The sequence below is a fragment of the Methanosarcina sp. genome, from assembly GCF_035390745.1.
In the GTDB taxonomy this organism is placed as follows: domain Archaea; phylum Halobacteriota; class Methanosarcinia; order Methanosarcinales; family Methanosarcinaceae; genus Methanosarcina.
Map to the genome: position 1 here is coordinate 1 of NZ_DAOOUJ010000026.1, position 41516 is coordinate 41516.

34 protein-coding genes are annotated in these 41516 nt (G+C 41.4%); 15 read left to right on the forward strand and 19 right to left on the reverse strand.

The genetic code is table 11. The features are described 5' to 3' along the window. Positions 1–372: 372 nt before the first annotated feature. Together PLL47_RS07815 and PLL47_RS07820 are read right to left on the reverse strand one after the other, a co-directional pair. On the reverse strand, positions 373–939 hold the full coding sequence (locus tag PLL47_RS07815) for a fasciclin domain-containing protein (RefSeq protein ID WP_324445630.1): 567 nt from the start codon (positions 937–939) through the stop codon (positions 373–375). Positions 940–1209: 270 nt separating this feature from the next. Next, positions 1210–1830 carry a nucleoside deaminase gene (locus PLL47_RS07820; RefSeq protein ID WP_324445631.1) on the reverse strand — a complete coding sequence of 207 codons (621 nt, stop codon included), beginning with the start codon at positions 1828–1830 and terminating at the stop codon, positions 1210–1212. Positions 1831–1982: 152 nt separating this feature from the next. Between PLL47_RS07820 and PLL47_RS07825 the strand changes: the two genes are divergently transcribed. The 4 genes from PLL47_RS07825 (at position 1983) to PLL47_RS07840 (ending at position 6295) form a co-directional block, all read left to right on the forward strand. Further along, positions 1983–2387, forward strand: coding sequence for a pyridoxamine 5'-phosphate oxidase family protein (locus PLL47_RS07825; protein WP_324445632.1), 405 nt, complete (start codon positions 1983–1985; stop codon positions 2385–2387). A 124-nt stretch (positions 2388–2511) separates the two neighbouring features. Beyond that, a complete protein-coding gene (locus PLL47_RS07830; protein WP_324445633.1) occupies positions 2512–2721 on the forward strand; it encodes a hypothetical protein in 210 nt (69 codons plus the stop codon). A gap of 230 nt (positions 2722–2951) precedes the next feature. Next, positions 2952–3827 carry a DUF1638 domain-containing protein gene (locus PLL47_RS07835; RefSeq protein ID WP_324445634.1) on the forward strand — a complete coding sequence of 292 codons (876 nt, stop codon included), beginning with the start codon at positions 2952–2954 and terminating at the stop codon, positions 3825–3827. A gap of 251 nt (positions 3828–4078) precedes the next feature. Beyond that, a complete protein-coding gene (locus PLL47_RS07840) occupies positions 4079–6295 on the forward strand; it encodes a sensor histidine kinase (RefSeq protein ID WP_324445662.1) in 2217 nt (738 codons plus the stop codon). Positions 6296–6362: 67 nt separating this feature from the next. On the opposite strand, the gene PLL47_RS07845 is transcribed toward PLL47_RS07840, so the two are convergent. Beyond that, entirely contained in the window at positions 6363–6929 is a 567-nt protein-coding gene (locus PLL47_RS07845) for a YkgJ family cysteine cluster protein (protein WP_324445635.1), read from the reverse strand. An 854-nt stretch (positions 6930–7783) separates the two neighbouring features. Here PLL47_RS07845 and PLL47_RS07850 point away from each other — a divergent pair. Continuing rightward, positions 7784–9976 carry a sensor histidine kinase gene (locus PLL47_RS07850; protein ID WP_324445636.1) on the forward strand — a complete coding sequence of 731 codons (2193 nt, stop codon included), beginning with the start codon at positions 7784–7786 and terminating at the stop codon, positions 9974–9976. A gap of 38 nt (positions 9977–10014) precedes the next feature. On the opposite strand, the gene PLL47_RS07855 is transcribed toward PLL47_RS07850, so the two are convergent. The 6 genes from PLL47_RS07855 to PLL47_RS07880 all read right to left on the reverse strand — a co-directional run bounded on the left by PLL47_RS07855 (position 10015) and on the right by PLL47_RS07880 (position 16278). Next, the gene (locus tag PLL47_RS07855) at positions 10015–11139 is read right to left on the reverse strand and encodes a transglutaminase family protein (RefSeq protein ID WP_324445637.1); all 1125 of its coding nucleotides are present in this window, start codon (positions 11137–11139) and stop codon (positions 10015–10017) included. Positions 11140–11233: 94 nt separating this feature from the next. Then, entirely contained in the window at positions 11234–12010 is a 777-nt protein-coding gene (locus tag PLL47_RS07860) for a helix-turn-helix transcriptional regulator (protein ID WP_324445638.1), read from the reverse strand. Positions 12011–12082: 72 nt separating this feature from the next. Beyond that, positions 12083–13324: an ABC transporter permease gene (locus PLL47_RS07865; protein ID WP_324445639.1), complete on the reverse strand. Its 1242-nt coding sequence runs from the start codon at positions 13322–13324 to the stop codon at positions 12083–12085. Between the two features lie 38 nt (positions 13325–13362). Further along, entirely contained in the window at positions 13363–14754 is a 1392-nt protein-coding gene (locus tag PLL47_RS07870; protein WP_324445640.1) for a COG1361 S-layer family protein, read from the reverse strand. Positions 14755–14763: 9 nt separating this feature from the next. After that, entirely contained in the window at positions 14764–15705 is a 942-nt protein-coding gene (locus PLL47_RS07875; RefSeq protein WP_324445641.1) for an ABC transporter ATP-binding protein, read from the reverse strand. A gap of 252 nt (positions 15706–15957) precedes the next feature. Next, positions 15958–16278, reverse strand: a complete 321-nt coding sequence (locus tag PLL47_RS07880) for a hypothetical protein (RefSeq protein WP_324445642.1) — start codon at positions 16276–16278, stop codon at positions 15958–15960. A 914-nt stretch (positions 16279–17192) separates the two neighbouring features. On the opposite strand from PLL47_RS07880, the gene PLL47_RS07885 reads away from it, so the two are divergent. Then, on the forward strand, positions 17193–17474 hold the full coding sequence (locus PLL47_RS07885) for a DUF4405 domain-containing protein (protein ID WP_324445643.1): 282 nt from the start codon (positions 17193–17195) through the stop codon (positions 17472–17474). A gap of 131 nt (positions 17475–17605) precedes the next feature. Here the strand turns inward: PLL47_RS07885 and PLL47_RS07890 are convergent, their stop codons facing one another. The 3 genes from PLL47_RS07890 to PLL47_RS07900 form a co-directional block, all read right to left on the reverse strand. After that, positions 17606–18730 carry a helix-turn-helix transcriptional regulator gene (locus PLL47_RS07890; RefSeq protein ID WP_324445644.1) on the reverse strand — a complete coding sequence of 375 codons (1125 nt, stop codon included), beginning with the start codon at positions 18728–18730 and terminating at the stop codon, positions 17606–17608. 86 nt (positions 18731–18816) lie between these two features. Further along, on the reverse strand, positions 18817–19863 hold the full coding sequence (locus PLL47_RS07895) for a hypothetical protein (protein ID WP_324445645.1): 1047 nt from the start codon (positions 19861–19863) through the stop codon (positions 18817–18819). 214 nt (positions 19864–20077) lie between these two features. Beyond that, positions 20078–20431, reverse strand: coding sequence for an ArsR/SmtB family transcription factor (locus PLL47_RS07900; protein WP_324445646.1), 354 nt, complete (start codon positions 20429–20431; stop codon positions 20078–20080). Between the two features lie 817 nt (positions 20432–21248). Between PLL47_RS07900 and PLL47_RS07905 the strand changes: the two genes are divergently transcribed. The 3 genes from PLL47_RS07905 (at position 21249) to PLL47_RS07915 (ending at position 24706) form a co-directional block, all read left to right on the forward strand. Then, on the forward strand, positions 21249–22223 hold the full coding sequence (locus PLL47_RS07905) for a hypothetical protein (protein ID WP_324445647.1): 975 nt from the start codon (positions 21249–21251) through the stop codon (positions 22221–22223). Positions 22224–22611: 388 nt separating this feature from the next. After that, the gene (locus PLL47_RS07910; RefSeq protein ID WP_324445648.1) at positions 22612–23208 is read left to right on the forward strand and encodes a hypothetical protein; all 597 of its coding nucleotides are present in this window, start codon (positions 22612–22614) and stop codon (positions 23206–23208) included. A gap of 166 nt (positions 23209–23374) precedes the next feature. Then, positions 23375–24706, forward strand: a complete 1332-nt coding sequence (locus PLL47_RS07915) for a hypothetical protein (RefSeq protein WP_324445649.1) — start codon at positions 23375–23377, stop codon at positions 24704–24706. Positions 24707–24782: 76 nt separating this feature from the next. Here the strand turns inward: PLL47_RS07915 and PLL47_RS07920 are convergent, their stop codons facing one another. Next, entirely contained in the window at positions 24783–26156 is a 1374-nt protein-coding gene (locus tag PLL47_RS07920; RefSeq protein WP_324445650.1) for a HEAT repeat domain-containing protein, read from the reverse strand. A gap of 486 nt (positions 26157–26642) precedes the next feature. Further along, complete coding sequence (locus PLL47_RS07925) at positions 26643–27362, reverse strand: dolichol kinase (RefSeq protein WP_324445651.1); 720 nt, start codon at positions 27360–27362, stop codon at positions 26643–26645. A 184-nt stretch (positions 27363–27546) separates the two neighbouring features. On the opposite strand from PLL47_RS07925, the gene PLL47_RS07930 reads away from it, so the two are divergent. Beyond that, positions 27547–28290 carry a carbonic anhydrase gene (locus tag PLL47_RS07930; protein ID WP_324445652.1) on the forward strand — a complete coding sequence of 248 codons (744 nt, stop codon included), beginning with the start codon at positions 27547–27549 and terminating at the stop codon, positions 28288–28290. Between the two features lie 468 nt (positions 28291–28758). Further along, complete coding sequence (locus PLL47_RS07935) at positions 28759–29913, forward strand: TolB family protein (RefSeq protein WP_324445653.1); 1155 nt, start codon at positions 28759–28761, stop codon at positions 29911–29913. Between the two features lie 71 nt (positions 29914–29984). On the opposite strand, the gene pncB is transcribed toward PLL47_RS07935, so the two are convergent. After that, positions 29985–31190: a nicotinate phosphoribosyltransferase gene (gene pncB / locus PLL47_RS07940; RefSeq protein WP_324445654.1), complete on the reverse strand. Its 1206-nt coding sequence runs from the start codon at positions 31188–31190 to the stop codon at positions 29985–29987. Positions 31191–31446: 256 nt separating this feature from the next. Between pncB and PLL47_RS07945 the strand changes: the two genes are divergently transcribed. Further along, entirely contained in the window at positions 31447–32631 is a 1185-nt protein-coding gene (locus PLL47_RS07945) for a trans-sulfuration enzyme family protein (protein WP_324445655.1), read from the forward strand. Positions 32632–32779: 148 nt separating this feature from the next. Here the strand turns inward: PLL47_RS07945 and PLL47_RS07950 are convergent, their stop codons facing one another. From PLL47_RS07950 to PLL47_RS07960, 3 genes are all read right to left on the reverse strand, one after another. Further along, entirely contained in the window at positions 32780–33004 is a 225-nt protein-coding gene (locus PLL47_RS07950) for a hypothetical protein (RefSeq protein ID WP_324445656.1), read from the reverse strand. A gap of 880 nt (positions 33005–33884) precedes the next feature. Continuing rightward, positions 33885–34160, reverse strand: a complete 276-nt coding sequence (locus tag PLL47_RS07955; RefSeq protein ID WP_324445657.1) for a hypothetical protein — start codon at positions 34158–34160, stop codon at positions 33885–33887. 194 nt (positions 34161–34354) lie between these two features. Then, positions 34355–34936, reverse strand: coding sequence for a nucleoside deaminase (locus tag PLL47_RS07960; RefSeq protein WP_324445658.1), 582 nt, complete (start codon positions 34934–34936; stop codon positions 34355–34357). 203 nt (positions 34937–35139) lie between these two features. Between PLL47_RS07960 and PLL47_RS07965 the strand changes: the two genes are divergently transcribed. After that, positions 35140–35532, forward strand: a complete 393-nt coding sequence (locus PLL47_RS07965) for a VOC family protein (RefSeq protein WP_324445659.1) — start codon at positions 35140–35142, stop codon at positions 35530–35532. A 742-nt stretch (positions 35533–36274) separates the two neighbouring features. On the opposite strand, the gene PLL47_RS14965 is transcribed toward PLL47_RS07965, so the two are convergent. Continuing rightward, positions 36275–36778, reverse strand: a complete 504-nt coding sequence (locus PLL47_RS14965; RefSeq protein WP_502883684.1) for a DUF134 domain-containing protein — start codon at positions 36776–36778, stop codon at positions 36275–36277. 1753 nt (positions 36779–38531) lie between these two features. On the opposite strand from PLL47_RS14965, the gene cdhA reads away from it, so the two are divergent. Next, positions 38532–40952 carry a CO dehydrogenase/acetyl-CoA synthase complex subunit alpha gene (cdhA, locus tag PLL47_RS07975; protein ID WP_324445660.1) on the forward strand — a complete coding sequence of 807 codons (2421 nt, stop codon included), beginning with the start codon at positions 38532–38534 and terminating at the stop codon, positions 40950–40952. Between the two features lie 2 nt (positions 40953–40954). Continuing rightward, positions 40955–41467 (forward strand): CO dehydrogenase/acetyl-CoA synthase complex subunit epsilon, encoded by a 513-nt coding sequence (gene cdhB, locus PLL47_RS07980; protein WP_324445661.1) that lies wholly within the window; start codon positions 40955–40957, stop codon positions 41465–41467. Positions 41468–41516: the final 49 nt, after the last annotated feature.

The following is a 41516-nucleotide window of genomic DNA, read 5'->3' on the forward strand; positions in this document are numbered from 1 at the left end:
AGCTGCGGGAAGTCGGGGAGATCATGGCAGCCAAATTCCCTGTTATTGCAGATTTGCCTCCTGATCCGGATGCAATCATGATAAAAATAGAGCCCGAAATCGTCTATTATCTGGATTATAGCATTGAGTTCGGATACAGGACAAGCATAACTTTCTGAATAATTTCTTTTTGCGAGTGTATTACTAAAAAACGATATTTTATTATTTCTGTTTTAAGGCCACATTTTTGAATATGGCTTCAAAAGAAGATCCATAATATAGATATGAGCATAAAATTATTATGAAAGGTGCTTAAAGAAATGAAAGTACCCTTCAAATCACAGTGTACTTTCATACCAATAAAAAAATTATAAATTTTTTTGATAAATGCGCTTATTCAGGTGGGATCAGCACTTTGTCTATTACGTGGATTACCCCATTGCTGGTCTCTATATCTGTCATGGTGACGTTTGCATCCCCGACTTTTACACCATCGGTTGTATTGACCGGGAGTTCACTTCCTTCCAGTGTTTTAATGGATGTCATTTTCAACACATCAGCTGCCATGTACTTTCCTGAAGCCACATGGTAGGTAAGCACCCTCGTCAGAGCTTCCTGATCTTCGAGCAGGCTGTCAAGCGTTCCTGCCGGAAGAGCATTAAAGGCATCGTCTGTCGGGGCAAATACCGTGAAGGGTCCTTCTCCGCTCAGTGTTTCTTCAAGCCCCGCAGCTTTTATAGCAGTTATGAGAGTTGTGAAAGAACCGGCATCTTCAGCAGTTTGAATGATATTCTTATCCGGCGCTGCTTCGGTTTCATTTTCGCCAGCTATATCTTCTGCTTCTTCAACAATACTTCCTGCTTCCTCAGTTACTTCTTCGACTACTTCACCGGTTTCATTTTCCACTTCCTCTGCCGGGCCTGCACAGCCAGAAGCAAACAGAACCACTGCAATTAGCAATGCTGCAATAAGTCCAATTTTTCTGATATTTTTTCCCCCTGTACAATCTAAATATATATTAAAATATATGCTAAATTATATATTTTCACATATGGTATGTGCTAAATTTTATATAAGATTATCTAATCTAGAAGGGCAATCAATAACTTATTTTAATTTCTGATCCAAAATAAGTTTTTATTTAAAAATTAAAAACTTATATTGATACATTTCAATATTTTAAGCGTCTGTAAAATCCCTTTTCATGATTATCTGATAAATGCAGGCTAATCAAGTACTGCGTTTTCTCAGGACTTCCAGCAATTCTTCGGCATTAATCAGCATAATTTCCATTGCAGCCTTTGAAAGTTCTTCAGAGCACGCAGCCTTTGCAAAGGTCTGGCGTGTTGAAAGATCTCTCCAGAGGGGAGGTAAAAAATCTATCATTTCGACCATCCCGGCTGTCAGGTCAGGGCAAACGTGCAGAATAGTATTTATTCCTGAAGAAATCAGCCTTACAAGGCACATGGGGCAGGACTCAAGTGATGTGTAAAGCGTATAGCCTTCCAGGGTAGTAATTTCCGGGTGTTCATTTTCAAACAGGTTTAATACAACCATTTCCCCATGCAGGTCACTCCTAAAATATGGAGAGTACACAAGATTGTGCCCCAGGGAAATCACTTTTCCGCCTGCATCAACTAGAATGCTTCCTACACCGTAGTTTCCGGAGGCAACGGATTTTAAGGCAAGAACGACAGAAAGCCATGCATAAGGATCGTCGGCGAACTCAGAATTGAATTCGTATATTTGCAGCCAGTTTTTCCAATAAATAACTTTTTCGTTTTTGGAACCGAGCTCATGCCCAATTTTTCCCAGTATCTCTTCACCTAAATCTCTGATCTCCTTAAACATCTATAATATCCCCTTCTCAGCTTAAATAACATCTGATAATACGTATTTAGTCAGAAAAGGTTATTAAAGTACACAAATTACCTTTCTGGTACAGAATTCTAACGCTTAAATATATAAATTTGTACTGCAAATCATCCTGATGGTGAATTATTATGGTTAAGTTAACTGAAGAGATGAAAACTGCTTTTTCTAAAGTAAAGATCTTCCCTGTTGCTACGGCTTCAAAAGAGGGAGTTCCTAACGTAGTACCCATAGGCTTCTGCAAGCTGGTAGACGATGAAACGATCTGGATTGCAGACAATTTCATGGTTAAATCCCTTGAAAACCTGAAAGAAAACCCAAACGTTGCAATTTATGTATGGGGCCCTGAAACAGGCGGATGCTTCCAGATCAAAGGAAAAGCCACACTTATCAGTTCAGGAGAAAAATTCGATAAGATGAAAGCAATTGTGAACGCTGCAAAACCAGGTCTTCCTGCAAAAACCCTTATAGAAGTCGGGATAAGCGATGTGTTCCAGTGCGCTCCCGGTCCTGCAGCTGGAAAAAAACTTCTGTGAAAATGCTTCTGTTCGGTTAAAATACCCATCATATAGCCAGCAGGTAAATAAGTATTCTCAAAAAGAAGTAAATCTCCAAAATACAGATTCATAGCTGAAGATAAAAACAATCGAGAGTGAGGGAATGGTTGAAAATAAGGGAAAGCCACCAATTTTTTGTGAAAAACTCTGCGTTGTCTGTAAAGGCGCAAGAGCAGGCAATAGTGTCTGCAAATCCATACAGAATCTTGAGCTGAAGATCTTCGGGAAAAACGGCTGTATCTGGGGAGCGGCGAGGACAAAATACTACGGAGTTACTCCTGACAAAAAACTTCCTGAAAGACTTAGAAAATGAGTTGAATGGAAAATTCTTATTGCAGGATGAATTATGGATAGGCTGTAAATTATCTTTTTCACTGGCACTATCCATTTTGTTAATATTTCTTTGTTGACACTTCTGCCATCTCCTCTGGCCTGTCCGCAGCTTTTGCTTAATTATTTAATACTGTTTGATTTTTTCATTTTTGCCCTGCTGGCTTTTGAAACTTAAACTATAAATGTGAATCTGGAATATCTACGCGTAATATGCCTGTATTAAGTATTATTGCCTGCGGGATGCTCGAAGATGAACTTGTACATGTGCTTTCAAGAGACTGTGGTATCAGGCAGCTGATAGTTGTGGAGAACAGGAATAGTTCTGGCTTCCTTCGCAAGCTCAGATCCGGAAATCATATTCCCCGTACAGTTTCTCTGGATAGAGTTCCGATGCTTCTTAATTCAGGATTTAATCCCGATTTTAATTCTATTTCAAAGGTGCTTGTGAAGTTCCCGTTCCTTGGAAAGGTGTATAAAAAAATCGAGTCGAAGAAAATCAGGTCAAAGGCAGTAAAAAAAGTAGATGTGGTTGTAAACCTCCTCAGGCTGGGTCTTCATGCAGATCTTGAGCTGCTGAAGTCCGAAGTATATAAAAACATCCGGGAAATGGCTGCATTTTCCGACGGCATTCTTATTTTCTATGGAACCTGCGGTCATGTTCTTGGAGATCTGGAAAAGGATTTTATAGATATTGAGTGCCCTCTTTTTTTCCTGAAAGACAGAGACGGAGAAACCGTTGAAGATTGTATCAGTGCAGCTCTTGGAGGAAACGATGCTTATGCCAGAGCCATGCTTGAATACAGGGGCAAAGGTACCATTTATCTGACTCCTATGTGGGCTTCGAGCTGGAAAAGCCTGGAAAAGGAATCAGGAAGCAAGGATTTCAATTACAGGTATTTGAAGAATCCAGGGTATTGTCTGGCTGCAAAAATAAATACCGGAATTCCATACAAGTCGGATTTTTATCAGAATGTTCAGGAGTTTGCCCTGACCTTTGGTATGAAAATTATTGATATCAAGGGAAGTGCTGAAATTGCTGAGCAGTCCTATCTTGCTGCAATGGAGGCAATCGTCAGGAAACCGTGAAACAAAATTTCTTAAAAATTATAATTTTGGTCTATATGTAGTCAAATACCAAAAATTAAGTTTTTAATATTTCTTATTTAAGTTCCTTCTCATTATTTTTCAGAAATTATTAAATTAAATAGAAGAAGTTTAAGATATACATTTTTAAATTTATTTATTATGTTTACTAACTCTTATATAGTTTCTACTCTTTTAATAATAATCAATATATTAACCTTCAAGCTCCTCTTTACTTTTAAGCTGTTGGGGGTATCGCGATAGATATTAGCAAGAAAGTTCTTATTATCACCCTCTTAATTTTTACAATTCTCACAGCATCATTCACATTTACACATAACATGCAGCTGTCCAACTTTTTGGAGCTTGAACAGACTGATACATTAGAGAATGTAGAAAGGGTGCAGAACGCTGTTGCTACAGAGCAGAGTTATCTTGATTATATTGTTCAGGACTGGGCCTGCTGGGACGATACCTACCAGTTTATTGATGACACAAATCAGGACTACATAGATGTTGATCTGCAGAATCAGACACTTGCTGGAATTAATGTTAATGTTATGATTTTTGTTGATAATTCCGGCGAAGTTGTTTATGTAAAATCTGTGAATACCCATACTGTAGAAGAAGCCCCTGTCCCTGAAAAACTTCTTGCAATGATAGAAGATGGCAGTCTTCTTACAAAAGGAGAAAATGACACTATAAGCGGTTTTGTTTTACTTGATGAAGACCCCATGTTTATTGCATGCCACCCCATACTCACAACAAATTATGAAGGACCTTCAAAAGGTACTCTCATTTTCGGAAGATATTTTGATGATGCTTTACTTGAATCTTTTAAAATAGTTACCCGATCTTCTCTTTTAATGTACAGGACAGACGAACAAATGCCTGCGGACTTTCAGATGAAAATCAAAAATGTTTCGGAAAATCCGGAAAAAATTGTGGTTGAACCTCTTGGTGAAAATAAGATAGCAGGTTATTTTGGATTAAAAGACATAAATGGTCAGCTTGCCCTGCTTATCAGGGCAGATTTTCCAAGAGAACTTTATTTACACAGCAAAAAAACCCTTAATTACATGTATTTTTTCCTGCTTTTGACCGGACTTATGACAGGAGTCGGAGTCAAATTTGCGCTTGATAAATTATTTGTTTCAAGATTAGTACAGATTGATGATTTTGTTACAAAAGTCCGGTCGGAAAAAGATCTTTCCAAAAGGTTATCACTGGAAGACGATGATGAACTATATCGCCTCTCAAGAGAAATAAACGGGATGCTGAATGAAATTTATCTGGCAGAGCAGGAATTAAAAGCTCAGGCACGAGAAAAGAAAGTTCTGCTTGACTCACTAAACGAACTGGCAGTTTTCGTGGATCCGGAACTTAAAATTATCTGGGCAAACAAAGCTGCACTCGAATATATGAACACGGACCTTGAAAAGGTAAAGGGAGTCAGTCTTAAGGACGCTCCTGGTATAAATGCCCCTCTGGTTGAAGATCTGAATTTTGAACAGATCTTTGTTACAGGTGAGAAGAAATCAGGAGAGTTTGCCGCAAAGGACGGAAAGGTCTGGTTTGCGCAGGCAATTCCTGTGCCTGATGAACAGGGGAATATCATAGGGATTCTCCAGACGTGCTGGGATATTACTGAAAGAAAAGAAGCGGAGAGGCTTCTCCATGAGAAGCAGATAGCAGAAGTTGCAAACCGTACCAAGAGCGAATTCCTGGCCAACATGAGTCATGAGCTGAGAACCCCGCTTAACTCAATAATAGGTTTCTCAGACCTTTTGTACGAAAAGATCTATGGGGAGCTTAATGAAAAACAGACAAAAGCCATAGGAAACATCTCCCGGAGTGGAAAGCACCTTCTTAACCTGATTAATGATATTCTTGATCTTTCCAAAGTGGAAGCCGGAAAGCTCGAACTTGATTACAGGGAGTTTGAACTTGCTGGAAAGCTCAATTCAATGAAAAATTTGCTGTCTCCTATTGCAGACCGGAAAAACATTGAAATTAATATCGATGTGGACAGGGACCTTAACACTATCCGTGCTGACGAAGCCAGATTTGCTCAGATCATGTATAATCTTATGGATAATGCTATAAAATTCTCGCATGAAAATGGAATTGTAAACGTAAGAGCAGAAAAGAAAGGGGATTTTGTAGAAGTAACTGTCAGGGATAATGGAATAGGAATAAAAGATGAAGACCAGCACAAACTCTTTAAACCTTTCAGCCAGGTAGACTCATTCTCTTCAAAAAAATTCCAGGGCACAGGGCTTGGTCTCTCACTGGTTAAACAGATTGTTAACCTTCACGGAGGCCAGGTCTGGTTTAGCAGCAAAATAGATGAGGGAAGTACCTTTGCCTTTACAATTCCTGTATACGGAAATAACAAAAACGACGGCAATGATAAAGTAAACCTGCTGGACAAAGAATTGGATGGATCTGAAGATTCAGGAGAAAAATGAGAATAGAAGCTGATTTAGAGTTCTTTAAAAAATAAATGATTTCGGGCAGAAATTTTTCATCTGTCGCTTAATAAGTAGGTTCCTCGATTTCCTGGCAGGAATCAAAAACCAGGGATGGAGCTTTTATTACATACATCTCCACCTTACTTGTTTCCGCTCCATAAGCTTCTATCTCATAGGGCGGCACTTCCTCTCTCTGGAAGCTTAAAAGTTCTCTCAGAGTAAAAACTGCGTACTGACTTTTTCCTTTCCTGGATTCTCTTAACTGGTCGTAATCGAAACAGAGATCGTCATAGCTTACTACATGCCTGAACCACTCAACAGGTATAGGAAGGCGGGAAAAAAGCGGGATTGCAGATTTGAAATAATTCCTGCAAACTTCTTTTCTTGATAACTGACACCAGTCATCCAGTGTAAAATTTACTTTCCCGGCTTCAACTGTAAAAATCACAGGATAAATTTTACAGATTAAAGGTTTGAAATCCCTGCACTCACACACTTCAGTTTTTCTGTTTAAAAAAGGACATAATTCTCCAAGTTTCAATACATGAATGAGAGTACCGTCACCCATTTTCAAAATGTCCAGGTACCTGAGTTTGAATTCAGAAACACTTATACCCATTTTTTTTGCCATATATTCCTTTTCTCCAGGAAGCAGGGTGCCTATTTTATTATGCTCGCAAGCCCCTCCACATTTACTGCAGACCTTAAAAGTATTCTGATTGCTTCCACTGAATGTCCTATGAAAATTCTCATACATGTTCATGGGTATTTTCTTGAATATCAATCTAAAAACCTCAATTATGTGAAACCGGGTATATTGGTTATATTTTTTTTAAGTCATATTTACGTTTATGCCTCAAGATTACTTTTTTTGCCCCGATAGTAAAAAAATTAACAGGTTTGATTTCAGAAAAAAATATCAATAAATTTATGGTCTTTTTAATGCAAACCTTGCATGAAAAATTTCTTCTGTAACACAACTTTTTTGTAATTTTAATTACATAAAATAAAAAATTAATTAGCAGGATGTATTTGATTAAAGAAAATTCTGAATAATCATCATGAAAAACATTAGCTTATTTTTAATTTAACCTGCTAAATTGAGCATAAAAGTGCACAGCTTACAGCTTCAGAACTTTAAGCTTAAGGTAAATATTTCAAAGAATTTTTCTTTAAACCTCTGCCCTGAATTCCGGGATTTCACAAAAATATTTCTTATTTTATTCCTGCTTTTTTCTATGTAGAGAAAATCATGCAGTCAGGGCAAAAACTGTATATAATTCTAACATCAATAAAATGCACGAATGTTTATCCTCAGAATCTGAAATAGTATATAATGTATTTTTCTATGTCTCTTCAATAACTAATAATGTATTGATTTTGAACATGCGTCTGGAGCATATAAAAAATTATGCGGAATTAGCAACCTTTATATATTTTTTGATTTTATTTTTGATGTATATATCTGCACTTCATGTTTCATAGATGAACTTATTATTATACCATGTTGCAGGTGCAGGTTTTTACTTCCGGCAGTTTGTTGGTGATGTAATGGATGTTAGTAAAAAACTGATGATAGTTACTTTCTCTATGTTTGCTTTATTTACTGTACTTTTAATAATCGCATCCCATACCATCCTGCTGGCGAGTTTCTCCGACCTTGAAGCCCAGGACACCACCAAAAATACCGGAAAAATCGAACAGGCAATAGCCTCGGAAATATTGTCCATTGACAGGACAGCAAGGGACTGGGCCTGGTGGGATGATACTTATAATTTCATTAAAACCTCCAGCCCTAAATACATAGACTCGAATCTGGACAACGGTACTCTTTACAGTCTGGACCTCAATGTCATGCTTTTTGTAAACAGGTCTGGAAACATAATTTATCCGCTGTCTGTTGATCTGGTAAACGAAACCGAGGTTCCTGTACCTGAAGGGATTCTTGAGGGAATTGCCAGTGGGACCCTAACAGCCAATAGCGATACCGATTATATACATGGAGTCGTCCTCCTTGATGAGGGGCCGATGCTTGTCGTTTGCCGTCCAATTCTTAACGGCATAGGTAAAGGTCCTTATGATGGGACTCTTATTCTTGGAAAATATATTGACGACTCTTACATCTCTTCTCTTGAAGAGCGTACCAATGCATCTCTTGAACTCTTCACTTTAAACGAGGAAATGCCGCCGGACTTTCAAGACATATTTGATGAAGCTGTAAATGCAAGGGGCAGTGTTTTTAGAATACTTGGGGATGAAAGAGTAGCCGGGTATTTTGCATTAAGAAATACTACCGGAGAACCTGTAGCCCTCATGAGAGCCGATTATCCCCGTGAACTCTATTCACAGGGCAAAAAGGTTCTGAATTATATCTACGCTTTTCTGCTGATCAGCGGAATTGCCATAGGAACTGCAACCAAGTTCAGTCTGGATCGCCTTCTTGTTTCCAGGTTAATTGCTATTGACAATTTTCTTGGCAAGGTAAAGATAGATAAAGATACCTCAAAGCGGCTGGAAATGGAAGGGGACGATGAGATTCAAAGGCTTTCAAAAGGTATCAACGATATGCTTTCCAGCATAAGACTTGCCGAGCAGGAGATCAAGGCACGGGAATATGAGAAAAAATTTATTCTCGATTCCCTCGAAGAGATTGTGGTTCTAAGGGACACGGATTTTAAAGTTCGCTGGGCAAACAAGGCTGCCCTTAAAAATCAGGATCTTCTAATCGGGGAAGCTAAAGAACCTCCATCTGGCAACCTGCAGGCTAGGGATAAAGAGAAATTCCAGCAATCTCAGGCACCCATATGGAATGATCAGGAGTTTACCTCTCCGGAGGGAAAGACATGGCTTCTCAGGTCAAAGCCCCTGTGTGACGAAACCGGAAATCCCATTGCAGTTCTGGAAACCGGAGTGGAAATAACGGAACGGAAGAAATATGAAATCGAGCTCTTCCGTGCAAAGCAGGATGCAGAGATCGCAAACCATGCCAAGAGCGAGTTCCTTGCAAACATGAGCCACGAACTTAGAACCCCTCTTAATTCAATAATAGGTTTTTCTGACCTTCTGTATGAAAAAGTATATGGAGAACTTAATGCAAGGCAGCTCAAGGCTGTAGGGAATATTTCAAGCAGTGGAAAACACCTGCTGAGCCTCATCAACGAGATACTTGACCTCTCCAAAGTAGAAGCCGGAAGCCTTCAACTTCACTACAGCATGTTCTGGCTGGCAGAAGCATTTGCTGAAGTCCGGGATATGCTGTTTCCACTTGCTGCCAGCAGAGGGATAAAAATAGAGCTTGAGATTGAAAAGAACCTGCCAAGGATTTATGGAGATAGGGAAAGGCTTACGCAGGTACTCACCAACCTTATGACAAATGCGGTTAAATTTTCAAATGATAACGGCTGTGTAAAGGTAAAAGCATGGCAGAACAGCAATTTTATCAATGTAGCTGTCTCAGATGAAGGAATAGGTATTGCGGCAGAGGATCACGATAAGCTCTTCAAGCCTTTCAGCCAGATAGACTCTTCTTCGTCTAAAAAGTATCAGGGAACCGGACTTGGCCTTGCTCTTGTGAAGGAAATTGTACAGCTTCACGGCGGCACTGTCTGGTTTGAAAGTGAACTCGGAAAAGGGAGTACCTTTGGTTTTTCGATCCCCCTCTCCGGCAGAAAAGAATAACTTCAAACTTGAATCAAAAAAAGTTCAGGGTCGGAATATCAGAACCGACCCGAATTCATCCCCTGATAGCTTTTCGGTACGTTATTCCATGACACCGGTGCATTTCCAGACCGGGTTCCTAAATCTATGAAATACTCGTTATTGTAGTAGTACCAGATTTCCACAACCGGATATGTACTATTTTTGTATTCATCATAGTCGACCTCTGATGAATCTGCAGGTATCAGTTCTGAACTGTCGTCATCATAGTAAGGTCCGTCAGTCGGGTCCAGAGGAAACCATTCCCCGTCCTCATAAACCTCTACCCAGGCGTGCCCGCCGCTAACGTCTCCGAAGTCAACCTGTCCTATGGCAACTCTCACCGTGCTCTCGTTGTATTCTCCCGAAGCTATCAGAAGGGAAGCTAGAGTATTTGCCTGTTCTTCACAATCGCTGGCAGGTTTACCATAAACAGGGTTGCTGGAATATGAAGGTGTATCTTCCAGGAATTCAGCAGGTGTGAGCCACTTTTCTTCCTCATCATTCAGAGTTTCATCTGATACCCAGGTCCAGGTGAGGGCTGCATCGTAAATCTCATATTTGTCATCGAGGTCATTTTCCTCGAGGTAAGATTCTACAGCTTCATCGTCCGGGGTAACATAAGTCTGGTAACTGGATGTGGATGTTATGTTCTCATACTGAAGTGACTGTTTTTCCATGAGTTTATCCAGTTCCTCCCTGTCAGGGATTCCCCTTCTTACAGGCACTCCCCTGGTGAGATCAGGGGCCATCTGTCCAGGGCTTTCCTTCCTGAAAACCGGAGGGATATTCTGCACCACAGGCTGCCTATTTTGCATCATGTTTACCTGCCTTGCAGGCAGACTGAGTTTCCAGTCCCAGTTTCCAGAACTATAGTCACCATTTTCAATGAAATTAATTAAATCGAAGACTCTGCTGTCCGAAATCCGGCTTCCAATAGGCGAACAGCAAGAAATGTTACCTTTTACAGTGTCCTCAGAAGTAACATCCCTGGAGATAGCCTCATAAATACTGGTTATGCAATCTGTTTTCTGGGAAATCTCAGAATTTCCTGCCTCCAGGTTTTCGCAGGCACAGACAGATGCTGTCATTAAAAAGACAGCCAGTAAAATTATACCAATTCCCTTCATTCTGTTACCTACCATCCTGTTTGATCTTATTTCAATTTAGGGTAATGTTTCCCTTTTCATTCTTACACAAAGTCCAAATTTCATACTTCAGATTCTAGATGCTTCTGGTTCAGCCCCTTAAAGGCTCCGAAGCTTCTTCATAATATTTATACAGCTCTCTCCCCCAATACAAAGCCCTGTCTCCCGTACAGGTAATTAGCTGGCCGTCCAGTCTGCCGTTATTCTGAGACAGTTCTATTGCCATAAACCGTTCCGTCACTACAAAAGCAGGAAGATTTACATCCCTGCTGCAAACAAATATTTTCGTGTTTTCAGCTCCCAGCAGTGTTTTCATTTCAACAGGGCAGTTCTTTAGCAGTCTTTCAGCTACTGGCTCTGTCACACATAAAGTGAGTTTCATTCCTTTTCTCGCAAATTCTGAATAAAGGGATGGGATTTCCGGGTGCATGCATGAGAAGAAAGCAAAAATCTCCTCTGAAATCCTTAAATTCTTCATAACCCTCTGCGGAATTTCGAATATATGGGCTTCATCAGGTTCAATCAGTTCAAACTGGTCCAGTTCTTCAAGTCTTCTCAGCAAAAAATCAGGTATAGGGTTAAGATCATGTTTTTTCCAGTAATCGATATTTCTCTCAAAGAAAGCCAGTAAGTCAATTAGCTCTTTCAGATTTTCGACAATTGGCACTGCCATATCTGATAACTTATATTCTCCCCTTTCCTCTTCCAGAAGTCCAGAGTCTAACAGTTTTTTTATCTGAATCTTTAATGATATGGGACTTATGTCAAGTAAAGCTGCTATCTCCTCAAAACTTCCCTGTTTCTTTTGTATAAGTAAGAGTATATCTCTCCTTTTTTCTGAGAGAACTCCCATGTCGATAAGATTCATTTTATCCCATTCTTCGCCTTTTTTTAGAAAAAATTAAGAAAGTATTGACACTTTTTTTCAAATTCTTTCAGGTTATTCGTACCTCAATGCGTCTACTGGCTTTAGTTTTGATGCCCTGTACGCCGGGACCACTCCTGAAGCCACACCGATTACGATTGCAAGGATAAGCCCGAAAGCCATAAGATCAGGTGCGAGATACAGGCCTGAACTGCTTCCTCCTCCCATCATGCTCATGCCAAGGTAAGGGAAGAGAGTTGAAACGAAAGCGCCCAGGATAACTCCCAGTATGCCTCCAACAAGCCCTACCATTGCAGAGTTAAAGAGGAAAATCATAAGTATATCCCTGTTTTTTGCTCCGATGGCTTTCATGGTGCCTATCTCCTTTGTCTTTTCGAGGACAGAAGTGAACATGGTATTTGCAATACCCACTGCCCCTACGATGAGAGACACAGCTGCAATAGCTCCGAGGAAGAGGGTCATCGAACTCGTCATCTCGGTAACGGATTCAGCCATAGATTTTGAGGCGCTGACAGAGAAGTCCTGGTCGTCTTCCCGGATAATTCCCCTTGAAATCATGAGCTTCTCCTCAATATCTTCCATCAGTTCGTCCACAAGGTCTTCACTCCTGGCTTTTACCGTGATTGTATCGTAGACATCTTCTTCTGCGTCGTCAATCAGGTTTACTGCCGCATCAATCGGCATGTAAATGCTTCTGTCACCCTGGCCTTCTTCGGTAAGGATACCAACAACCCTTACTGATTTTCCATTGATTGTTATTACCTGATTGATTCCAATCTCCTGGTCATAAGTTTCAGTAGCAACGCCGCTTCCTATAACTGCCACGTATTTATCTGACGGCTCAAGTAGCCTTCCTGACTGTGTTTCGAGTGTGGTCATGTACTGCCAGACCTGCGGGTCGACTCCTGTGATTGTCATAGTTGCATTTTGCCCTGCATAAATCACAGGTTCGCTGCCGGAAATCTGCCCTGCAATGTACTCTATACCGTCCAGGCCCTGAAGTGCGTCAATGTCATCATCGGTTAGTTCGACATCAGTTGTCGTACCTCCTGGCCCTCCGCCTCCAGGACCGGGCATGTTTGACGATGCTTTTGTATATCCCGGAGAGATGGTTATAAGAGTCAGGTCCATTTCAGCAAGCCTGCTCTGAACCTGCTCTTCCATAGCATCCCCGAGGGAGAGGATGCCTACAACAGACCCGATCCCTATAACTATCCCAATAATGGTCAGCCAGCTACGGAGCTTGCTGTGCACAAGCATGTTCAGGCCCATTTTCAGGTAGGTTGAATTTCTCATTTCGCATCCTTCCGTTTTCTACCGTTTATTTTTCAGTCTCACTGAGCTTTAAGGTCGGAGTTCTGTTCGTCAGGCTTCTTGTTCCCGGATTTTTTCTCTTTCATTAACTGTATCTTTTCCTGTATTTTTTTCCGGTAAACAAATGCTCCGCCTGCAAGGACTATTATTGCAATATATGGCAGGTACGAACTGATTCCACTGCGGTTTCCTGGTCCTCCTGTCGGTGTCGTCATAGATCCGCCGGTAATCTCAAGTTCTACTTCTTTATCAACGGTTATTCTTTCTCCTTTTGCATCCGTGTATTCAATCTGGACTTTCAGGGGTTTGTTTTCAACAGAAGCAGCAGTTAAGTTTCCACTTTCAGCAGCTTGTGCAGCACCCGGTGTTCCCTGACCACCTGGAGCTCCTTCTGAGCTACCTGAACTGCTTACGTCAAAGGAAGCAATTGTGTAATCTCCTTTCTCCAGATTTCCTACAATTTTTGAGGAACTTCCCGATACCTTGTAATTTTCCTGGTCCGGAATTGACACTTTCACTGAGTATGCGATATTGTTTCCCACGTTTGCAACTGAAAGCGAAATCTCTCCCTCATCACTTTCAGAGAACGATACATCGAAATCAGTTTCTCCGCCTACGAAAACTCCGGCTGTAGTATTGATAGTTTGCTCATTTGAGTCGTAGTCTTCAAGTTTGAGATTTATATCCAGAGTGTAAAGTCCAGGATCTGCATTTACATCTGCCATTACGGCGTAAGTAACATTTACTGATTCACCTGCATCGAGATATTTGATGTACTTTGTATTATCAGAGTAGACAGGGAGGATAACGCCTTCCGGGTCGGTCCAGGAAATAACCATGTTTTTCAGAGGTGACGTTCCGGTGTTTGTTACTATGAACTCAAGAGTCTCTTCTTTTGCAATGTCAATATTTGCTTTGTCAATGGTTACAATCTGGGCATATTCTTTGCCCCTCACATCAATAGTAACGGTTTTCTTAGTTGTGTAAGTGGTTGATGAAGATCCGGATCCGCTTTTATAGGTCGTAACGATATCCACATCATATGTACCTGCAGATGCATTGGAATCTGTCATGAGCTTGAATTTGAGGACTCCTCCTTCATCGTCGTCCTGCCTTGCATTCAGATAAGAAATGCTTTTTTTAAGGGATTGTCCTGAAATCTCGGTAAAAGGGTATTCAGGATTGACGGTTACAGTAATATCTTTTACATCCTTTGTACCCACGTTCTGGACACTGACAGTGAGTTCAACAGGTTCTCCGGGGCGAGCAGTGTCAGGGTTCTGGTTTGTCAGGTTAACCCGCAGATTTGAAGAGTTTATATTTCCGTTGGATGCGCCCAGTGCTGTTCCAGCTCCCAGGTATATGAATACTGAAAATAACAGCAAAGCTGTTAGTAAAGAAAATTTTCTCATTTTTATTCCTCAATTCAGATTAGGTTCGTTTTTCGTATCTGGTTCGTTTTTCTTGCGCTCTTCGATTTTTTCAATTTCTCCATCCCTGATGTATACAACTCTGGTTGCGTATTTCACCAGGTCAAGGTCATGGGTAACGATGATGATTGTTTTTCCTTCTCTTGCGTGAAGCCCGTCCAGAAATTCCAGGATATAGTCCCCGGTTTTTGTGTCCAGGTTTCCTGTAGGTTCGTCTGCCAGGATAATAGGCGGGTTTACAGCCAGAGAACGGGCTATTGCAACCCTCTGCCTCTGGCCTCCAGAGAGCTGGGAAGGAAGGTTCTGTTTTTTGTGCGAGAGCCCTACGATATCAAGCAGATATGCTGCTTTTTTCCGGGCTACCTGCCTGTCTTCCTCCTGAAATTCCATAGGCAGGAGAACATTTTCTTCCGTGCTCAGTGTGGGAAGAAGGTTGAAACTCTGGAAAATGAATCCTATCATCTGACCGCGGATGCGGGCAAGCTCGGATTCGTCAAGTTCCGATATGTCCTTTGAATTCAGGAAAACTGTTCCTTTTGATGGAATATCCAGGCAGCCCAGCAAATTCATAAGTGTACTTTTTCCGCTTCCGCTGGGACCCAGGACAATCAGAAACTCCCCTTCGTAGATTTCCAGGTTTATCCCTTTCAGAGCTGCAAACTCGGCCTCACCCATCTGGTATATTTTCCAGACATCGGTCAGTTTGATCAACGGATCCTTTTCATTCTGGGTGATTCTGTTTGTTCCTGAAACTTTGAAAGAACCATCTGCTGAGTTGATGTAAGGATTGTTGTTTAGACCCTCCCCAGGATCATTACCCCCGGATACATTATCTAATTCATCGTTGAAACTCGCCGCTTTTTCGAGCGAATTCATAATTTTTGTGGGATTCAGTTTCGTTTTAAATGTTTCTATTATTTCGCTAAGTGTCATGAATCGAATACCTCTAAAAGCCAGTCATATCTGGTGTAATTTTTCAGGCTGAACTGAATCTTTTCAGAGTAGCTTGAATTTGATTTTTTTCGTTCTTCTGCCCCCCCTATCATTTCTCACTACCATTTTATGCTAAGATCTGAAGCCCTTCCCCAGGGCGTCAGATTGGTGGCAACTTAGAACTTACTTTATTTGTTGTTTCTGTGATTGTAATACATAGTATGATATCTTTTGTTGTGGTCTAGTTGGACCTCATGATCTGGCCCAATTAGACTCGATGTGGTTTAATGAGGTCTTTGACAGGTCAATGAGGCACCTGCATGATGCTGGCGCCTCATCTTCTGGGGTGTAGGGTTTCTGTTTTGACTGCTCCTCTCCTTTGTTCCTGAACAGGTAACACCTGGGTGTTGTGAAGGGTTTCCAGTTTTCTGGTGGCGAGGTATCTTGCCAGGTGTTAGTCCTGTTTACTCCTCTCTGACTGAAACGCCTTTTAGACAGGCGCTCTGTCAGCTGACTGCTCAGGAGGGACTTGAGGCAGTCAACCCCATCATGGGCATTTAATAATAAAAGCATACTTAACTCAAAAAAGGAAATATATTCAATGAATTTAGCAATGAAGCTTTTCTAAGAGGATTTGGAACAATTTATTCTTTAAATCTCCTTTAATCAGTATTTGTGATCCATATAAAGTATTATTATCTGTCACGATTATTCGATTCCCTAATTGCGATTCGCCCGAGTTGCGATTCGCCCGAGTTGCGATTCGCCCGAGTTGCGATTCGGGAGCTCGCTGTCCTTTTCGCTGCGCTCAAGAGGACTAATTTTTGGTTTAGAATATTCGCTTTGCTACCTCAAGAGGACTAATTTTTGGTTAATTAATTGATTCAAAACTCTTGACCAGTGCAGCAGTAATAGATATACTGGTTCATTCTTTAACGTCCGGCGAAGGAGAGCGGTCTTGCAGATGAAATGAGAGAAAGGTCAGCAAGTAAAAACATGGGATAAATTTTAGATTTGGTGAAGCAAAGCGGAAGTAAACTCAATTACAGTCCTTTTATTGGAAGAGCCGCTAGAAGGCTGGCAGATCTATTATGATTTTGTAAGATCGGGAAAAGTATACCGGACATTTTTATTTTTACATGTTCATGATAGCCTCAAAAATTTATTATATGTGTTCGATTTTTCTAACCTGGTGGTTTTGAGAATAAAAAAGCCGAATATTATTTCATTAAGGTTTAGGGTCTATAAGAAACTTTTAAATCTTGATTAATGCTTTAATATAGCCTTGAATTTAAAAATAGATTGCTTTTCTCCTCCTTTTTTGTAAGTATATTTATCTCTTTTTCTGGCAATTAGGGGGTTGTACAGCGGTAAGCTGAGTTAACAGCGCAGCCGCAATTGATAGTATTAACTGAAGAATTAATTATAAAAATAGAATATAGATATTAAGGCTGATATAAATTTAAACGTTACAACGGAGTAACAGTATGAATCGAACAAAACTTAATTACGTCGTAGACCTCGCCTTCCTCATTCAGTTTGTGCTGGTAGGTTATTCAGGTATATTATTGCTGATTGACGGATATGGGGTGTCCCATTTCTGGAAGTTTATTCATGTGAAGATTGGGATTTTATCACTGGTCTTCTTTACTATCCACCTTGTACTGCACTGGGCCTGGTTAGTGTCAAATTCAAAGAAGTGTTTCGGTATAAATGAAAAAGTAAAGGCTGATGAGATCATCGAAGCAAAATATACCAACCTGGATTAAGGATGTAGAAAAAAAGGAATATCAAAGTCAGCGAAATATTAGAGTCAGCGAAATATTAGAGTCAGCGAAATATCAGAGTTAGCGAAATATAAAGATGGGAATTAAAACAAGTTAGGGATGTGGATTGAACTTTATCTTTCCTCATCCCGAATGATTATAACGTTTCCGCGTCCCCGCTTGAATTTTTCAATCAGCTCTCTTCTTTCAAGGTCTGCAAGCATGAGGCTGACTTTTCCTTCAGAATACTTCAATTTGCTGCGGAGGTCTTTCTGCGTAATCCGTCCGCCCTGGCCCCGGATTATGTCCATAATTTCCTGAAGGTCTGATGGAAGGGGGAGATTCTTTTTAACTGCAGGGGTCTCTGTCTCGAGCATCTTTCCCGGCTCTGGCTCCGGTACAGGTTCTTTAAGGAGTGTTTCTTCAAGATCTGTCTCGTCGGGAGGCATTTCTTCAGCAAAGGCTTCCTTGTCTTCTATTTCTACATTGAAGCCTGAACCTTCTGGAAATTGAGTTTCTATGTGCTTTACCGGGATTTCCATTTCGGTTTTCTGCTCTACTTTTTTGGCGGGTTCTTTTGCTGATATTTCAGGCGCGCTCACAGGCACGGAAAGTCTTTCGGTTTCATATTCTGCCTTTTCTTCCAGAAGCCTGCTTTTTTCAAGTTTATTTGTTTCAGGATGATGCTTTTTCAGTCTCTTATTTTCGGGCGCCTTTTTTTCTGTAATTTTATGTTTCTGGAAAGCGTAGCCTCCAGCCAGAAGTAAAGACAACATAAGGGCTGCAATGAAGTAATAAATTGTTGAAGAAGTGGATACGCCATTAGTTCCACTGGTTTCAGTGGCACTTACATCAGCTATTGTGTCATTTTCTTCAGGATTTTCAGAAGTTTTTTCTCCTGATTCTGAACTCTCCATAAGTTCTGAATAAACGGGAACGAGCAGAAGATCAACATTATAGCTCCCATTCCCTTTAACTTCAATAGCCTTCTCGGCTGCTTTAATTAGGGTACTGTTTTCATAATAACTGGCTGTAATAAGATAATCTCCGGGTTCCAGTTCAAAAGAGTACAGGCCATATCTCGCCACCATGGACTGGGAAGGTGTGGAGTTTACTTCAACCAGAGCATTTTCCAGAGGTTCGAAGGTGTCCCAGCTGTACACTCCTCCATTAATCGTGGCTGTGTTGTTGTCTGCTATGGCAGGTACTGCAAGAAGTGCCAGAGCAGCAACGCAGATAATATAGACATTCAGATTCATTTCTATCAGGAAACCCGGTTACGGTTTGAGTTCACTATTTTTAAGATTTTATTCTTATATCTTTTCCATAACTTTACGAATTCTCTTTAATAAAGTAAATTCATCTCGATAAATTTTATTTTCCTCAATGAAATTTCTTTTATTCCTGCTTCCGGACCATGCATACCCACCGGGTGAATATTATCTCCCTTCTTTTCTGGTTCCTTATCTCCCTTCTTCTCTGGTTCCTGGATCATTCCCTGCTGATCAAATAACGAATCTGCTGCCCACTGCCCTTCTTTCTTCATTTCGTTGTTTTCAACGCTATAGGTTCCGTTTCCAAAGAAGGAAGCATATCCTTCTCCCTCTGCCTCAACAGTAATATTTTCACCATTAAGCATGATTGTCTTGCGAGGGCCGGAAACTTCCAGATCCGCAGACTGTATATGATATACAAAAATGTTATCCGGAATATCATGTCCTTCTTTAATTTCAAGTACATAATCCCCTTCGATTTTGATAATTGAGTCCGGGGACATTACTGCTATTTCACCATTTTCAAGGTGAAGCTTGAGATCAAAACTGCCCATCAGGGCAACTTTCCCTTCACCCGTTGCATTGAGCCGGGCTGTTTCGTTCAACTCTTCACTCCCGGGCATCACGAGCTTGAATTCGTCAAATATATCTTTAAGAACCAGGCTGGCCTGGACCATACTATTCTGTGACTGAATAAGATTATCCTTTATTGTGTTTTCGTCTTCGCCTGATGAAGATTCTGCAAGCTCAAGGTAATGTTTTGCATCTTCTACATAACCATTGTATTCTTCAGTCAGGGATTCAAGCCTGCTCACGTCCTTTCCCTGGTCCTTGAGGTACTGAATTCCTGGCTCAAGCCTTTCAGATATAGCTTCTGCTTTTTCGATGTTCTCGCCAAGCATGAACGCCGCATCCTGAAGAATGCGGGATGAATCCTGGACTTCAGGCAGACCTGAAGGTGCACCTTGAGGACCTGGCATCTCTTCTCCCTTAAGGAGTCCGGCGTAGGGATAAAATATGCTTCTGTAAAGGTCCCCTTGATGTTTATATGCAAAAGGATGTGCCTGTGACTCAACACAACCTGAAGTTGCGAGAACTCCTGCAAGTATTAGAATCAAGGACAAGATTTTTAAGGACAAGAATTTTATTTTCATACTGGTCTATGCCTTCTGTTAATAATCGCTGGACTATACATTGGTTTATTGTTTTTATATATTAAAATTTGGTTCAAGTCTGAGAATTTTACTCGAAAATGTATACTTTTATACATTTACATCCCGGTCTCACAATAGATTCCTGAAAACTCCGAAGCATTCTTCCCCTCCGGACTTTTCATATTGTGTTTCTGAGCATAGTTAATATGAGAGACATATCCGGACTTTTCTTCCCGGGCAAAAGGATAATCGTTTTTCCAACTGTTTCATATACCTTTATTTCTCTCCCTTTCCTGCTCCATTTTACCTGCCTTACCCTTATCAGCCCGACTTCCAGAAGAGAATCCAGGTTATATTTGAGGGTATTAAGGCGCACTCCAAGTTCATCTGCGATATCAGCTGCAGACATTGAATTTCTGTCAAGTAATTTGAGAATCCTGATCGAAGTCTCATTAGAAAGAATCCGGGCAATTTTTCGGGAGTCTTCGGAAATTTGCAGGATCAACAATTTTTCCTCCGGGTTTTCAGGCATTTTTTTATCTCTGGTATGTCTGAATTAAAGATAGCTTAATAATTTCTATACTCGCATTTAATCATATATGGTCAGAAATATCCCTGGCCGTCATTTGCAGGTCTACAGTACATATGGTCTCGATTATTTTTTCAGCCGGGTATTTCTAGCCGCATAACATGAAATAACACGGTGTGAAAGCGCATTTGAGGGTTTATTGGGTGAGATTGGGCTGGATGACGTACCATCAGGATATTCCTGACCGAAGATGCTGTATCTGGATATAAAGATAAAAGCATACTTACTCTCTTTTGAGGTATTTGGTTTAAAAATCACCCTTTAAGAGAGCTTATTTTCACATTTAATGCTTTATAATTCTTAAATATGAGGTTCTGAGTGCCCGAAACTCCGGAAATTTTGAGCATGGTACGTGCAGGTAAGAAATGGTGATACAGGTATGGGCAAAATTTGTAATTGATCCTGCCAGTCTTATAGTTTCTGTGCTCCGGTTAAAGCTCATTGTTGATATTATCTCTTTCTGATCCTGAGTTTATCTTCTTCATTCAAATGCCAGCCTATCACCTGACATATGTATAAATTTGCCTATGTTGATTATGCGGATTATTTTGGCTTTAATAAGCATTAAATTCTAATTTTAAGCTTAATTCTTAGATTATGGGTTAATAAAAGCTTTTTTTCTAAATTAAAATCCATATTTTTCTCTATTCCTGAAAGTAAGCTTATATTTAAATCAGCTGATTACTGCAATATCAAGCGGTGAAAAGCTGCCTTGATCAAACAAAGTAAATTAAACGAGTAATTAACGGAGGTATATACTGTGAAAAAACAATCAATAAAGTCAGTTGCCAGTTTTGCAGTGGTACTGATGGTCTTAAGTATTATTCCTTCTGGTGCTCTTGCTTCAGAAAACGGGACCTGTGCAAATCAAACAAATTCAACAGATGACGGATTTGGAAAGATGATACCAGGAGGCATGAGACATGGGGGAGCAGGGCACTATGGGATGCATGGTATGGTCTGTCCTGCTGAAAACATAACCGAAGAAAATTTCACAGAAATTCAGGCCAATATCCTGGATTCAATTAGCGAAAAGATTGCTGAACTTCAAAATATGTACAGTAATGTAAGTGAGGCTTCAACTGCTGAAGAATTGAATGAAGTATTACTTGCAGAAAGGCAGGCAAAAGCTGAAGGGAGGGTCCCATGTGAAAATGGCAGATTCCCAGGTAAAATGTGCTTCCCCTGCTTCTTTGAAGTCGAGAACGTAACTGATGATAACTTTACTGAGGTCCAGGCTGAAATAGTTGATTCCATCGGAAATATGACTGAGGTGCTCAACGAGAAGCTGGAAAACACAACTGATGAAAACATGACTTCTATGCTCAATGAACAGATAATTGAGCTTGAAGAATTGTCCGCTGACGTAAGTGAAACTTCCAGCGCAGCTGAACTGAAAGAAGTCATATTAACTTATATGAAAACTCAGGCTGTTGAATCCATAGAAAAAGAAATTGAACACATTGAGGCCAGAGTAAGCGAGAGTGAAAACTCCACCGACGATACTGATGAGAATCTTACGGAACTCAATGATAAAATTACAGAACTTAATGCTTTGATAGAAGATATCAACGCAGCGGAGTCGTTTGACGATCTCAAAGAAATAATGTCCTCTGAAATGAAATCTGAAAAAGGCCCCCTGCAGGAAGGAAAGAGGGCTATGCAGCAGCAGGGAGGCTGCGGCAAGATGCCGGCATGTCCTGGAATTCAGCAGAAAAACAATAAAGAGGCCTGAATTCTCCCTATAACCGATTAAAAGCTCTTAATTGAGATCCAATCTAAGAAACCCAAAAAAATCTACGTTAGGAGATAGTTAGTTACATAATTCATACCAGGAGCAGATTAATCCACAAATAAATCGAAAAGACTTCCTGAAGAAAGCCCCTCTAAGTACACAACAAATAATGCCGGAATACGATATAAGGGAGATAATTCATCTCCACTTTTTCTGGCATCGTTGCCTTCAGGATTCTTTCATGGATTTTTCCTGGTTTGTTTCTATAACATCTTACGAAGTTTAATCCATGTTCGAATATCCATTTGAGGTCATATACATGAAACTTTTTGATCTGGATAAATTCTTTAATCAGAAAAAAATTTCCATATTTTGTGTGTTACTGATAATGTTCAGTATAGTTCCAAATTGTGCACTTGCCGGGGAGGAAAACACACAGCCTTCATTACCTGAGGAAGATTTTGAGACTATGCAGAGCAGAATGGTCGAGTCCGTTGAAAGGATGATAGAAGCTCTTGAGAACTCCACCGAAGATCTTGATGCTGATACCCTTTCATCGGCTGAAGAGATGATAAGCGAGCTTACATCGATCAAAGAAGAAATTTCCGCAGCTGAAACGGAAACCGATCTCCAGACAATAAGGGAAGAGCTTGATGCCCTGCTCGAAGAGGCTCCTGAAGAATTGAAGAGTATTTCTGGATTTGGCATGGGCCCAGGTCCAGGACAGGGTCAGAACAGAAGTCAGGCCCCTCTTCAGGGTTCCGGAAATATGTCTGAAGGGCGCCCCGAAATTCCCGAGCAAGCCAATCAAAGGGATAAAAACGCAATGGGTGAAAACTCAAGTGTGGAAAAACAGGGAATGCCCGAGCAGACTCCTGCTGAGCAGGAAAATACAGGTTCTGCAGAAGGTGCTGATAAAGACACATCCTCCGAAACCGGTTTCTTTGGAAAGCTCATTAACAGCCTGAAAGCCCTGTTCAGCTAATCCGAAACACTACCAGGTCTTGAATGAAGCTCAGGAAGCAAACAGGAAGGGTTTATCTTTTCCTTTTTTCAACCATTTTTTACTGACTATTTTGAAATGTGAACAATTGTCTTTGCAATTTTTCTTGAAATCTTATTCATAACAGCACCATATACGGAAGATAATAATGGACGATCATCTCATATCTCGGAATATAGCATCTCTGTTACTGATCACCAGCATAATTCTACTCATTACACTCTCCGGCTGTGGATGTTTATCCGAATCCAACATTTCAGAGAGTTCCGATTCCGTCGGGGCGACTAACGGGGCGTATGCACAGAGTGGAGGAACTTCAGCCCAGTCAAATCAGACAATTGTTGCATCAAACAGTGATGAGAGCAGTATAAAAGTTACTGATGCAGGAACTTTTACTCTGTCAGATTCAGTAATAACAAAGACCGGAGAAACTTCATCTAATGAAAATAGTGACTTTTACGGCCTTAATGCCGCAGTGCTTGCAGAATCAGGCAGTACAATAAAGTTAACTAACTGTACGGTAAACACAGGTGCCAATGGTGCCAATGGTGTTTTTGCGACAGGTTCAGGGTCTTCTGTTGTTCTGTCTGATGTAGTTATCAAAACCACAGCAGACGGTTCAAGGGGCGTCGACGCGACTATGTCCGGCAGCATAACCTGCACTGATGTGAATATCACCACCGAAGGGCAGCATTGTGCAGCAATTGCAACAGACCGCGGCAGCGGGAATGTAACCGTTACAGGCGGAACCATGACCACATCAGGGGAAGGCTCTCCTGGTATTTACTCAACAGGAAATATAAAGGTCTCAGACTCCGTAATTACAGCTACCGGGTCAGAAGCTGCCGTAATAGAAGGAAAGAACTCCATATCCATTACGGATGTTACTCTATCGGGTGCGAAAAAATGCGGAGCAATGCTGTATCAGAGCTTCTCTGGAGATGCCAAGGTGGGTACCAGCATCTTTACTATGAACGGCGGATCGCTTACGGCAGCAGCAGGTCCTCTGTTTTATATCACGAACACAAACTCAATAATAGAGTTAAATGGTGCGGATTTAACCGCCATATCAGGCACTCTTTTAACAGCCAGTGCTGACAGGTGGGGCAATAAGGGATCAAATGGCGGTGCTGTGACCTTTAAGGCAGAGAATGAAAACCTGGTCGGCAACATTACCTGTGATAATATCAGCTCGGTCGCGTTGATACTTCAGAACAGCACCAGCCTGACAGGGTCTATAAATGCAGAAAACACAGCAAACTCGATGTCCCTTGCTCTGGACTCTACGAGTGAATGGAATGTAACCGGAAATTCTTGTCTAACGAGCCTGGCAGACGAGGATTCCACACTGGCTAATATTAAAGACAATGGATATACTGTCTACTATGATGCGGAAGACAGTAAAAATAGCTGGCTTGAGGGTGAAACCTATACTCTGACTGACGGGGGTAAATTAACCCCTGTTACAGTCTCTAAGTAATACATGACAGTCTCTAAATAATGCTTGATATTGACCTGGCGATAGATTATTGCATGTGATTTGCTTCTTTATAACTTTAGTGAGAAACCTTGAAGCCTGAAGTTTCAAGGTTTTCTATTTTATTTATTGCGTTGCCGGATTTCTCTATTTTTTCCAGAGCTTTTAATGCAGCCTTTCTTACAGAAGCGTCAGGATTCTCAATTGCCCGTGCAAGACCTGAAACCGCCTCCGGGGTGCCAATTTTTTCAAGTGAAGAGATTACAGCTTTGTGTATAAGGGAATCAGGGTCTTCCAGAATTTTCAGCATTTCAGGAACGGCTTCTTTTGCCTTTATATCTCCAAGTGATGCAGCAGCAGCCTCCTGCACAGTATTTTTTGAATCATGAAGAGCTTTCAGGAGTCCAGGAACGGCTTCAGTTTTTCCTGTCTTTCCAAGACCCAGAACTGCAGATTCCCGGACCGAGCTGTCAGGATCATCGAGGGCTTTGACCAGTCCTTCAATTGTTTCAATCGTTCCTATTTTTCCAAGTGCGCTTACTATCACTTTCTTCACAGGAGTATCGTGGGAATCAAAGGCTTTTACAAGGCCAAGAGCAGCTTCGGGAGAAGCAATATCCGCAAGTGCATCTGCAGCCCGGCTTCTCAAATACCAATCTTCATCGTCAATCTCACTCAAAAGAGCGGAAACAGCATCAGGCGTACCAATTTTCCAGAGCGCTTCTATGGAAGTCCTTCTCACCTTTCTATCAGAAGCTTCCAGTGCTTTTGCCAGAACAGGTACTGACTCTGATTTCCCTATTATTTTGCAGAGGGCTTCTGATGCTGCCTCCTGTACCGGCTGTCTTGAATCCCTGAGCACTTCCATCAGTTCTGCAAGGATATCGGGATTGCCTCTTTTTCCAAGGGTTTCTACAGCCTGCTCCCTTACCCTGTTGTCCGGGTCTTCGAGGGCTTTTATAATCCCGCAGGCTGCTTCATAAGTGTTTATTTTTCCAAGAGCTATTATCGAGATTCTTTTCAGAGGACTGTCCGGACAGGCAAAAGCTCTGGTAAGCCCTGAAACAGCTTCTGGAGACCCAACTTTCATCAGTGCTTTTACCGATTCTTTCTGTATTAGCTTATCCGGATCCCTGAACCCTTTAACAATCCCGGAAACTGCTTCCGGGGTGCCTATTTTTCCAAGAGCAATTATTGCAGATTTTTTGACCGAGCTGTCGTGGTCGTCAAGTATTTCTGTAAGCCCGGGTACTGCATCAGTGTCATTAATTTCCCCGAGTGCTTCTGAAGCAGCAGCTCTTACCTTTGAGCTGGAGTCTTCAAGAGCTTTAATCAGAGCAGGAACAGCATCGAAATCCCCAATTTCCCCAAGCTCTTTTGCAGCAGCAGCCCTGTTTCCAGCAAAAACAGAGTGTTCTACTTTCTTTATCAGACTCTTTGTATTCTCATCCATCTTTCCATCCCCATTCAATTTTATCGCTCATTGGAAAATTTACAAAACTCTCAGTAAATCTTTAAGCTCCCTTATAAATTCTCAAGTATTTTTTAAAGTTTGTAAGCTGTGAATTTATCACATGCAAACCCTGAAGAAAACGATTTTTTTTTTTCAACCAATATTAGCTTATGATTCAGTTTCAGTAAGTTGAATTCATGAGTTTTTAATATTTGATCTAAAACATGAAATTTGAATGGTCCTTTATTAGAACCATAACTTAACTATCTGCAAACATTCTTCATTTTTTAATAATATTGCCTTCGAAGATATAAGAACTTTTAGATTGTTGATTCTGGATAATTTAAGAACGAGCATTCTTTTGAGTCAAATTTCAAATCAGATTAAGGAAAGATAGTTCAAGAGTCAGGAAAGATAATTCAGGGATCTTGGAAAAGTGGTTTAATCAAGAAAATAAGTGAATTCTTTCAATATTCATCCTGAAGATCAATAGAACGAAGCGGTAAACGAAGGAAAATAATAGTAAGCTCCTACAAGGATTGCTAGGCTAACTGCAGGGACTGTAATGTTGTCATCCATATTTTCTATTCTTTCTACAAATGAGCATATAATTCCTGCAAGAATTCCTGCAGCTCCCATCTGTGCGCCTATGATTATGCAGAGAATGAGCATTCCTGCAGTTCCTTCCCAGGCTTTTGTCCTTTTATTATACTTCAGGTTTCTTATTACTCCGGTAATCCCGTCTCCATATGCCATGAAAAGTACAGGTACAACCCCAAGCCAGAAGCTCTTATCAATGTACCATGTGAAAAGTATTATAAATCCCCAGCTTAGTGTGAAATCCACATCATAAATATTTTCCGGATCCTGAAACCAGTACATTCGCCTGTTGAGTTTATGCGGTATATATGTCGCAAGAGCAAGTCCGAAAGCCATCAGTGAAGGGAGGATAGGTTCGCGAGCAGCAAAAGGAAGGAGCATTGCAGTCAAACCGCCAGCCAGAAAATGAATCACTTTTCGAGAAAAATATATTGAAGAGTTGAAGGATCTTCCTGTTTTTAAAGCGAACTCATATACCTTTTTTGAAATAACTAGGAGAACAAATAAATTCCAGACTGCAAGAACTGCAAATACAGGCATATCAGCATATATTGACTCTATGGGAACCTGAAGCACAGCCTGCATGACATCCTGTATATCTTTCATGTATAAGGCTTTTTGGATTTGCGAAATTTTTGATATAAGGGCTGATGATCACTTATGCTTAAGGGTCATTCACTCCTGTTTGTCATATCTAAATAATTTTACTTTTATTATTTTATCATTTTTCAAATAAAAATAGAAATGCCTATATAATTTACAATCTTCTCACTGTCACTGGAGGACTTTTATGAAATTTAACAGGGTTTTTATGGCCCTTCTTCTATCCCTGGCACTTACCCTTGCAGTAAGCGGGTGTGTCTCGCAGGGTGAAGGAGCAGAAGAAAAAAGTAATGTAAACTCAACGGCTGAGAACGAGGTATTGAATATCCGGGCGAATCCTGTGACTCCCTGGAATCCCGAACCAATAGAACCGGTAATTGACCCCACAGCTTACATAAGCCCCCAGGCATCAGTGATAGGGGATGTGACAATAGGCGCCAGTGTGATGGTTTCTCCAATGGCTTCGATCAGGGGCGATGAAGGCATGCCGATCTTTGTTGGAGATGAGAGCAATGTCCAGGACGGCGTTGTACTCCATGCCCTTGAAACGATAGATGAGGAAGGCGAGCCTGTCGAGAAAAACTTGGTTGAGGTTGACGGTCAAAAGTACGCGGTCTATATTGGTGAAAGGGTTTCTCTCGCCCACCAGTCCCAGGTACACGGCCCTGCCTCAGTCGGAAACGACACATTCATTGGAATGCAGGCATTCGTTTTCAAGTCTAAAGTAGGAAACAACTGTGTGCTTGAACCGACATCGGCAGTAATTGGTGTCACTATCCCTGACGGCAGATACGTCCCTGCAGGTACTATAGTAACCTCTCAGGCTGAAGCCGATGAGTTGCCCGAAATTACGGATGATTACGCATACAAACATACAAATGAGGGCGTAGTATACGTAAATGTTAACCTTGCTGAAGGATACAACTCATAACAACACTGCCAGAAGTGGAATGATAAATGGGGTACATGGAACAGGAAGTGTACAGGAGATAAGTCCCAGAAGATGAACTGCCTTTTACTGAAAAAACCTTAAAAAATCCTTTTTTGCCCTTACTCCCTTATTTACTCTTTTTTTGAACAGGCATACTGCTTTTATTGTGCAAAAATTATTTAAATGTTGAGCCCCAAAATTTTCCCTCTGTTTACTTACTTATATTCAGGAAATTCTTTGCTCACAGGCTTAGCAATGCTTCCGGAGTATTGGAAGAAGCCGAAATCTACTTTCTGGTATTCTAAAATAGTATCGGATTGCAAACCCTGGCTATCAGAACCTTCATTTATGGGTACTTATTTGCTGAATTCAGTTAATGAGATAAATACAGGATTAAAATTTCGATACAATATATAATTAATTGTATATAATAATGAGATTAATTTTTTAAGTTCACGGTGAAGACTCATGAGAAAAATGATCAAAGACTTATGTTTGTTAATGTCCTTTGTAATTCTTATCCTGTCAGCAGGGGCAGTACCAGGTGAAATGTCCGGGTCAGGTAACCTTACAGAGGAACCTGGATTGAACAGCACAGAAAAAGCTTCCAGAAATTATTTTGATTCCGATTCCGGCTTAATCTGTATTGCAGCAGGAAAAATTTCTGGTTATGAAGAGATAATTCCTGCAGATGATCTTGTAGAAAATATCACTTTTCTCACTGACAGTCCCGAATCGGAACTCTCTCCTTTATGGACAGCAGACGGAGAGTACATTCTGTATACTGTTGAAAGAAACGAATCCGATGGTTTCGAATCTTATCGAATGAAGGCAAACGGCAGCGAAACAGAACGGACCGGCATTGGAGAAGGAAACCTTAGCGGCTTCACTGATTTAAGTCCTGATGGGAGAGACCTGGTTCTCATAAAATCAACTGGCTCTCAACTTGATCTTTATCTGGCAAACCTGGAAAACAGGACCTTAACCCCTGTTGCCATTGATTCGAATGTCTCGGAAAGCGGGGGTTCATGGTGCCGCCTCGGGAAAATGATTACCTATACACAGGAATCTGCAGGCAGTCCTTCTCAATTATGGATAGTTGACCGTAACGGAAACAACAAATCCAGACTTGGGACATCAGAAAACGTGGGAATTGGAAAGGACTGGTGCCCTCTTGGATTAAGAGTAATCTACAGTGCAAAGGATTCGCAGGGCAAAGATGATCTGTGGGTAATAGACTACCATGGCACAAACCAGACGCAGTTGACGAATACATCATATAATGAGTGGAATCCCTCTTTCAGCCCTGAAGGGAAATGGATAGCATACGTATCAGATGAAGGGGGAAGCCCTGATATCTGGGTCAGGGATATCGAAGGAAACTATAGAGCAAGGCTCACAAACAACACCGGAAAATTTGATTCTGTCCCCAGGTGGAGCCCTGACGGATCAAAAATAGTTTTTGAGGGACGGAATCCCGGGAACAATTCCGTTACTGATTCTATAAATAGTTCAGATAATAGTCAGACAGGTCGTCTGGATAATGGTTCTATCATTGACTCAAATGCAGCCAATGCCGGTGATTCGGAAATTGTTGTGATAAAGCTCCGATCTGCACCTTAAATTACCCAAAAATTAACGGTTTTAAAGTCGGCCCTTCCGAAGGTTTATCCCGGGAAGGGAGCCTCTTTTTATTATTCGTCAAGCCCTTTTCTTCCCACAATATAGTTTGCAACCCTCAGAGCGTCCCTTTCTCCGGTCTCTTTTTCGGGAGAGTCGCTCAGTTTCACTACCGGAATCCCGTTAATGCTGTGGAGTTTAATCACCATGTTCAGGGGAGGGCTTTCCCGGAAGAATTCGGAGTTGTTGGTAAGGCTTGTGCCTATTCCGAAACTGCAGGCAATTTTTCCCTGGCAGTACTTTTTGAGCCTGACTGCAGCTTCGGCATCGAGGGCGTCGCTGAAAACGATTACTTTCTTCATGGGGTCAATGCCCATTTTTCTGTAATGCTCTATTACCCTGTCCACAAAGGCGAAAGGGTCTCCGCTGTCATGCCTGAAACCATCATAGATCTTTGACAGCTTGAGGTCCATGTCTTTGAAAAAAGCTTCCGAGCCAAAGGTGTCTGTAAGGGCGATTCCAAGGTCTCCGTTATAAACCTCCACCCAGTTTTCAAAAGCGAAGCGGTTAGCGTACCTGAGCCCCACAAGGGCTGAAGTGCCCATAATCCATTCGTGCCCTACAGTACCTATGGGTTTCACACCGTATTTTTTAGCAAAATAAACATTACTTGTCCCTGTCAGGGTTTTTATCTGCACAAGTTTTTTCATTACATGGTCATGAAGTTCAAAACTTCTCCGCCTGCGGGTCCCAAATTCTGCAAAAAGGCAGCCGTTCTCCTCAAGAACTTTTCCGATTTCCAGAATTTTTTCCCCATAGGCTTCAAGTATGGATTCTGATGTGCCTGAATTTTTCTTACCGCCTTTCCACTCTTTTTCTACAGTCGTGAAGTAGAGTTCTGAAACCGCAGCCATCAGGACTATTTCCCATAGAATCGTGCTGTGCCATGGTCCTTTTATCCTCATGTCCAGTTCTTTTTCCCTGTTAAGACAGACCTCTACCTCTTCTGGCTTGAAGCGGAAGTTTTTGAGGTATTCAAGGTACATAGGCTTCAGAAAAGGACAGTTTTCACCAAGCCAGTAATATTCGTCTTCTGTCAGCCTTAGTCCAGAGATTTCTTCGTCTATGACCCTTCTGAGTTCTTCTACAAACTCTTCGGAAAAACGCTGAGATCCCCGATTAGTGAAACGGTATTCTGCTTCTGCTTTTGGAAATAGTTCCAGTACAGCCATCTGCATGGTGAACTTATAAAGATCGTTATCGAGTATGGATTTTATCACGGAAGGCCTTCCTTTAACGTTTTAGGTTGCTTCTGGCGCAACATCCGTAATTTCTTCTAGGGCAATTGCGGCTTTTTACTTCACGTATATAGCCTGTATATTTTTAAAATTTCTGATGTAACTGCCCAAAACAAGTTTTATTTGTTAAGTCCAGGCAGACCTTAACCCATTTTTCTTCCTGTTCTTCCAAACAAATAATTACCGGAATGACAGATAATTATTCCGGGCATTAATTTTAACAGAGGGTTTATGGGATATGGAAAGAGAACTTAAGTTTGCAACAAGATGTGTGCATGCAGGAGAAAAACCTGACCCTGTCTTCGGGGCGCATACGACCCCTATATTTCAGACTTCAACGTTTATTTTTGAGAATGTCGAACAGGGAGCTGCCAGGTTTGCAGGAGAGGAAACCGGATATATCTACACCCGCATTCCTCCGAACACACCCACACACGCAGTCCTCTCAGAAAAGTTTGCTGCGCTTGAAGGAGGAGAAACAGGCCAGACCTTTGCTTCAGGAATGGCAGCAATAACCGCAGTTGTACTTACTGCCCTCAAACAGGGAGACCACATGATTTCAACGGATGTGGTTTACGGCTGCACCTACAGCCTCTTTTCGGAAATCCTTCCCGGGCTCGGTATAGATGTCACTTTTGCAGACACTACAGATGTCGAAAACGTAAAAAGGGCACTCAAGCCAGAAACCAGAATGGTTTTTCTGGAAACACCTGCCAACCCTACTCTGAATGTGTGCGACATCAGGGAGATTGCCGGGCTTGCACGTGCACAGGGAGCCATATGTGCAGTGGATAATACCTTTGCTACGCCCTATTTCCAGAAGCCGCTTCTGCTAGGAGCGGACGTCTCCCTTAGCAGCTGTACAAAATACATAGGCGGGCATGCAGACCTTCTCGGCGGGATAGTAGTAGGTAAGAGGGATTTCATGAAAAATCTGGCAAAGGTTGTCGGATACACAGGCGGGATCATGGGCCTTCACGAAGCCTGGCTCTGCATAAGGGGGCTTAAGACCCTGCACATCCGGATGGAAAGGCATGCAGAAAATGCCCTGAAGGTCGCAAACTTCCTTGAGTCCCATCCTGCAGTAGAATGGGTAAGGTATCCCGGGCTTCCGTCTCATCCACAGCATGAGGTTGCAAAAAAACAAATGAGCGGCTACGGCGGCATGCTTTCCTTCGGAATAAAAGGCGGGATTGCAGCCGGAAGCAAACTTATGAACAGCGTCAGGCTGTGTTCCCTTGCAGTAAGCCTGGGTGCGACTGATACCCTCATCCAGCATCCCGCTTCCATGACACATGCCTGCATCCCAAAAGACGTGAGGGAAAAGGTTGGCATTACTGATGGGCTTGTGAGGCTGTCTATAGGAATTGAAGATGCTGAGGATATAATTGCGGATTTAGAGCAGGCTCTTGAGAAAATTTGAGTGTGTCTACAGCTTCAGGATCAATTTCCCAGGCTGCTGCAGTCAGTAGAAATCTTCTTCGAGTACCTGATAATTGAGCTACACGTGTGAAAAGTATTCCTACTGATGGCAATTTATCTGGAATTGATCCTTTTGTGTAAGCCTATCTTCAGTAACGGATCGGATTTGAACCGTACCTTGAACCTTTTCGTTCTTCCTCTTCTACTTTTATTTTATGTGATTCAGTTGAACCGGCTGGCTTTTCGTCTTCTACTTTTATTTTATGCCAGCCGCGCATAGAGCGGCATTTTTCGCAATGCGTGATGTGTTTTACAACGTAAGCAGCCCCTACTATTGCCAGGGCATATCCCACTATTTTCATTAATTTCTGCACAGTTGTTCACCCCAAGCTATTATTGTATCTTCTAGTTTATGAAGATTGTACCTTCTAGTTTATGAAGATAAGCAAACAGACAGGTTACCAGAACTTCTACCATGGCTTTTTGATCTCATCTTCGAGACTTAAATCTTCTATTTCAGTCGGATTAATACTCCATCCCCACACTTCCATAACTGTGTTCTTTTCGCTAGAGACAGCCCTGGCTGTTCAGATAGCTTCTATTATATCGGTGTAAAAAGAAGAGGCTATAATGACTTTACTTATTTTCAAAAAAGAAGTAATCTCGGTTAGAATTCTGGTTTTCAGGGTTTGAACATAATACAAGAGTGCACTCTGTACCGGTGTAGAAGCTGATGCAATTATCCGTCATTTTAAGCGTATCGACACGCTCATAATACATCCTGTCGGAGAGTTTGTGTTTATCTGTCCATAGCGTATTCAAAAGAAACGAATATACCCTGGCAGGATCCTTATGGTCGGCAAAATAAGCCTGTACTGCATGGAAATATTCTTTTGATTGTATTCTTTGCACTGTAAATCCCTATCTTTCATTAAACTGTTAATCTCTATCTGTCATTAAACTGTTTGAATAAATACCTTTGGACAGGATAAATAGCTATGGTGAGAGGACATTTTTAATATTATTATTAAATCCCCTTAATTACACGGATACAATGTAACTGAGAAAAAAAGTGTATGATATTCTTCGAATAAAATACTCAAAAAATGAAAGCACTTGAGAGCACTTTCATGCCAGGTAAATATTCTGTAAAATCCGCTAGATCCTTAAAAATCCTTCTCAACTAATAAATCACTTTGCGGAAAATCCCGGCATTATAAATGCCGAATATTTAAATCGGGTTCGTAATATCGATTACCAGCCCTTTTTAAATTTCTCTGGAAGCTTTTGTTCATTCTTATTAGCTCTCATTACACGCTTTGAGCTCTTAACTTCCCTTTTTTTATATGCCTCAATTTTTGGAGTATTTGAATCTTGGTTTTTTTCGGTTCTGGATGATTCAACAGAAGATGGCTTGTTAGCTTCTCCATTTTTTTTCATGAAATTTTTCACGTTATTCAGCATATTCTTAAAAGGACTATTCCTTTTTTCGGGATTATTATGTGAACTTATAGAGCTATTATCAACCATAGAACTATACACCTATTTGATTTTCTTATTATTTGTAAACAGTATTAGTAAATTAGTAGGGTAACTGCTAATAACAACAAATACCTATCCTTGAAGCAGGGATAAAGTTCCAGACCTGTATAATTAATCCAGATCCTGCCAGTCTTTGTTACAGAATTAAGAGCTCGCAGGCTTCCATAAATATTTTCCATTTATCAGGGCCGAACCCTGCGAACAGCAGCTAGACCTTTCCAGTCTTCCATTTCCAGATCAGGCTTTTCGGCCCTATATTTCGCATACAGTGCTATTCCAGCAGGGTCTTCAAGGATATCCACTTTGACCCCCTTTTCGCGCAGCATCTGTTCATTTCCCGAAGCATTCGTAACATCGCCGACTACCACACGGTCAAACTGGCGCATATATATCAAAGTGGCACAGATGTCACAGGGACTGAGTGTCGTGAAAATCGTTGTAATGCTGAAGTCCTGCCGTCCTGCATCGCGTATTGCTGAAGTTTCACCGTGGTTGTAAGGGTTGTTATCCTGCACAAGCGTATTATGCCCTTTGCCGACAATCCGGCGAGTATTGTTATCAATAATGACGCCGCCAATGGGGCAGCCGCCCTCGTCATAGCTTTTTTGCGCAAGTAAAACTGCTATACGCATAATATCGCGGTCGCTCAGCTTAAAGAAGAATCCATCTTCAACTATCGCAGAAAGACTTTTCGTGGGCAAATGAGCGATGACATTAAGTGCTTCTTCCGTAACAGGCGTGTCCTGTGTGATGAAGTGTTTCATAAGCTCTCCTTTTCAAATCATCTGATATTATTTTCTGCATCAGTACAAAATTTTTATGCTTGAAACGACGCTATTAATAAATTTATGGGTTTTCCAGTACAGTTGAAACCCTGGACATATCCAGACGTTTATGAAATATATTTTAATGAAACTATTATTATTACACTGGGTTTATAATATGAGAATTAAGGGAGGAATAAGCAATGTTTAAACGTATTGACCATGTGGAGATTCTACCGGGTGATTTTGACAGATCGATGGCTTTCTACCGGGATATACTGGAGTTTCGTCTGGTGTCGCAGATGCCGGTTCAGGTCGGACCGCTGAAAGAGATCGCCTACCTGCAGCTGGGCGACACAGTCATTGAATTACTGCATATTGAAAATCCTTCTCCGATGCCCGCCTCGATGACCGTGGGCTACCGTGCGATTGCCCTGGAAGTCGAATCGATGGAAGCAGCAACCAGTTACTTGCGTGATCATGGCATCTACGTTACCTGGGGACCGATAGATCTGGGAGTATCCATTCGCGCCGAGATTACAGACCCTGATGGCCTGCCCATAGAATTGAGGGAATGGAGGCATAAACCTTGGTGAGGAATCTATCCCATTCTCTGATTCAGCATAGATTACGTGAATAATTCCGATAACGAAAAAATGAAAGTTTCAGGTGCGCAGATATCCCGCAGCGCCCTGTTGGCTCTGAAGGAGTCGCCAATTTCCTGTTAAAATTCATCTGAAAACTTCCTCCACGCCCGCATGATAACGAAGCGGGAAGATATCAGGCGGCCACTGGCAAGGCAGGTTACTTGCTGCTTTTTAAAGACGATATGGATCTATAACGCTTCATATAAATCTCTTCTTTCTTCCCATGAACTATTATCTATTTTTTTGCCTTTTTCCGTTTAAAAAACAGCCCCAAAACGGCAAAAACCACAATTATGAAAGCCCAAAAAATAACGCTAAAAGGGTTGAGTGGTTTTTTTAGCAGATTTATTTTCTTTTTTATCATAAGTCAATTCCGCTAAATTTTGATCATCTATTTCCTTGTATTCCTGAATATAACCGAGAACATGAAGTTTCCCGCAAATTCACATTTTGTTATTTTCTTTTTCTCTTCAATAAGCTTTTTGTTGCGCTTCCATGTCTTCCGTTTCAACCCGGAGCCTGTAAGCTTTTTTATATGCATCAAATTTATCTTTGAGCTTGTTGTAAAATAGGGTATAAAACAAGGACTGATTACATTAATCGCTGGCAGTGTGTTAATATTGCCCGTAACTCCTGAAAACACCTTGATTTAATTTTCAGTCCCCATCACTCATCAGTATGACCAGTATTGTCATTTTTTTGCTTCCTTATCAGAATTTTTGCTGCTTTCCTTTTTTTTAGGGCAGCAGTAATCATTCTCAACAAACCTTTTTCCTCGTCCATCTCCGCCGAGTCGGAAAATTAGATTGGAACCACAATTCGGACAGCTTGTGGGACGGCACTGGTTGCATTTGGATTCCCACACATGATCGCATTCTTTGCAGAGAAAATCTACCCTGCATTCACCACTATTGACATATTCCCCGCCGAAGATCTCAATCGCTTTTCCGTTGACAAGAGCATCAGCCACTTTCTGTCGTGCCCTTAGAAGGTCGTTCCAGAGAGTTTTCCGGGATATTCCCATTTTGTCAGCAGCCTCACTCTGCTCCATCTGGAGAAGGTCGCAAAGACGAATAGCCTCAAGCTCTTCTATGGATAGGTTGGCGATTTCCAGACAGCAAAGAGGGATCTCTCTGGGCTTGAAATAGGTGGCCTTTGGAAAGCAAGATACTCTGCGCTTAACTCTATTGACCATCGAATTACACTATGCGACACGTAATAAAAATCTATCGACCAGTATATTTTGTTTAAAGCATTCAAAGTATGGCCTTAATATCACCATTAAAGGCTGGAGTAAACACAAATCTGATATCGGTAAAAGGTCGCAAAGACAAATAGCTTCAAGCACTTTCAGGGATACGTTAATAATTACGGAAATAATTAGCATAATTTTACAGGGTTTGCAATAAGCAGCTTCTGGGATTCCTGGTATTCCACTTGTCCCAATTGGATTTCAAAATACTCAAAAGAGAAGTGGTATAAATATCTAACGCTACAGCAGTTCAACTATTAACAGGGTTCATGATTTTTGAATCCAGGACAAAAATCCCATACTCAAAATCTGAAACCAATAACAATAAACCCATAGCTGTATAACCTGCGATTACAACTATGACATTTACTTAACAGTTTTCTATCATGTGCCTGCTGGTCCTGCGGCTATTTTCTTCTTTTTATACCAGATTTAGCGTAAAAGTTCTGTTAATCACTGAACTTTATTTTTACCTTTTGTTCGAATAATTTCTTGTTTCTCCTCACAAAAAATGAGCAGATTGTGCCGTATTTTGTGCTTTATCACGAATCAAAGATCCATCAGAGTTTAGACGAGATAATAAAGCGGAATTTTTTTAATTTTATATTTCAAGCGAACAAAAATGGAAAGTATATATAATACGTCGCTTATGTGTAATTTAAGAGTTTATCCGAAAAGTACTATTACCTGCTGTAACTTCTACAATCAGCGATCACAAATGAACGGATTCCGGATAATGAACACTAATTGTCCAATTGTAAACTTACAACATTCATAGAACTTTTCGGATAGGCTCCAAGTTATCGTTTATTTTTCTTAGATCACAAAATTCACTATCGGACTTCCCACTTAAGCTTGAATAGGGGCAGTGAATTCCTCAATCCCTGAAAAATTCAAGATTTAACTGCTTAATTTTTTATTTTATATTTTAATCGAACAAAAATGGAAACTATTTATAACACGCGCTTATGTGTAATTTATGAGTTTATCCGAAAAGTGCTGTGACCTGCTGTAGTTCTATAGCTGGCAGATCATAAATGAATGGATTCCGGATAATGAACAACAATTGTCTAATTGATATATTACAATATGCATAGAGCGCATCAGATTGGTTCTAAGATCTCTTTCATTATTCAGAGGCCATAAAGTATACTATTGAACTTACCCACTTGAGGTATAAAACAAAAGCATTGAACTTCTACCTTCTAATAATCAAAGAGTTGACTTCCTAATTTTTATTATTATATTTTTATCGAACAAAAATGGAAATTATTTATAACACGTCGCTTATGTGTAATTTAAAGGTTTGTCCGAAAAGTGCTGTGACCTAAGTAATTCTACAATTGGTCGATCACAAATGAACGGATTCCGGATAATAAACACTAGTTGCCCAATTGTAAACTTACAACATTCATAGAACTTTTCGGATAGTCTTCAGGATCTCTTTTATTTTTCTGAGATCACAAATTCACTATAGGACTTACTCACTTGATGTCAAAATAAAAGCAGTGGACTCCCAATTCTCTAAAAACTCAAGTTTTAACTGCTTAATTTACTGTACTTGGTTTTGTATTGTAAGTGTGTAAATTCTATAAAAAGTTAAAAACGATCTCTAAAAATGTCATTTAAATAGCTTAGGCTTTCAACGAATCGTCTGATGAAGCGACTTTAAGCGTATTTAGGAGGTAAAGCTAAAATGAGCAAACTAACTACTGGGAGTTTTTCGATAGAAGATCTTGAATCCGTTCAGATCACTATCAATAATATCGTAGGGGCAGCAAAGGAGGCTGCTGAAAAAAAAGAAAAGGAGTTAGGTCCCACAGGTCCCACACCCCTGGCAAGCATGGCAGCTTACAGGAACGACTGGAACTTACTCCTGCTGAACCGCTATGAGCCTGTTCTGACCCCCATGTGTGACCAGTGCTGCTACTGCACTTATGGACCATGTGACCTGTCAGGAAACAAGAGAGGTGCCTGTGGTATTGATATGGCAGGCCAGACAGCAAGGGAATTTTTCCTCCGCGTAATTACAGGTACTGCATGTCACGCTGCTCACGGCCGCCACCTGCTTGACCACGTAATAGAGGTCTTTGGTGAAGATCTCCCGCTCAACCTTGGAGAGTCAAACGTCTTAACCCCAAACGTTACAATCTGCACAGGGCTCAGCCCAAAGACACTTGGAGAATGTAAACCAGCGATGGAATATGTTGAAGAACAGCTCACCCAGCTCCTTGCAACCATCCACGCAGGTCAGGAAAGCGCAGAAATCGACTACGACTCTAAAGCCCTCTTCAGCGGCAGCCTGGACCACGTGGGTATGGAAGTTTCTGATATTGCCCAGATTACAGCATATGATTTCCCGAAAGCCGATCCTGAAGCTCCACTCATAGAGATCGGGATGGGATCCATTGATCAGTCCAAGCCGCTTATCGTTGCTATAGGGCACAACGTAGCCGGTGTAACCTACATCATGGACTACATGGAAGAGAACAACCTGATAGACAAGATGGAAATTGCTGGACTTTGCTGTACAGCATTTGACATGACAAGGTACAAGGAATCTGGCAGGAAAGCTCCATACGCCAAGATTGTAGGATCCCTGGCAAAGGAACTTAAGGTCATCCGCTCTGGAATGCCTGATGTTATTGTTGTTGATGAACAGTGTGTCCGTGGTGATGTATTATCAGAATCCATGAAACTCAAGATCCCGGTAATCGCTTCGAATGAAAAGATTATGATGGGACTGCCTGACCGTACGGATGCCGATGTAGATTCAATAGTTGAGGAAATTAAGTCAGGAGTGATTCCTGGCTGTGTGATGCTGGACTATGTAAAGCTCGGAGAACTCGTCCCGAAGATTGCTCAGGTAATGGCTCCAATCCGTGACGCAGAAGGAATTACAGCAATTCCGACTGATGAAGAGTTCAAAGCATATATAGACAAGTGTGCCCAGTGTGGAGAATGTCTGCTGGCCTGTCCTGAAGAGCTCGACATCCCGGAAGCCCTGGAAAATGCAGCCAGGGGAAGTTACGAGTATCTTGAAGCTATCCACGATGTCTGTATAGGGTGCCGCCGCTGTGAACAGGTCTGTAAGAAAGAAATTCCAATCCTTAACGTAATAGAAAAGGCTGCACAAAAGGCCATTGCCGAAGAAAAGGGCTTTGTAAGAGCTGGCAGAGGTCAGGCAAGCGATGCAGAAATCAGAGCAGAAGGTCTGAACCTCGTTATGGGAACTACTCCGGGTATCATTGCGATCATCGGATGTCCGAACTATCCATCCGGTACCAAAGACGTCTACAACATTGCCGAAGAGTTCCTGAAGAGAAACTATCTCGTGGTGGTGAGCGGATGTTCTGCAATGGACATAGGCATGTACAAAGATGAGGAAGGTAAGACCCTTTACGAAAGGTATCCGGGTACATTCGCTGGTGGTGGATTGCTCAACACCGGGTCCTGTGTGTCCAATGCGCACATCAGTGGAGCCGCAGAGAAAGTTGCAGGAATTTTCGCCGGAAGGAACCTTGCTGGAAACCTTGCTGAAATTGCTGACTATACCCTCAACCGTGTAGGTGCTTGCGGACTTGCCTGGGGTGCATACTCACAGAAGGCAGCATCAATCGGTACTGGATGTAACATTTATGGTATTCCTGCTGTGCTCGGTCCACACAGCTCCAAGTACAGGAGAGCTCTGATCGCCAAGAACTATGACGAATCAAAGTGGAAAGTCTTTGATGCAAGAGACGGCTCAGAAATGAACATCCCACCAGCACCTGAATTCCTGCTGACAACCGCAGAAACCTGGCAGGAAGCACTTCCAATGATGGCAAAAGCCTGCATCCGTCCATCCGACAACAACATGGGTAGATCCATAAAGCTGACCCACTGGATGGAGCTCTCCAAGAAGTACCTTGGTGTAGAACCGGAAGACTGGTGGAAATTTGTCAGAAACGAAGCCGACCTCCCACTTGCCAAGCGTGAAGAACTCCTCAAGAAACTGGAATCAGAACACGGCTGGGAAATTGACTGGAAGAGGAAGAAGATCATCTCCGGTCCGAAGATTAAGTTCGATGTCTCAGCACAGCCCACTAACCTCAAGAGACTTTGCAAGGGGGCCTGAAAATGGTAGACACTACTAAAAACACCAAACTCTTTACCAGCTACGGAGTGACAACTTCAAAAGCAACAACCCCTGAGGTTGCAGCCAAGTTGATTTCAAAGGCAAAGAGACCACTTCTCGTGGTAGGGACAAAGGTCCTTGATCCTGAACTCCTGGACAGAGCAGTGAAGATTGCACAGAAAGCAAATATTCCTATTGCAGCTACTGGAAGCTCTATGCCTGGCTTTGTTGACAAGGATGTGGATGCCAAATACATCAACCTTCATCAGCTTGGTTTCTATGTCACAGACCCTAACTGGCCCGGGCTTGATGGAAAAGGGACCTATGATACCCTTATCGTTCTGGGACACATAAAATACTACATCAACCAGGTACTGTCCGGAACTAAAAACTTCAGCAACATAAAAGCAATCGCAATTGACAGAAACTACATCCAGAACGCAACAATGTCTTTCGGAAACCTTAGCAAGGCAGACCACTATGCTGCCCTTGATGAACTTATAAATGCATTATAATTTGGATTTAGGAGGCGAAAAATAATGGCAGAATTCCCATTTGAGATTT

Bases quoted from the DNA above. Each gene is read 5' to 3' on its own strand.
- PLL47_RS07820 (WP_324445631.1), bottom strand. From the start codon at position 1,830: ATGTTTAAGGAGATCAGAGATTTAGGTGAAGAGATACTGGGAAAAATT.
- PLL47_RS07825 (WP_324445632.1), top strand. From the start codon at position 1,983: ATGGTTAAGTTAACTGAAGAGATGAAAACTGCTTTTTCTAAAGTAAAG.
- PLL47_RS07830 (WP_324445633.1), top strand. From the start codon at position 2,512: ATGGTTGAAAATAAGGGAAAGCCACCAATTTTTTGTGAAAAACTCTGC.
- PLL47_RS07835 (WP_324445634.1), top strand. From the start codon at position 2,952: ATGCCTGTATTAAGTATTATTGCCTGCGGGATGCTCGAAGATGAACTT.
- PLL47_RS07845 (WP_324445635.1), bottom strand. From the start codon at position 6,929: ATGGCAAAAAAAATGGGTATAAGTGTTTCTGAATTCAAACTCAGGTAC.
- PLL47_RS07850 (WP_324445636.1), top strand. From the start codon at position 7,784: ATGAACTTATTATTATACCATGTTGCAGGTGCAGGTTTTTACTTCCGG.
- PLL47_RS07855 (WP_324445637.1), bottom strand. From the start codon at position 11,139: ATGGTAGGTAACAGAATGAAGGGAATTGGTATAATTTTACTGGCTGTC.
- PLL47_RS07860 (WP_324445638.1), bottom strand. From the start codon at position 12,010: ATGAATCTTATCGACATGGGAGTTCTCTCAGAAAAAAGGAGAGATATA.
- PLL47_RS07865 (WP_324445639.1), bottom strand. From the start codon at position 13,324: ATGAGAAATTCAACCTACCTGAAAATGGGCCTGAACATGCTTGTGCAC.
- PLL47_RS07870 (WP_324445640.1), bottom strand. From the start codon at position 14,754: ATGAGAAAATTTTCTTTACTAACAGCTTTGCTGTTATTTTCAGTATTC.
- PLL47_RS07875 (WP_324445641.1), bottom strand. From the start codon at position 15,705: ATGACACTTAGCGAAATAATAGAAACATTTAAAACGAAACTGAATCCC.
- PLL47_RS07880 (WP_324445642.1), bottom strand. From the start codon at position 16,278: ATGCTTTTATTATTAAATGCCCATGATGGGGTTGACTGCCTCAAGTCC.
- PLL47_RS07885 (WP_324445643.1), top strand. From the start codon at position 17,193: ATGAATCGAACAAAACTTAATTACGTCGTAGACCTCGCCTTCCTCATT.
- PLL47_RS07890 (WP_324445644.1), bottom strand. From the start codon at position 18,730: ATGAATCTGAATGTCTATATTATCTGCGTTGCTGCTCTGGCACTTCTT.
- PLL47_RS07900 (WP_324445646.1), bottom strand. From the start codon at position 20,431: ATGCCTGAAAACCCGGAGGAAAAATTGTTGATCCTGCAAATTTCCGAA.
- PLL47_RS07910 (WP_324445648.1), top strand. From the start codon at position 22,612: ATGTTCAGTATAGTTCCAAATTGTGCACTTGCCGGGGAGGAAAACACA.
- PLL47_RS07915 (WP_324445649.1), top strand. From the start codon at position 23,375: ATGGACGATCATCTCATATCTCGGAATATAGCATCTCTGTTACTGATC.
- PLL47_RS07920 (WP_324445650.1), bottom strand. From the start codon at position 26,156: ATGGATGAGAATACAAAGAGTCTGATAAAGAAAGTAGAACACTCTGTT.
- PLL47_RS07925 (WP_324445651.1), bottom strand. From the start codon at position 27,362: ATGAAAGATATACAGGATGTCATGCAGGCTGTGCTTCAGGTTCCCATA.
- PLL47_RS07930 (WP_324445652.1), top strand. From the start codon at position 27,547: ATGAAATTTAACAGGGTTTTTATGGCCCTTCTTCTATCCCTGGCACTT.
- PLL47_RS07935 (WP_324445653.1), top strand. From the start codon at position 28,759: ATGAGAAAAATGATCAAAGACTTATGTTTGTTAATGTCCTTTGTAATT.
- PLL47_RS07945 (WP_324445655.1), top strand. From the start codon at position 31,447: ATGGAAAGAGAACTTAAGTTTGCAACAAGATGTGTGCATGCAGGAGAA.
- PLL47_RS07955 (WP_324445657.1), bottom strand. From the start codon at position 34,160: ATGGTTGATAATAGCTCTATAAGTTCACATAATAATCCCGAAAAAAGG.
- PLL47_RS07960 (WP_324445658.1), bottom strand. From the start codon at position 34,936: ATGAAACACTTCATCACACAGGACACGCCTGTTACGGAAGAAGCACTT.
- PLL47_RS07965 (WP_324445659.1), top strand. From the start codon at position 35,140: ATGTTTAAACGTATTGACCATGTGGAGATTCTACCGGGTGATTTTGAC.
- PLL47_RS14965 (WP_502883684.1), bottom strand. From the start codon at position 36,778: ATGGTCAATAGAGTTAAGCGCAGAGTATCTTGCTTTCCAAAGGCCACC.
- cdhA (WP_324445660.1), top strand. From the start codon at position 38,532: ATGAGCAAACTAACTACTGGGAGTTTTTCGATAGAAGATCTTGAATCC.
- cdhB (WP_324445661.1), top strand. From the start codon at position 40,955: ATGGTAGACACTACTAAAAACACCAAACTCTTTACCAGCTACGGAGTG.